Here is a 41,049-nt window from a genome sequence, read left to right as displayed (position 1 = left end):
GCCGCTTCGAGCGGCTGCCGGGCGCCGGCCGTTCCAGCAGGGCCCGACCGGCGCCGCCCACGGGCGGCCGGGTCGGGCCGTCATCACTGGGCGCCGGGGCGCACCAGACCGCTCTCGTACGCGTACACCGCCGCCTGGACGCGGTCACGCAGGCCCAGCTTCGTCAGCACATGGCCGACGTGCGTCTTGACGGTCGTCTCGCTGACGAAGAGGTCCGCCGCGATCTCCGCGTTGGACAGTCCGCGGGCCACCAGCTTCAGGACCTCCACCTCACGGTCGGTCAGCGTGTGGAGCGTGTCCGGAACCGGCTCCTCGCCGGACGGCAGATGGTCCGCGTACTTGTCGAGCAGCCGGCGGGTGATGCTCGGCGCGAGCATCGCCTCGCCCGCGGCGACCACCCGGATCGCCTGCACCAGTTCATTGGCCGGGGCGTCCTTCAGCAGGAAGCCGCTCGCACCGGCGCGCAGTGCCTCCACCACGTACTCGTCCAGGTCGAAGGTCGTCAGCACCAGCACCTTCGCCGGACCGTCCCGGCCGGGACCGGTGATCTGACGCGTCGCCTCCACACCGTCCATCCGGGGCATCCGGATGTCCATCAGCACCACGTCGGGCTGGAGCGCCCGCACCTGGTCGAGCGCCTGGAGGCCGTCCCCGGCCTCACCGACCACCGCGATGTCCTGCTCGGCCTCCAGGATCATCCGGAAACCGGTGCGCAACAGCGGTTGGTCGTCGACCAGTAGGACGCGGATAGCCACGGGTACTCCTTCTTTAGACCGGGCCCATTCTGCCCTGGCCATCCTCGGCCGACGCGCGCGGGGAAACGCTCAGCGGATAAACCGGGGGAGTGCCGCCGAATTCCGGACACACCGCACGGTGGTCGCACCAGCCGCACAGCTTCGTCGGCCGCGGCCGCCAGTCACCCGTCTCCGTGGCCAGCCGGATCGCCTCCCACAGCGCCAGCAGCTTGCGCTCCATCCGCTCGAGGTCGGCGGTGACCGGGTCGTACGTCAGCACGTCGCCGCTGCCCAGATACACCAGCTGGAGCCGGCGCGGCACCACCTGCTTCAGCCGCCAGATCACCAGCGCGTAGAACTTCATCTGGAACAGCGCGCCTTCGCTGTACTCAGGACGCGGGGCCTTGCCCGTCTTGTAGTCGACGATCCGCACCTCGCCGGTCGGCGCGATGTCCACCCGGTCGATCACGCCACGCAGCCGCAGCCCCGACTCCAGCTCCGTCTCCACGAACATCTCCCGCTCGCGGGGCTCGAGCCGCGTCGGGTCCTCCAGCGTGAACCACCGCTCCACCAGCTGCTCCGCCTCACCGAGCCAGCGCGACAGCCGCTCGCCGCCCGGGTCCTCGGCGAACAGCTCGCCCAGCTCCGGGCGCGCCTCGAGGAGCCGGCTCCATTGGCCGGGAACCATCGCCTTGGCGCGCGGCGCCGTCCGCTCGGCCGCCGGATCGTCGAACAGGCGCTCCAGCACCGCGTGCACCAGCGTCCCCCGGGTAGCCGCTTCGCTGGGCTTCTCCGGCAGCCTGTCGATCACCCGGAACCGGTAGAGCAGGGGGCACTGCATGAAGTCGCTCGCACGCGAGGGTGACAGCGACGTGGGCGGCGCGCTCCGCGCGGCCTGCTCGGTGCCCTCGTCGCCGGCTGCGGGTGCCGCGGCCGTGCCGGGCTCCACGGCCGTGCCGTCCGCGGGGGCGGCGGGCGCCGGCTCGACGACGGCTTCCGACCTGGCGGCCACGGCCGGCCGGGGGACCACCGGCGTGGCGGACCCGTCGGTGGCCGGCTCTGCGGGCTGCTGGCTCGTACTCATGACGCAGACCCTACGGCCCGCCACCGACAGCGAGCGGCATACCATCGACCACAGACCCCGAGCACTGCATGATTTCGAGCGACGACCATACGCAGACGACCCCATTCACAACGAAGGGAACCCGTGAACGAGGACGACACGAGCGGTGAGCGCGAGCGGTCCGGGCCGGACAAGTCGTCCGGCAAGGGCAGACCGCGGCGCCCCGCCGAGCCGGGCGGTGGCCTCCTCATGGGCCGCCCCTTCGGCGTGCCCGTCTACGTCGCCCCCAGCTGGTTCGTCGTCGCCGCCCTGATCACCTGGGTCTTCGGCGGGCAGCTCGACCGCGTGCTGCCGGAGCTCGGCGGCGCACGTTACCTCGTCTCGCTGTTCTTCGCCGTGGCCTTCTACGCCTCGGTCCTCGTCCACGAACTGGCCCACACCGTCGCCGCGCTCCGGTTCAAGCTGCCGGTGCGCCGGATCCAGCTCCAGTTCTTCGGCGGGGTGTCCGAGATCGAGAAGGAGACGGAGACCCCGGGCCGTGAATTCTGGCTCGCCTTCGTCGGGCCGCTGCTCTCCCTCGCCCTGGCCGGGGTCTTCTACCTCGGCATGTACGCGGTGGAGCCCGGCACCGTCCCCGGCGTACTCCTCGCCGGCCTGATGATCTCCAACCTCATCGTCGCGGCCTTCAACCTGCTCCCGGGCCTGCCCCTGGACGGCGGCCGGATGCTGCGCGCCGTCGTGTGGAAGATCACCGGAAGGCCCATGGCCGGCACCGTCGCCGCCGCCTGGGTCGGCCGGGCGCTCGCCGTCGCCGTCCTCATCGGCCTGCCGCTCCTCACCCACACCGGCGCCCTCGGGAACTCCACCGAGGACATCGGCGGGATGGAGACCGTCACCGACGCCCTGCTGGCCGCCATCCTGGCCGCCATCATCTGGACCGGCGCCGGCAACAGCCTGCGCATGGCCCGCCTGCGGGAGCACCTGCCGGAACTGGCCGCCCGCGCACTGACCCGCCGCGCCGTCCCCGTCGAGGCCGACACCCCGCTGTCGGAGGCCCTGCGCCGCGCCAACGAGGCCGGCGCCCGCGCCCTGGTGGTCGTCGACGGCCAAGGCGACCCGACCGCGCTGGTCCGCGAGGCGGCCATCGTCGGCGTCCCGGAACACCGCCGGCCCTGGGTCGCCGTCGGCGGCCTGGCGCAGGACCTCACCGAGGGCATGAAGGTTCCCGCGGAACTCGCCGGAGAGGCCCTCCTCGACACCCTGCGGGCCGCACCCGCCACCGAGTACCTCGTGGTCGAGGAGTCCGGTGAGATCTACGGCGTGCTGTCCGCCGCCGACGTCGAGAGGGCCTTCGTCGCAGCCATGGCACGGCCCGGTTCCTGAAGCCCATACACTGGTCACATGTCCGAACCGACCGGTGCCGCCCGCCGACGCGGGCCCTTCAAGGTCGGGGACCAGGTCCAGCTCACCGACCCCAAGGGACGCCACTACACGTTCACGCTCGAGGCCGGGAAGAACTTCCACACCCACAAGGGTTCCTTCCCCCACGACGAGCTGATCGGCGCTCCTGAGGGCAGTGTTGTCCGAACCACGGGAAACGTCGCCTACCTCGCGCTGCGCCCCCTGCTCCCCGACTACGTCCTGTCCATGCCCCGCGGCGCCGCCGTGGTCTATCCCAAGGACGCGGGGCAGATCCTGGCCTTCGCCGACATCTTCCCCGGCGCCCGCGTCGTGGAGGCCGGGGTCGGCTCGGGCTCGCTCAGCAGCTTCCTCCTGCGCGCCATCGGCGACCACGGCATGCTGCACTCCTACGAGCGCCGAGCGGACTTCGCCGAGATCGCCCAGGCGAACGTGGAGCGTTACTTCGGCGGTCCGCACCCCGCCTGGCAGCTCACCGTCGGTGACCTCCAGGACAACCTCACGGACGCCGACGTCGACCGGGTCATCCTCGACATGCTCGCCCCCTGGGAGTGCCTCGAGGCCGTCTCCAAGGCGCTCGTACCCGGCGGCATCCTCTGCTGCTACGTGGCCACCACGACCCAGCTCGCCCGCACCGTCGAGTCCATCCGTGAGATCGGCTGCTTCGCAGAGCCGCAGCCGTGGGAGTCGATGATCCGCAACTGGCACGTCGAGGGCCTGGCCGTACGCCCCGACCACCGGATGATCGGCCACACCGGCTTCCTGGTCACCGCCCGCCGTCTCGCCGACGGTGTCGAGCCCCCCATGCGCCGCCGCCGGCCCGCCAAGGGCGCCTACGGCGAGGACTACGAGGGCCCCAACAAGGGCTGACCGGCCGTCGCCGACCGCCCGTAACGCACCGACGCCGCCGTCGAGTTCCCGTGCCCCGCACCGAACTCGACGGCGGCTTCCTCATGTTGGCCGACCGCGAAACCGGCCGCCTTTACCCGAGCCTTACGGACCCCGCTGTTCCGGTCTCCTGTGACGTATGGCACGATGCTGGCCACCCCCACCGGCAGAGCCCCCTCAGGAGACCACTCGCGTGCAGAACTCCGTCGCCGTCCCGGACCTCGCGCACACCCACGCCCGCCCTGTGCACTGGCTGGCCACGGCGGCGGCGATGGCCGCAGTGGTGGCGGGTGCCGGGCTGCTCCAGCCCGACGCCGCGACGGCCTCCCAGCCGGGCGCCGGCCCCGGCACGACGACGGCCGCGGCCCCTGCTCCCGCGCCGGATCCGGCCGCCGTACGGCTGCCCATCGAATGCGGCGGGCTCCCGAGCGTCGTGACGAAGAAGGCGACGGGCGACCTCGACGGCGACGGCAGCCCCGAGACGGTGGTGGCCGCGCGCTGCGACGCCGGCTCCGGCACGCCGCCCAGCGGGCTCTATGTCCTGGCAGGCGGCCGTGACACCGGGCCACGGGTGGTCGCCACCCTGGTCGAGCCCGCGCTGAAGCAGAGCGTCGGCGATCTCGCGGTACGTGACCGGACGATCACGGCGACCCTGCTCGGCTATTCGTCCGCCGCCGTACCCAGCTGCTGCCCCGACGAGCAGGAACGGGTCAAGTGGCAATGGCAGGGCGGCAAGTTCGTCCGCGGCGCCCAGGCCGACGCCCTCGGCGCCTGACCCGTATGTGATCCGTCACTCCGCGTCGGGGCCGTAGACCTCGACGTTGTCCGAAACCCGTCGCACGTGGATGCAGTCGCCCGGGCACTCCTTCGCGGAGTCCACCACGTCGTTCAGCAGTGGCAGCGGCACCGGCGTTGTGGCGCCCGGGGCCTGGAGCAGCTCGTCGTCGGCCGACTTCACATACGCCAGACCGTCGATGTCGAGCTCGAAGACCTCAGGGGCGTACTGCGCGCAGATTCCGTCCCCGGTGCAGAGGTCCTGGTCGATCCAGACCTCGAGCGCGTCGGTGGCGCCGTCGGTGGGAACCTCGTGCTGCACGGTCATATCTCCTGCCGTTTCCTTCGTCGGGCGTGGCTCTGTGAAGCAAGTCGTGCCGCCGTTGACGGGTGTTGAACGCTTCGACGATACAACCGCCCGCTTTCCGATGTTGCTGGGTGGGTATCCCCTGGGTATTCCCCTCGCAGGAGCAAGAGCGCAAGGGTGAAGATCGGACACACCCCTTCCGTCTTTGTGATCTAGGGGTTTCAATCACCACCCACACAGGTAGGGTCAGGAAGCGTCCAGCTCCCCTTGGAGGAGGTGAGGACCGTGGCAGCCCACGACGATGACATCAACCGCGGCATCCGGCCGGGGCGGGGGTCTGAAGACCCAGCCGGCCAGGTTGCCTATCTCGAGCAGGAAATCGCCGTCCTGCGCCGCAAGCTCGCCGACTCTCCGCGACACACGAGGATTCTCGAAGAGCGGATCGTCGAGCTGCAGACGAACCTGGCCGGCGTGTCCGCTCAGAACGAGCGGCTCGCCAACACACTCCGTGAGGCCCGCGACCAGATCGTGGCCCTCAAGGAGGAGGTCGACCGGCTCGCGCAGCCGCCGGCCGGCTTCGGTGTCTTCCTGCAGGCGAACGAGGACGGCACGTGCGACATCTTCACCGGGGGCCGCAAGCTCCGGGTGAACGTCAGCCCCAGCGTCGAGCTCGAGGAGCTCCGGCGCGGCCAGGAAGTCATGCTCAACGAAGCGCTCAATGTGGTCGAGGCCATGGAGTTCGAGCGTGCCGGGGACATCGTCACCCTCAAGGAGATCCTCGAGGACGGCGAGCGCGCCCTGGTGATCGGCCACACCGACGAGGAGCGGGTGGTGCGGCTCGCGGAGCCGCTGCTCGAGATGAACATCCGGCCCGGGGACGCCCTTCTGCTCGAACCCCGCTCCGGTTACGTCTACGAGGTCATCCCCAAGAGCGAGGTCGAGGAGCTCGTCCTCGAGGAAGTCCCCGACGTCGACTACGACAAGATCGGCGGACTCGGCGGCCAGATCGAGATGATCCGCGACGCCGTCGAGCTCCCGTACCTGCACCCCGATCTCTTCAAGGAGCACGAACTGCGGCCGCCGAAGGGCATCCTGCTCTACGGCCCGCCCGGCTGCGGCAAGACGCTGATCGCCAAGGCCGTCGCCAACTCCCTTGCCAAGAAGGTCGCCGAGGTGACCGGCCAGCCCGCCGGGAAGAGCTACTTCCTGAACATCAAGGGCCCCGAGCTCCTCAACAAGTACGTCGGCGAGACCGAGCGCCACATCCGCCTGGTCTTCCAGCGTGCTCGTGAGAAGGCGAGCGAGGGCACTCCCGTCATCGTCTTCTTCGACGAGATGGAGTCCCTCTTCCGCACCCGTGGATCCGGCGTCAGCTCGGACGTGGAGAACACCATCGTTCCGCAGCTCCTGGCCGAGATCGACGGTGTCGAGGGCCTGGAGAACGTGATCGTCATCGGCGCCTCCAACCGCGAGGACATGATCGACCCCGCGATCCTGCGGCCCGGCCGGCTCGACGTCAAGATCAAGATCGAGCGTCCGGACGCGGAGGCCGCCAAGGACATCTTCGCCAAGTACCTGACCCCTTCGCTCCCGCTGCACGCCGACGACCTCGGCGAGCACAAGGGTTCGAAGGAAGCCGCGGCACACGCCATGATCCAGTCGGTCGTGGAGCAGATGTACGCGGAGTCCGAGGAGAACCGCTTCCTCGAGGTCACGTATGCCAACGGCGACAAGGAAGTCCTGTACTTCAAGGACTTCAATTCCGGCGCGATGATCCAGAACATCGTCGACCGGGCCAAGAAGATGGCCATCAAGGCCTTCCTCGACCACAACCAGAAGGGCCTTCGCGTCTCCCATCTCCTCCAGGCATGCGTGGACGAGTTCAAGGAGAACGAGGACCTGCCCAACACCACCAACCCGGACGACTGGGCCCGCATCTCCGGAAAGAAGGGCGAGCGGATCGTCTTCATCCGCACCCTCGTCACCGGAAAGCAGGGCGCGGACACCGGCCGGTCCATCGATACGGTGGCGAACACCGGTCAGTACCTGTAAAAGGCACACCGGCTGCGGATGCCGGCGGTCCCCCGCCGAAGGCAGGGGGACGGGCATCCGCAGCCGGTTGCTTTCCGGACAGGTCTGACCACACCGGAGCAATGACGAAATTGATCTCCCCACCCACGCAGCGGCGTTCTAGGCTCGTCCGTACCGTCGGGTCACGCAGTGCGGGGACGGGCACCGCGCGCACACCGGAGCACCCGCGGTACTTGAGCGCCGTTCCCGGAGGGGAACGACGCCGGGCAAGGAGGGCCGCATGACCGTACGGCGAGTAATGGGCATCGAGACGGAGTACGGGATCTCCGTCCCCGGCCACCCGAACGCCAATGCCATGCTCACCTCGTCCCAGATCGTCAACGCGTACGCGGCGGCGATGCACCGGGCGCGCCGCGCCCGCTGGGACTTCGAGGAAGAGAATCCGCTGCGGGACGCCCGCGGCTTCGACCTCGCCCGCGAGGCCGCCGACTCCAGCCAGCTCACGGACGAGGACATCGGCCTGGCCAATGTGATCCTCACCAACGGCGCCAGGCTCTACGTGGACCACGCCCACCCCGAGTACAGCTCCCCCGAGATCACCAACCCGCTCGACGCCGTCCTGTGGGACAAGGCCGGGGAGCGGATCATGGCCGAGGCGGCCGCGCGGGCCGCGCAGCTCCCGGGCGCCCAGCCGATCCATCTCTACAAGAACAACACCGACAACAAGGGCGCGTCCTACGGCACGCACGAGAACTACCTGATGAAGCGCGAGACCCCGTTCTCCGACATCGTGCGCCATCTGACGCCGTTCTTCGTCTCCCGGCAGGTCGTCACCGGCGCCGGCCGGGTGGGAATCGGCCAGGACGGCCATGAGCACGGGTTCCAGATCAGCCAGCGCGCCGACTATTTCGAGGTCGAGGTCGGGCTCGAGACCACCCTCAAGCGCCCCATCATCAACACCAGGGACGAGCCCCACTCCGACGCGGAGAAGTACCGCCGCCTGCATGTGATCATCGGCGACGCGAACCTCTCGGAAATCTCGACGTACCTCAAGCTGGGCACCACGGCCCTGGTGCTGTCGATGATCGAGGACGGCTTCATCGCGGTGGACCTCGCGGTCGAGCAGCCGGTGCGCACGCTCCACCAGGTCTCGCACGACCCGAGCCTCCAGCAGCTCGTCACGCTCCGTAGCGGCCGCACACTCACCGCCGTACAACTCCAGATGGAGTACTTCGAGCTCGCCCGTAAGTACGTCGAGGAGCGCTACGGCGCGGACGCGGACGAGCAGACGAAGGACGTGCTGACCCGCTGGGAGGACACCCTCAACCGGCTCGAGAACGACCCGATGAGTCTGGCGGGCGAGCTCGACTGGATCGCGAAGCTCGAGCTGATGGAGGGCTACCGCAGGCGGGACGACCTGGACTGGGACGCCGCCCGGCTGCATCTGGTGGACCTGCAGTACGCGGACGTGCGGCCCGACAAGGGCCTGTACAACCGCCTGGCGTCCCGCGGCAGGATCAAGCGCCTGCTGGACGACAGCGCGGTGGAACGGGCCATGACGCAGCCTCCTGAGGACACCAGGGCCTATTTCCGCGGCCGCTGCCTCGAGCAGTACGCGGACGACGTGGCGGCCGCCTCGTGGGACTCGGTCATCTTCGACCTCCCGGGCCGCGACTCCCTGCAACGGGTTCCCACGCTGGAGCCGCTGCGGGGCACCCGCAACCACGTGAAGGAGCTCCTGGACCGCTGCCGCAAGGCGGAGGACCTGCTCCGGGTCCTCGGCAGGGGCTGAAACGGCTTCTGTCCGGGAATCATGAAGGTGGGCCCCGGACGTTGGAGGAAGTGCGGGGCCGATGTCGGACCCCGCGAGTAGGGTCTGATCAAGAACGTCGAACCGAGCGGGGTGAGGTGCATGGCGACCAAGGACACCGGCGGCGGACAGCAGAAGGCGACGCGCTCCACTGAGGAGGTCGAGGAGCAGGCGCAGGAGGCGCAGGCTGCGGAAGACCTCAAGGAGCGCCAGGAGAAGCTCTCGGACGACGTCGACTCGGTTCTTGACGAGATCGACGATGTCCTCGAGGAGAACGCCGAGGACTTCGTGCGGTCATTTGTGCAAAAGGGCGGAGAGTAGCCCTGGTTGTCCGCCCTGGTGCCACCGGTGAAAGCCGGGAGCACCAGGGCGGATGACTGGCGACAGCGCGGGTAATGTCCGTGCACAGTTCGAAAGATCGGCCCGCGCGTGATGCGGCGGGCCGCCGCCTATCCGGAAGGAAACGCGTGGAAGCCAACCCTCGTAGCACCGGGCGTCTGCCGGCAGCCTTCCTGACGCCGGGTTCGTCGTCGTTCATGGACTTCCTGGGCGACCACTCGCCCGACCTGCTGCCCGGCAGGCGCACGCTGCCGCCCGTGCAGGGGGCCGTCCAGGCACCGCACGGGACGACGATCGTCGCCACGACGTTCCCCGGCGGCGTGGTCCTCGCCGGTGACCGGCGGGCCACGATGGGGAACATGATCGCCCAGCGCGACATCGAGAAGGTCTTCCCCGCCGACGAGTACTCGGCGGTGGGCATCGCGGGCACCGCCGGTCTCGCGGTGGAGATGGTCAAGCTGTTCCAGCTCGAGCTGGAGCACTTCGAGAAGGTCGAGGGCGCCCAGCTCTCCCTCGAGGGCAAGGCCAACCGCCTCTCCACGATGATCCGCAGCAACCTCGGCATGGCCATGCAGGGCCTCGCCGTCGTCCCGCTCTTCGCGGGCTACGACATCGACCGCGAGAAGGGGCGCATCTTCTCGTACGACGTCACGGGCGGCCGCTCCGAGGAGCACGGTTTCGCGGCCACCGGTTCCGGCTCGATCTTCGCCCGTGGGGCGATGAAGAAGCTCTACCGCGAGGACCTGACCGAGCAGCAGGCCACCACGCTGGTGATCCAGGCGCTGTACGACGCGGCGGACGACGATTCCGCGACCGGCGGCCCGGACGTGGCCCGGCGCATCTACCCGATCGTCACCGTCATCACGGACGAAGGCTTCCGCCGGCTCACCGAGGCCGAGACCTCCGAGATCGCGCGTTCGATCCTCGAGGGCCGTCTCACCCAGCCCGACGGCCCACGCGCCGCTCTCCTGTGACGGCCGCGATGTACCCGCTTTCGACAGAAAGGGACGGATAGCCGGTGTCGACGCCGTTCTATGTCTCACCTCAGCAGGCCATGGCCGACCGGGCGGAGTACGCCCGCAAGGGCATCGCCCGTGGCCGCAGCCTCGTCGTGCTGCAGTACGCCGACGGCATCGTCTTCGTCGGCGAGAACCCGTCCCGTGCCCTGCACAAGTTCAGCGAGATCTACGACCGCATCGGTTTCGCCGCGGCCGGCAAGTACAACGAGTACGAGAACCTGCGTATCGGCGGCGTGCGCTACGCGGACCTGCGCGGCTACACCTACGACCGCGACGACGTGACGGCCCGCGGCCTCGCGAACGTGTACGCGCAGACCCTGGGCACGATCTTCTCGAGCGCCGGTGAGAAGCCCTACGAGGTGGAGCTGGTGGTCGCCGAGGTGGGCGCCTCGCCCGAGGGCGACCAGATCTACCGGCTGCCGCACGACGGTTCGATCGTGGACGAGCACGGCTCGGTCGCGGTGGGCGGCAACGCGGAGCAGATCAGCACGTTCCTGGATCAGCGGCACCGTGACGGCATGTCGCTGGCGGAGGCGTTGAAGCTGGCCGTGCAGGCTCTTTCGAGCCAGTCGAACGGCAGCGACCGGGAGATCCCGGCGGACCGCCTCGAGGTCGCGGTCCTGGACCGTACGCGCCCACAGCAGCGGAAGTTCAAGCGGATCGTGGGCAGGCAGCTGGCGCGGCTGCTGGAGGCCGACGGTGCCGCTTCCACCCCGACGGACGCACCCTCCGACGACGAGACGGACGAGGCGACGACCGAGGGAACGACCGAGGGGACCACTGAGGGGACGACCGGGGCCGGGGAGTAACCCGCCGACGACGGCTCGCCCCGGACCGCCCGTGCGGTCCGGGGCGTAGTCATGTCCGGGGCGAAGGGTAGGCCGGCGACGGTGCGCGAGGCGTCGTGCCGGCACCCGCCACGCCCGGATCGATCCGCCCTGCGCGCCCAGGACGGCCACAGGGCCTCGTGCGGCCCCGTGCTCGGCCCGCCGGAGGCCCGGAGACCTGTGATCACGCCGTACGCCCCCACGGGCTCGCATGAGCCTCAGACCGGCGGGGGAGCGGAGGAGCCCCGTACGACGAGCTCGACGGGGAGACTGCGCTCCTCGGGGCGCCGGCCGTCGAGTACGGCGAGCAGCGCGTCCATGCCCCGCTCGCCCACCTGCTCGGCGGGCAGACGGACGGTGGTGAGCTCGGGCTCCACGGCGGTCGCCAGGGCGAGATCGTCGAAGCCGGTGACGCTGACGTCCTCGGGCACCCGCAGGCCGAGCCGGCGCGCGGCCTTGCAGGCGCCCGCGGCCAGGATGTCGTCGTCGCAGACGACGGCCGTGGGGCGTGGTCCCGGGGCAGTGAGGGCCCGTACGGCGGCCTCCCTGGCGCTGTCGACGTCGAGCGGAGCGGGGACGGTGCGCACCTCCGTGCCGGCGGCCCGGGCGGCCGCCTCGTGGAGCGCACGGGCGCGAACGTCGAAGGTCCAGGAGGCGACCGCCGAGGAGAGGTGGACGATCCGCCGGTGGCCGAGAGCGGTCAGGTGGTCGGTCACCTGCCGCATGCCGCCGGCGATGTCGAGGTTGACGTGGGCGGCGGCGCCGGCGTCGGCGGGGTCGCTGTCGAGCATGACCAGCGGCAGGTCGCTCCCGCGGATCGCCGTGAGCGCCTGGGCGGCCATCGAGGAGGCGATGACGCCGTCCAGGGCCGCGCGCGCGGAGGCGAAGGGGTCCTTGGCGGGCCCGACACCCTCGGGGGAGGGGTAGAGCACGACACCGAACCCGTGGCGGGCCGCGACGGCCGCGGCGCCCGTGTAGACGCGGGCGAAGAACTCGTTGGTCAGCGCCGGGACGACGAGGAGCGCGGTCCTGGTGCGGCCGAGGCGGAGGTTGCGGGCGGCGAGATTCGGCCGGTAGCCGAGGTCCTGGGCGGCTTCGCGGACCACCGCCGCCGTGCGTTCGGAGACGCGGCCGCGCCACTTGTCGCCGAGCACGAGCGAGACGGTGGCCTGCGAGACCCCGGCGGCGCGGGCGACGTCCCTGCTGGTGGGGCGGGCCGAGTCCGCTCCGGCCGGGGGACGGTCCTGCTGGGACCGGTGTGCCATCTGTCCGCCGTCCTCGGCCGCCCGTCGGAGATGTCACGACGTCCGGGGCGGCGGCGCTGTGGACCCGCGGACTGTCGACATGGTACGTATGGACCATCACGTTATACGTAAAACCTCGACGGAAGCCGGGGGAGAGGGGACGGCATGGCCGCCGGGTACGCAGACATCCTCAAGGCCCCGCACGCGGCACGCCTTCTCACCGGCACCCTGGTCGGCCGGCTGCCCAACGCGACGGCGCACATCGCCATCGTGCTGTTCACCCGCGCGGAAGGCGGCAGCTACACGCTCGCCGGCGCGCTCGCCGCCGTCTACGGCCTGGCCACCGCCGTGGGACAGCCGCTGCTGGGCCGGGCCGTCGACCTGTACGGACAGCCGCGGGTACAACTGCCCGCCGCCGTCGTCTCCGCCCTCGGCATGTTCCTCCTCGCGGCGGCAGGCACCGGTTCACTGGCCCTCGCGTACGCCGCCGTGAGCGTCGCGGGCCTGTTCACCCCGCCGCTCGAGGGCGGGCTGCGGGCCCTGTGGCCGAGTGTGCTGGGCAGGGAGGACCGCGTGCACCGGGCGTACGCCATGGACGCGGTCGCCCAGGAGGTCATGTTCACCGTCGGACCGCTGCTCGTGACGCTGCTCGTCTCGCTGTGGTCGCCCGGCGCCGCGCTGTTCGTCATCAACGTCATCGGTGTCGTCGGCGCCCTGTCGGTCGTGATGTCGAAACCGTCCCGCGCCTGGCGCTCCGCGCCACGGGAGGCCCACTGGCTGGGGGCGCTGCGCTCGCCGGGGCTGCTCGCTCTCCTCGGCGCGTTCTTCTTCGTCGGCCTGGCCCTCGGTTCCATCACGGTCGCGGGCGTGGCCTACGCCGACGACCACGGGCGTGAGTCGGTGTACGGCTGGCTGATGGCCGCGCTGGGCCTCGGCGCCCTCGTCGGCGGCTCGGTGTACGGGGCGCGGCAGTGGGCAGGCGCCCCTGAGCGGCGGCTGCTGATCATCGTGGCGCTGCTGGCCGCCGGGTACCTCCCGCTGATCCTCACGCCCGGTGTGGCAGCCATGACGGCCCTGTCGGCCGTCGCGGGTGTGTTCCTCGCGCCGGCGATCGCCTGCGCGTTCATCGTCGTCGACCGGCACGCGCCGCGCGGCACGGTCACCGAGGCGTTCTCCTGGCTCGTGACCACCTTCGGCGTGGGCGCGGCGGCCGGCACGGCGGTGGCCGGTCCGGCCGTCGAGATCGGCGGTACCGCGTGGAGTTTCGCGGTCGCCGGGGCCGGAGGGATCGCCGCGCTGCTGGTTCTGACGTCCACTCAGCGGGTACTCGCGGTTCCCGGCCGCACCGACGGCATCACGGGCTCCGGCACCCACTCATCGGAAAATGATCGAAACGGTGCCGCCCAACCCGGTTTCAGCTCAGGCCGTGAGGCGTAATGTTCAGACATGGACCGCCGCATTTTCGGGCTGGAGAACGAGTACGGCGTCACGTGCACGTTCAGGGGACAGCGCCGACTGTCACCTGACGAAGTGGCGCGCTACCTCTTCCGCCGTGTCGTGTCATGGGGCCGCAGCAGCAATGTCTTTCTGCGGAACGGAGCCCGCCTGTACCTCGACGTGGGTTCGCATCCGGAATACGCAACACCTGAATGCGACAACGTGACCGAGCTGGTCACGCACGACAAGGCCGGCGAGCGCATTCTCGAAGGCCTTCTCGTCGACGCCGAACGCCGCCTGCACGAGGAGGGAATCGCGGGCGACGTCTATCTCTTCAAGAACAACACCGACTCGGCGGGAAACTCCTACGGCTGCCACGAGAACTATCTCGTCGCGCGCCATGGCGAGTTCTCGCGGCTGGCCGACATCCTGATTCCGTTCCTCGTCACGAGGCAGTTGCTCTGCGGCGCGGGAAAGGTGCTGCAGACGCCCCGGGGAGCGGTCTTCTGCGTCAGCCAGCGTGCGGAGCACATCTGGGAGGGCGTCAGTTCCGCCACCACCCGCTCGCGCCCCATCATCAACACCCGTGACGAACCGCACGCGGACGCCGAGCGGTACCGCCGGCTCCATGTCATCGTCGGCGACTCCAACATGTCGGAGACGACGATGCTGCTGAAGGTCGGCGCGACGGACCTGGTCCTGCGCATGATCGAGGCGGGCACGGTCATGCGCGACCTCACGCTGGAGAACCCGATCCGGGCCATCCGCGAGGTCAGCCACGACATAACGGGCCAGCGCAAGGTGCGCCTGGCCAGCGGCCGGGAGGCCTCCGCGCTCGAGGTCCAGCGCGAGTACTACGAGAAGGCCGTCGACTTCGTCGACCGTCGCGGCATCCGTACCGGCACGGTCGAGCAGGTCCTGGAGCTCTGGGGCCGCACGCTGGACGCGATCGAGGAGGAGGACCTCGACCGGATCGGCACCGAGATCGACTGGGTCATGAAGTACAAGCTGCTGGAGCGGTACCGCGCCAAGCACAACATGTCCATGTCCCACCCGAGGGTCGCGCAGATAGACCTCGCCTACCACGACATCCACCGCAGGCGCGGTCTGTACTACCTCCTCGAGAAGAAGGGCCAGGCCGCCCGGATCTGCAACGACCTGAAGATCTTCGAGGGCAAGTCGGTGCCCCCGCAGACCACCAGGGCGCGGCTGCGCGGCGATTTCATCCGCCGGGCGCAGGAGCAGCGGCGGGACTTCACCGTCGACTGGGTGCACCTCAAGCTCAACGACCAGGCGCAGCGCACGGTGCTGTGCAAGGACCCCTTCCGGTCGGTCGACGACAGGGTGGAGAAGCTCATCGCCGGCATGTGATCCGAGTCCGTCGCACGTGTGTCGGAACGTCACCCGGGCCCCGTACGTTTCTCGTGCGGGGCCCTCGGCACGCCCTAGAGTGTCCGCATCTACCAAGCCGTTAGAGATCTGAGGAACACGTGCGCCGACTTGCCGGCCTGCTCGTCGTACCCCTGCTGCTGTTGACGACAGCGGCATGCGGTGACGACAAGGGCTCCGATTCCGCTTCCACCTCGATGACGAACGGGCTGCCCACGATCACCGAGGGTGCGAAGTTCGGCGAGAAGCCGACCCTTGCCAAGGGCGAGGGTGAGCCTCCCAAGGACCTGAAGGTCAACGTCGTCAGCGAGGGCAAGGGCCAGACCCTCAAGAAGGGCGACGTCGCCCAGGTCGACTACCTGGGCCAGGTGTGGGACGGCGAGGAGCCGTTCGACAACAGCTTCGACCGCGGCGAGCCGTTCACGGTGACGCTCGGCGGCGGCGGTGTCATCGAGGGCTGGCAGAAGGCGCTCGACGGCCAGAAGGTCGGCAGCCGTCTCGAGGTGGCCATCCCGCCGGAGCTCGGTTACGGCGCGCAGGAGCAGGGCAGCATCCCGGCCAACTCCACGCTGGTCTTCGTCATGGACATCGTCAAGGGCACCACCCTCCCGACGTCCGCCAAGGGCAGCGAGGTCGCCCAGGACAACATCGACCTGCCCAAGGTCGGTACGAACACCGACGGCGAGAAGCCGTCGCTGACGGTGCCCAAGAAGGACGCGCCGTCCAAGCTCGTGTCGAACTACGTGATCGAGGGCACCGGTCCCGCGGTCAAGGCCACGGACACCCTGTCCGTGAAGTACCAGGGCGTCCTGTGGAAGGACGGCAAGGAGTTCGACAGCAGCTACGCCAGGGGCAACGCGCCGGTGAGCTTCCCGCTCGCCCAGGTCATCCCCGGCTGGCAGAAGGGCCTCGAGGGCAAGAAGGTCGGCAGCCGCGTGCTGCTCGTCGTCCCGCCGGACATGGGCTACGGCGACCAGGAGCAGCAGGGCATCCCGGCCAAGTCCACCCTCGTCTTCACGGTCGACATCCTGGCCGTTCAGTAGGACGACCGGGACGTTCTGCGAGACTGTCCCGGTTGATCACACAGAGAAACGCAAGGAGCAAGACCGTGAGCATCGAGAAGCCCGAGATCGACTTCCCGGGCGGCGAGCCGCCGGCCGACCTGGAGATCAAGGACATCTGGGAGGGCGACGGCCCGGTGGCGAAGGCGGGCGACACCGTCTCCGTGCACTACGTGGGCGTGGCCTTCTCCACCGGTGAGGAGTTCGACGCCTCCTGGAACCGCGGCACCCCGCTGCAGTTCCAGCTGGGCGTCGGCCAGGTGATCTCCGGCTGGGACCAGGGCGTGCAGGGCATGAAGGTCGGCGGGCGCCGTCAGCTGACCATCCCGGCGCACCTTGCCTACGGTGACCGCGGCGCCGGCGGCGGCCGCATCGCCCCGGGCGAGACGCTGATCTTCGTCTGCGACCTCGTCGCCGTCTGAGGCCTCGCGGAGCGACGTCGTGAGGGCCCGTGCCTGCCGGCACGGGCCCTCGCTTTTGTCCGGACACCCCGGGGCGGTACGGTCGACGGGCGTAAGGGATTTCATAAAAGAGGTGAAGGGCGTCGATGGCGATTGCCAAGGCCGAGCGGCTGATGAATCTGGCGCTGTGTCTGCTGGGGACCCGGCGTCCCCTGAGCAAGCGTGAGCTGCGCGGGTCCATCGAGGCCTACCTCGAAGCAGGTTCGGACGACTCGTTCAACCGGATGTTCGAGCGGGACAAGGACGATCTGCGGGAACTCGGTCTGGTGATCGAGACGGTGGAGTCCCTCGACGGGGACATCGGCTACCTCGCGCGCCGGGACAGCAACCGGCTGCCGCCCATCACCCTGGACGCCGAGGAGGCCGCCGCCCTGGGCCTGGCCGCGAAGGTGTGGCAGCAGGCGCGTCTCGCCGGGGCAGCCAGCGGCGCCCTGCAGAAGCTGCGGGCGGCCGGCATGCCGGAGGCCGAGGACACCTTCGAGCTCCACCACAGCGCCCTCGAACCGCGCATCCCCGTCCATGAGGCGGCCTTCGAACCGCTGATGCTGGCCTGCCGCGACCGCCGGCCGGTCCTCTTCGACTACCGCAAGGCGAATTCGGCCCGTCCCGAGCAGCGCCATGTGGAACCGTGGACGCTCGAGTGCTGGCGGGGCCACTGGTACCTGGCCGGCTTCGACCGCAGCCGCGGCGCCGAGCGGGTCTTCCGCCTCTCGCGCATCACCGGCAAGGTGCGTACGTCCCGTTCGGGAGCCTTCACCGCGCCCGTGCCCGACGTCGTCACCGTCCGCGAGACCGTCGAGAGCTGGGCCGGGGAGACGGCGACCCGTTCGGCACGCATCAGGCTGCGCACCGACTGCGGCTACCCGCTGCGTTCGAGGGCGACCGAGGTACGGGAACTCGGCGACGGATGGGACGAGTTGGAGATCCCGTACGGACACGGTCTGGACGCCTGGCTCGTCGAGTTCGGCCCGGACGTCGTCGTGCTGGAGCCCGCGGACCTGCGGGCGGACGTGGTCGACCGGCTACGCGCCGTGGCCAAGGGCTGAGGGGGCGCACGACATGGCGATCAATGCCATCGACCAGACCCGGCGGATGCTGTCACTGGTGACGTATCTGCGCGAGCGCCCCGGCGCCCGCATCGCGGACGTCGCCCGCGCCTTCGGCATCACCGAGGACGAGCTGATCTCCGACCTCGACGTGCTGCCCATGTGCGGGACGAGTTTCCGCGGCGGTGACCTGCTCGACATCGACACGGACGGCGAGCGGATCTGGTGGCGCAACCCGGACGCGTCCGGCGAGTCCACCGCCGAGCCGCTGCGTCTCGCCGCCGACGAGGCGACCGCGCTGCTCGTCGCGGCCCGAGCCGTGGCCACCCTCCCCGGACTGCGGGAGGGCGACCGTGAGGCGCTGGTACGGGCCACGGCCAAGATCGAAGGCGCGGCCGGTGAGGCGGCGGGTGCCTCCTCCCGGCTCTCGGTGACCTTCGAATCGGAGGGCGGCGTCTTCGCCGAGGTGGACCGGGCGATCTCCGAGCGCCGGCGGCTCTGGCTGAAGTACTACTCGCCCGCGCGCGACGAGCTCACCGAGCGCGAGGTGGACCCGATCCGGCTCTTCGCCGTCGGCCACACGTACATGGAGGCCTGGTGCCGCCTCTCGGAGGCGCGCCGCACCTTCCGGCTCGACCGGGTCGCGGAGATCCGGCTGCTCGACGCCCCGGCCGCGCCTCCCGAGATCGAGCTGCGCGACCTCTCCGAGGGCCTGGTGCAGCCCTCCGCCGACGATCCCGAGGTCGTCGTCGAGGTGGCGCCCGGCGGACGCTGGGTCGCCGAGTACTACCCGCACGACCTGGCGGAGGAACTGCCCGACGGCGGTATGCGCATCACGCTGCGTACGCCGTCGCCCGCCTCGCTGCGCCGGCTGGCGCTGCGGCTGGGCAGGGACGGCAAGATCGTGTCGCCGCAGGACCTCGCGGACAGCGCCCGCACGGCGGCGCGCGAGGCGCTCGCCGCCTACGAGGCCGAGGAGCACCGCGAAGGTCGCCAGGAGCACCAGGAGCGCCAGGACCGTCAAGAACAGGGAGCCGGCGCCTGATGACCGTGACGCCCGGTGTTCCGGCGATGACGCCTGTCCCCGCCCGCGTCGGGCCGGTGCTCTTCAGAGCCGCGTGCCCCGACTGCCGCGCCCGGTTCGAGCTGTCCGCCGGCGCCCTGCGCCTGGCGATAGGCGGCAGCCGCCGCACCACGTTCTACTCCTTCACCTGCCCCGAATGCGGCTCCGCTGTCCGCAAGCCGGCCGGTGAACGCATCGTGGAACTGCTCACCGGCGGCGGGGTGCGGACCCTGCGCCTGCACTCCACCGTGTGACGTCCCGCTCGGAAACCGCTCCAGGAACGGTCTAGGCTCTGCGCATGTTCTGGCCCATGCTCGCCATCGCACTCGGCTTCCTCGGGATCGCCGTCCTCGGCGTCCTCGGCGTCCGGGTCTTCATCGAGGCCCGGCGTCTGGGCAGCGCGGTCGCCCGCGCCACGGACCGGATCAACAGGGCCGCGGAGGACCTGGAGCGGGCCGCCACGTCCCTGGCCCGCTCGGGCGAGACTCTCCGCTGAGCCGATGTGACGCTCGAGCCGCGCCGGAGACCGCGGACGCCCCCTGCTGCGGCGCAGGCCCTGGCGGTACGCTGCTGGTGGCGGCACCGGTGATGAGGCGCCGACCGCTGACGGGAGTACGCACGGGGATTGCCATGCGTTTACCCGTGCGAGTTACGATCGCTGCCGGTCGCGGTTCGGACGCCTGTCCTACCGCGGTCAGCAGCCAGAGCCCCAAGCCGCCTCGGTGAGAAGGTAGACACAGTTATGTTCCGACAGATCGGGCCCACCGAGATCATCATCATCGCGCTCCTCATCCTGCTGCTGTTCGGCGCCAAGAAGCTTCCGGACATGGCGCGTTCGCTCGGCAAGTCGGCGCGGATCCTGAAGAGCGAGGCCAAGGCGATGAAGTCCGAGGGGCAGCCCGCGGCGGCCCCCGCGGAGCCCAAGGACCCGGCCCAGGGCGGCGACAGCCAGACTCCGCACCGCACCATCCAGGCGGCGCCCGGCGACGTCACCAGCGCCCGCCCCGTGAGCGAGCCCACCGACACCCCCCAGCGCTGACCCAAGGTCACGTGACCGTGGCCTGCCGCACGAGATGAGGACGTGGGTTGCTCAAGCCTGCCCGCTCGAAACAGAAGGAGAAGGACCCCGAGGGGCGCATGCCGCTCGCGGACCATCTTCGTGAGCTCCGCAACCGGCTCGCGAAGGCCATGCTGGCGATCGTCATCGCCTCGGTCGCCGCGGTGGCGTACAGCCAGGAGCTGATGGAGTTCCTCACCTCACCGGTGCCCGAGTGCGTCGGGGACGGCCCCCAGAAGGGCGGCGTCTGCGCCAGGGTCGTCTACACCGACCTCCTGTCGCCGTTCACCACGACCGTCAAGGTCGTGCTGATGGCCGGCATCATCGTGTCCTGCCCGGTCTGGCTCTACCAGATGTGGGCCTTCGTCGCGCCCGGCCTGCACAAGAACGAGAAGAAGTACAGCTACTACTTCGCCGCGGCGGCTGCGCCGCTGTTCGCCGGTGGAGCGTACTTCGCCTACCTCGTCATGCCGGTGAGCATGAAGGTCCTGCTCTCGATCACGCCCGCTCCCGCCGAGAACCTGCTGAGCGTCGACAAGATCCTCGACTTCACGGTCCGGATGGTGCTGATCTTCGGCTTCTCGTTCGAGCTGCCCCTGCTCCTGATCATGCTGAACCTGACCGGGATGGTGACCGGCCGGCGGATGCTCGGCTGGTGGCGCGGCGCTGTCATGGGCATCTTCGTCTTCGGCGCGATCGCCACCCCCTCGACCGACCCGCTGGGCATGGTCGCCCTGTCCGGACCGATCATCCTGCTCTACTTCTGCGCGGTCGGGTTCTCGATGCTCAACGACCGGCGCCGCCGCCGTAACGACCCCGACGCGGAACTCGACGACGACGAGGCCTCCGACCTCGATCTCACGCCGGCCGCGCTCGGCGAGGTGGAGCCCGTCTCCGCCACGGCCCGCGCGCTGCCCGAGCAGGCCACCGGCGAGGCCGACGGCGGCCGCACGAACCGCGTGAACGGCTACGACGACATCACCTGAGGCGCGAGCCGCCATCAGGCCCGTGAGCGGGGCCCGCCGATCCGGCGGGCCCCGCCCGCGTATGCATCGGCGCACACCCTCGCGGGTACTCCAAGCGGTAGGTGCTCTCGTCCGATTAAAGATCCGCTCAGTGTCAGAGGGGGCGGGTAGTCTCGTGAACAAGATGACCGAGGACCTCTCTCCCGCAGAGCGCTATGCCGCCGCCCGCGTCCGCGCCGCCGAGGAGGCCACTGCGCTGGCCCCCTTCCGAGCGATGTACGACTTCGACCTCGATCCCTTCCAGATCGAGGCATGCCAGGCCCTGGAAGCGGGCAAGGGCGTGCTCGTCGCCGCGCCCACCGGCTCGGGCAAGACGATCGTCGGCGAGTTCGCCGTCCACCTCGCCCTCGAGCAGGGCCGCAAGTGCTTCTACACCACGCCCATCAAGGCGCTCTCCAACCAGAAGTACACCGACCTGGTCAAGCGCTACGGCGCCGACAAGGTCGGGCTGCTGACCGGCGACAACAGCGTCAACTCCGGTGCACCGGTGGTCGTGATGACCACCGAGGTGCTGCGCAACATGCTGTACGCGGGCTCCCAGTCGCTGCTGGGCCTCGGTTACGTCGTCATGGACGAGGTGCACTACCTCTCCGACCGTTTCCGCGGCGCCGTCTGGGAGGAAGTGATCATCCACCTCCCCGAGTCGGTGACCCTGGTGTCACTCTCGGCGACCGTGTCGAACGCGGAGGAGTTCGGCGACTGGCTCGACACCGTGCGCGGCGACACCGAGGTCATCGTCTCCGAGCACCGGCCCGTGCCCCTGTGGCAGCACGTCCTCGCGGGACGGCGGATGTACGACCTCTTCGAGGAGGAGACCGACCACGGCGGCCGCGGGGTCGCCCGCCGCGAGGTCAACCCCGACCTCGTGCGGCTGGCCAGGATGGAGAACAGCCGCACCTACAACCCGCGCGACCGGCGCCGCGGGAAGATGGTGCGCGAGGCCGACCGGGAGCGCGAGCGGCGCCAGCGCAGCCGCATCTGGACCCCGGCCCGGCCCGAGGTCATCGACCGGCTCGACTCCGAGGGACTGCTTCCCGCCATCACGTTCATCTTCAGCCGGGCGGGCTGCGAGGCCGCCGTGCAGCAGTGCCTGTACGCCGGTCTGCGGCTCAACGACGAGGACGCGCGCAGAGAAGTGCGCGAGATCGTCGAGGACCGGACGGCCTCCATCCCCGGCGAGGATCTTCACGTCCTCGGCTACTACGAGTGGCTGGAGGGGCTGGAGCGGGGCATCGCCGCACACCACGCCGGCATGCTGCCGACCTTCAAGGAAGTCGTCGAGGAACTGTTCGTACGGGGCCTGGTGAAGGCCGTGTTCGCCACGGAGACACTGGCGCTGGGCATCAACATGCCCGCCCGCTCCGTGGTGTTGGAGAAGCTCGTCAAGTGGAACGGCGAGCAGCACGCCGACATCACCCCCGGTGAGTACACCCAGCTGACCGGCCGTGCCGGGCGCCGTGGCATCGATGTCGAGGGCCACGCGGTGGTCCTGTGGCAGCGGGCGATGGACCCGGAGGCGCTGGCGGGGCTCGCCGGGACCCGGACGTACCCGCTGCGTTCCAGCTTCAAGCCGTCGTACAACATGGCCGTCAATCTCACCCAGCAGTTCGGGCGGCACCGCTCGCGGGAACTGCTGGAGACGTCGTTCGCGCAGTTCCAGGCGGACAAGTCCGTCGTCGGCATCTCCCGACAGGTACAGCGCAACGAGGAAGGCCTCGAGGGCTACCGGGAGGGCATGACCTGCCACCTGGGCGACTTCACCGAGTACGCACGGCTGCGCCGCGAGCTGAAGGACCGCGAGACCGAACTGGCCAAGCAGGGCGCCGCGCAGCGCAGGGCCGCCGCCGCGACCTCCCTGGAGAAGCTCAAGCCGGGCGACGTCATCCATGTCCCGACGGGCAAGTTCGCCGGGCTGGCACTGGTCCTCGACCCGGGGCTGCCGGCCGGCCGCACCAACGGCCACCGCGGCCTCGAGCACCACGACGGGCCGCGGCCGCTGGTCCTCACCTCGGAGCGGCAGGTCAAGCGGCTGGCGTCGATCGACTTCCCGGTGCCGGTCGAGGCGCTGGAGCGGATGCGCATCCCGAAGTCCTTCAACCCCCGTTCCCCGCAGTCGCGTCGGGACCTCGCCTCCGCGCTGCGCACCAAGGCCGGGCACATCGTGCCCGAGCGGCACGGCAAGCGGCGGTCCGCCGCGGCGGACGACCGTGAGATCTCCCGGCTGCGCGCCGCACTGCGTGCGCACCCCTGCCACGGCTGCGACGAACGAGAGGACCACGCCCGCTGGGCCGAGCGGTACTTCCGCCTCCAGCGCGACACCAAGCAGTTGGAGCGCCGGATCGAGGGCCGTACGAACACCATCGCGCGGACCTTCGACCGGATCGTGGCCCTCCTGACGGAGATGGACTATCTCCGCGGCGACGAGGTCACGGAGGACGGCAAGCGCCTGGCACGGCTCTACGGCGAGCTGGACCTGCTGGCCAGCGAATGCCTGCGTGAAGGCGTCTGGGAGGGACTGAACCCGGCCGAACTGGCGGCCTGCGTCTCGGCGTTGGTGTACGAGGCGCGGCAGTCGGACGACGCGGTCGCACCCAAGGTCCCGGCCGGGAAGGCGAAGGTGGCGCTCGCCGAGATGGTCCGCATCTGGGGCAGGCTGGACGCCCTGGAGGAGGAGTTCAGGATCAACCAGGCGGAGGGCGTCGGACAGCGGGAGCCGGACCTCGGCTTCGCCTGGGCCGCCCACCAGTGGGCCTCCGACAAGGGGCTCGACGAGGTGCTCGGCGAGGTCGGGATGCCGGCGGGCGACTTCGTGCGCTGGTGCAAGCAGGTCATCGACGTGCTCGGCCAGATCGCGGCGGCCGCGCCCCGGGAGAACAGCACCGTGTCGAAGAACGCCCGCAAGGCGGTCGACGCGCTGCTGCGGGGTGTGGTGGCGTACAGCTCGGTGGGCTGACTCGTCTCGGTGGGCCGACTCGTGGGGTCCGGCTGACTCCTGCGGTCCGAGGGGCTGACCCCTCAAGTGCGAGGGGCCGCTAGGGTTCGACGGGTGCCGCTCACCCGGCCGTCCACGTGCCGGGTCGGGCGGCCGCGCACGTGAACGGCCGGACCGCTGGACGGCCGCTGCCTCGGCCGTCTGCTCTGGAGGGCGCAGTCCGGGCCGTCAGCTCCAGAAGGCGTCCACCTCGTCGAGATCCTCCGTGCATTCGTCGATGTCGGTGACCTTGCCGCCCACGATGGTGAAGAAGAGTCCGTCGCGGATCTCGATCCCCCGGTCACCGCGGTCGGCCCGGACGGTGTGGAAGGACATGACGTGTCCGCGCCCGTCGGCGAGTACCGCCTCGAGCTGGATCTGCATGGTTCCGTCCGTCTCCCTGCCCATACGCCGGAAGAGGTCGAGGATGGCCTCACGGCCCTTGTGGTGCCCGGAGAGCGGGTTGTGGCCGGGGACGTGGTACACGGCGTCGGCCGTCATCAGGTTGCCGAGGGTTTCCATGTCACCGGAGACGAAGGCGGTGTAACCCTGGCGGACGAGGGCGCAGTCCGGGTGTTCGGACATGGTGATCCACACCTTCCGTCACTGAATTTCCCTTTTCGTCCATCATCCGCCGGGTCCTACCGGCTGTCCACGGACGGGGTCCCGGCCAGGGCGAGGGCCAGGCCGGTGAGCTCCGGGCACCGTAGTACCCGGTCGCCGAAGCCCGGCAGCGGCACATGCAGCGGTGCCGTCCACCGTTCCGGTACCGCCCCGATGCCATGGACCGCGCCCGCCAGTGCCCCCGTCACCGCCGCGACGGTGTCGGTGTCACCACCCAGGTCGATCGCGGCCCCCAGGGACTCCTCGAACGAGCTGGTGGTGCGTAGCGCCCACAGCGCGGAGCCGAGAGCGGGCCACACGGCGCCGTTGAACTCGGTGGCGTCGTCGGGATGCCAGTCGGGGGACAGGACCGTCGACCAACGCGCACGGTGGTCGGGGTGGACATGCCGGAGGGTCTCAGGGACGGCGGCCGACGGGTCCGCGCCGTCCAGCGCGACGCGGATCAGCTCGTGGAGGACGGCCGTGCCCTCCCAGGCCGCCCGGTCGCCGTGGGTGAGGGCCGCGATACGGCGGGCAGCGTCCATCGTCGCCCAGCGGCCCGCTCCGGCGAAGTACACCGCGGAGGTGGCCGCGCGCATCAGCGAGCCGTTCCCCGCCGCCCGCCCTGTCATGGCGAAGTGCAGTCCCGCGGCCGTGTCCCACGGGTCGCCACCGGTCAGGACCTGTTCCGTCTGGAGCCCGATGTCCTTGGGCTCGCCCGCCGCCCAGCGCTGGAACCTGCCGAACAGGTCCGCCGGTTCCAGTCCGCCGTGTTCCAGGAGCGATTCGCCGACCAGCACGGCCATCTGCGTGTCGTCCGTGGCCTCGCCCGGATCCCAGCCGCCGCCACCGCGCATCTCGCCGGACCCGTCGGGGAAGTGGGCCCGGTACACGCCCGGTTCACCGAACTCGAAGGGCGCGCCCAGGGCGTCGCCGACCGCGGAGCCCACGACGGCGCCTACGGCGCGACTCGTGCGGGTCGCAAGGTGCTCGTCCGTCATCCCGTCAGGCTATGCGGTGGGCAAGGCCACTTGGGCATCAGCCGACAGTCCACAGCCGTTCTGCAAAAGGTCTGCCGGACACCAATCCACGGCGGACCCGGCCGCGAATAGGGGGTGAGGACGGCGCGAGGCCGGCCCGGTGGGGAGTGGGGACGACAGTGCATCGCAGGCGCACGGCCATGACGGGCGGCGGGGTGGCCGGACGGGTCCACGCCTTCCCGTCCGGGCCCGCCTACGGTGGCACGGCTACGGACCCGTCCGCGCGGACCGCCCGTTCGACCCGTCACCGCCATCTCCCTCAGGAGGGTGTCCAGTGAGCGTGCCCGTCATTTCCGCGACCCCGCGAACGGCGTCCGTCGACCCGCGCCGCCGGCCGGACGTCGCCCGCCTCCCCAAGTCCTCCTGGCTGCGCGCGGCGGCGGCGGAAAGGCGCATCCGGCACACGATCGGCCGGCTGCCGTTGCGGATACGGATCGCGGGAACCGAGCAATCCGTCGGTCGCGGCGGACCGTTGATGGAGGTTCGCGACCCGCACTCCTTCTTCCGCCGCACCGGCGCGAACGGGCTCACCGGCTTCAAGGAGTCCTACACGGCGGGCGAGTGGGACGCCACCGACCTCGTCGGTGTACTGACCGTGCTCGCCGAGCACGCCGACGCGCTGGCCCCCGAGGCGCCGGAGCGGACGCGCGGCGCCCGGCGTGCCGGTGAGCCCGCCCGGCACGACCGGACCCCCAAGGCCGCGCGGGCCGACGCCGCCCACGAACTGCTCTCCCTCTTCCTCGACGAGACGCTGACCTACTCCTGCGCGCTCTTCCGGGGTTTCCCCGCCGAGCACCGGCTGCTGCCCGCCGCCCAGCATCGCAAGATCGACCGGCTGCTCGACCTGGCACACGTCGGACCCGGCACGCAGCTGCTGGAGATGGGAAGCGGCAGGGGCGAGCTCGCGATACGGGCCGCCGCTCGCGGCGCGCGTGTCCTGACGGTGACGCACTCCGCCGAACAGCAGGCGCTCGCGGCGCGGCGTGTGCGCGCCGCCGGGGCGGGCGACCGGGTGACCGTCCTGCTGCGGGACTACCGCAGGGTGCTCGGCCGGTACGACGCCATCGTCGGCGTGGAGACGGTCGAGGCCGTGGGCGCAGGGTTCTGGCCGGAGTACCTGATGACGCTGGACCGGCTGCTCGCGCCGGGCGGACGGGTCGCTCTCCAGGCCGTGACGATGCCGCAGGAGCGGATGCCCGCCTCCCGTGCCGCGGTGAGCTGGGCGCAGAAGTACATCTGCCCCGCGGGGCCGCTGCCGTCGACCCAGGCGCTGGAGGAGTTCACCGGCCGGTGCACCGGACTGAGCGTCACCGCGCGGGAGGCGTTCGGCGCGCACTACGCGGAGACGCTGCGGCTCTGGCGCGAACGGTTCACCGCCCGCGCGGCCGACGCCGACGCCCTCGGCTTCGACGAGACGTTCCGCCGCCTGTGGCACTTCTGCCTGGCCCACGCGGAGGCGGGCTTCCGGTCCGGACTCCTTGACGTGCAGCAGCTCCAGCTGACGAAGCCCGCGGAGGGGACGCCCGGGTAGGGCCGGCTCACGGGGCGGCCGGGGGCGGCCGGGGACGCAGGCCGGTCCGGCCTGCGTCCGGTCCCGGTGGGGCCGGGCCGGAGAGCGTCTGCCGACGGGCGCCGGCCCGCCGGACCCCCGTGGAGGGGCCGGTCCCGCGGCGGCCGCCCGGGTCGGGAGAGCGTCTGCCGCAGCCCGCAGCCCGCAGCCCGCAGCCCGCAGCCCGCAGCCCGCAGCCCGCAGTCCGGTCGCCGGTGCACAGGACCGTGGGCCTCGGAGCCGTCGGCCGCCGGCCGGTCAGGCGGGCAGCGTCAGCAGGGCCAGCGGGTCGGAGGTCGGCTGCGCGGAGCCGCCTGCGGGTTCGACGGTGACGCCGATGCCGGAGGCGCCGTCCAACGGCCCCTCCATCACCGCCGCCCCCGTGGCGCCCGACACGTCCATGAGGCCGGCGGACCTCATGGAACCGCCGTCGGCGAACCAGAGTTGGTACACCTTGCCCTCGGGCGGGTTCGGCAGCCCGGAGGCGAGGAACGCCGCCTTGTCCAGGGTCCGTGAGACGACCACCGTGCCGGTCGCACCCTTCGCGAACCCGCCGGAGACCGCCTTGGCGTCCGGGGCGGCGAGCACCGAGGCCAGGTCCGCCGCCCGGCGTTCGGTACGCCGCGCCGCGTCGCGGGCGTCCTGCGCCTCCTGGTACTGCCAGAGAGCCACCGAGCCGAACGTGGCCGCCGCCGCGACGCTCGCGGCCAGCGCGAAGCGGGAGAGCGCTCGCCCGCGCCGCGTGCCGCCGCGCCTGCTCTGACGCGGTACGACCGGCGGCGCCTGGCGCTCCGCCGCGACCCGGGCCATCACCCGCTGCTTGAGCACCGGCGGGGGCACGACGGCGACCGCCGAGGCCAGCTTGCCCGTGGTGGCGGCCAGTTCGCGCACCTCCTCGGAGCACGACGGGCAGCCCGGAAGATGCCGCTCGAAGTCGGCGTGCTCCTCGGGCGGCAGCGCGTGCAGCACATAGGCGCCCGTGAGCAGGTGCAGATCACCGGTGTTCACGCGCACACCCCCAGGCAGTCGCGCAACCGGATGAGTCCGTCCCGCAGGCGGGTCTTGACCGTGCCCAGCGGAACGGACAGCAGCTCGGCGACCTCCCGGTACGTCAGCCCGCGGTAGTAGGCGAGCGTCACCGACTCGTGCTGAAGCTCCGTCAGGGCGCGCAGACAGCGCCGTACCTGCTCACGCTCGAGCCGGGCGTCCACCTGCTCGGTGACCTCGTCGTACGCGGGCGTACGCTCCAGCAGCGCCGCCCGCCGCTCGCGGTCGGTCGCGGCCTGCGCCGACCGCACCCGGTCGACGGCCCGCCGGTGGGCGAGCGTGAGGATCCATGTCATCGCGGAGCCCCGGGACGGCTGGTAGCGGGCGGCCGAGCGCCAGATCTCGAGCAGCACTTCCTGCGCCACCTCCTCCGATTGGGCCGGGTCCCGCAGAACCGTGCGGACCAGGCCGAGGACGCTGCCGCCGACCGCGTCGTACACCTGGGAGAAGGCGTTCTGGTCGCCTCTGGCCACCAGGCCGAGCAGTTCCTGAAGATCCGGGCCCGCAGAGGCGGGCCCACCGATGTGTACGGCTGCTTTCACGCGGCGATCCTCCACGGTGCGGACGCGTCGAAGGGACATTCCACCGGGCATTCGTAGCCGGACGCCCGGCGGATCGGTGCGGTCCGCGGCATGGTGTCACGATCGCACGAGTGCCTCCCCGCCGGCCGGGCTGCGATGTGCCGGGCGGGCGGCCCGCACGACGAGGAAGACCATCAGACCGATCGGCGAGAGCAGGATGGTCAGCACCAGCAGCGGCCCCATCACCAAGGGGTGGACGCCGAGCCGCCGTGCCTCGCGGTACATCCACTGACCGAGCAGCAGATCCCATGCGAGGACCTGCGCCCAGACGGCGCCCGCGCCGTTCGCACGGGCGGTGAGGTCACGGAACACGTCGATGTCGGGGCTGCTGACCGCGGCCCACAACTCGGGGAACACCGGGATCGCCATGGCGAGATGGACGAGGAGCACGGGGAGGACGGTCAGCGGTGAGGCCGCGACGCGGGCCGTGAGCCGACGGTGCGGCGCGAAAATCATCAGCAGCCAGACGGGGGCGACGAGATAGAAGGACAGTTCGAAGAGGAAACCGGTCATGCCGCGAGCTCCTTGTGTGTGTCCGATGTGTCGGATCGGGTGGTCCCGCCGGCCCCGCCCGTCCGGTCGACGGGCGGTGTGGTCCCGCGCAGCGCCGCCCAGGTACCGGCGGCCGCGGCGAGTAGGAGGACGGCGGCGGCTGCGAGCGTCGGCCCGTCCGGGCGTACCAGGGCCTGCCCGCGCAGCGCCTGCCACGTCACCAGGGCGAAGACCCCGGTGTACGTCCCTGATGCCACGAGGACCAGCCGCAACCGGACGCGTTCGTCACGCAGCCGGGCGAAACGCGGGGCGAGTACGACCAGGGCGAGCAGGACGAAGGGGAGGACCTGGAGCGCGTGCAGGCCCACGAAGTGAGGCACCCTCAGGTCCCCGCCCGTCATCTCCCAGCCGGTCAGCGGCATCGAAGGGCCGCCGTCCGGCACTCCGACACCGTGCGCGCCGACGACCTCCGGATTCCCCGTCTCCGCCTCCACGCGCTGCCCGGGCGTCGGCCGCGCCATCCGGAATCCGATCAGGGCACCGGCCAGAGAGAGCACGGAGCCGCAACGGACGGCCCAGGCCGATGCGCGGTCGGCGGGCCCGGTACGGAAGAGCAGTACGGCGATGACCAGGGCAGCGGCCCAGAGCACGACGACGGTCACGGCCATGGTGTCGAACAGCGCCTTGTCGAAAGGCGTTTCGTTGTTGAAGTGGCTGCGCCTACCGCGCATCGCCTGACCCGTGATCAGGACCATCTCGATCGCGCTTGCGACGGCGACGACGGTGCCGGCCCACCAGCCCGCGCGCCGGAAGCGCGGCAGCAACGACAGCATCCAGGCGAGGGACAGCGCGTAGGCGAGGAAGGAGGCCGAGAACTTGAAGGGCTTGAACCAGACCGGTGATCCTGCGACGAGCCGGTCGTCCACCGCCAGCCCCACGGCCGTCGTCACGGTCAGCACCGCCATCGAGGCGGCGAACATCATGAGCGGCCGGTGCCAGGCTAGCCAGGGTGGTGAGGACGCGGAAGAAGACATGGATGTACCCCCGGGGAAATTATGGATAGTGGCGCTTACCGCTATCAGATAGTGGAACTATCTATGATGGGGGCAGAGGATGGCAAGAGGCGAAGGGTGAACGCGCAGTGCGCATCGGTGAGTTGAGTCGCAGGACCGGGGTGCCGGTACCGACGATCAAGTACTACGTACGCGAAGGGCTGTTGTCGGCAGGGGAGTTGACCAGTCCGAACCAGGCGAGCTACTCCGACGCGCACGAACGAAGGCTCCGGCTGATCCGCGCACTGCTGGAGGTGGGCGGTCTCTCCGTCGCCTCGATCAGGGACGTGCTCGGGGCCGTCGACGACCCGGACAGGTCGGTCCACAAGGTGCTCGGCGCGGCCACGGACGGGCTCGTGCCCAGGTACGCGAACGGCGACGAGTCCCCGGCCGCCCGCGAGAAGGTCCGCGAACTGATCGCGCGCCGCGGCTGGCGCGTGGATTCGGCCCACCCCGCGGCGGAGGCGCTGACGGAGGCGCTGGCGGCGCTGGAACGGGTGGGGCACGGCGCGTTCGCCGAAGTGCTCGACGACTACGCGTCCGCGGCGGAGACCGTGGCCCGCGCGGACCTCGCCCACGTGGGACGGCACATCGGTCTGGACGACCTGGTGGAGGGGGTGGTGGTCGGCACGGTGATCGGTGACGCGATGCTGATGGCGCTGCGGCGCCTGGCGCAGACGGACGGGTCGTCGCGGGCGTACGGGGAGGGCTGACGCTCGCGTCCCGCCTGCGGCGGGCTTGTTCCCCTCCCCGCCCCTTCCCGAACCGGGGCAGGCCCCGGACCCCGTACCGCCCTGCGGGCGGCGTACCGCGCTTCGCGCGGTGCCCTCAAGCTCCCCCTACGGCCTGGCGGCCGTGGGAGGTGCCCCCGGGCGGGCTGACTTTGTCAGCCTCGCCGGCGTTTGAGGCGCGGGGGTCCGGTGGGGGTCCCCCCACGCCGCCAGGCGTAGGGGGAGGAGCCCCCGAAACACCGCGCGGAGCGCGGTACGGGTCCGGGCGGAGCCCGGTTTCGGGAAGGGGCGGGTAGGGGAACAGCCCCGCGCAGCGGCCACCGCCCCCGCGCAGCGGCCACCGCCCCCGCACCGCGGCCACCGCCCCCGCCCGAACCTCAGGCGCCCCGTTCCTGCTCGCGTTCCACCTGCTCGTTCCACTCGCGCTTCACCGCGCGCCACGCCTCGTCCGTCTGGCCCAGGCGCCAGTAACCCGAGATGGACAGGTGCTCCTTCGGTACGCCCCGCTCGACCCGGAGCAGCCGGCGCAGTTCCTTCACGCATGCCGCCTCGCCGTGGACGAACGCGCAGACCTTGCCCTCCGGGAAGTCCAGTGCCGTCACCGCTTCGACGAGTGCCTCGCCGACCGGGCGGGCGCCTCGGTGGAGCCAGGTGATGCCGACCCCGTCCGGGGTGGCGGTCTTCTGTTCGTCCGCGGGGCCGTCGACCTCGACGAAGGCGTGGACGACGGCGCCGGCCGGCATCCGCTCCAGCGACGCCGCGATCGCCGGCAGCGCGCTCTCGTCGCCTGCCAGCAGGTGCCAGTCCGCGTCCGGGGCCGGGGCGTAGCCCCCGCCGGGGCCGAGGAGGCGCATCGTGTCGCCGGCGCGGGCGCGGGCGGCCCACGGGCCGGCCAGGCCCTCGTCGCCGTGGACGACGAAGTCGATCGTCAGCTCGCGGTGGGCGGCGTCCCAGGCCCGCACGGTGTACGTGCGGTTGGCGGGCCACTGGTCGCGCGGGAACTCCGCGCGGATCCGGTCGAGGTCGAACGGCTCCGGGTACGTGACGCCGTCGGCAGGGAAGACCAGCTTCACGTAGTGGTCGGTGTACCCGCCGAGCTCGAACGCCGCCAGCCCTTCGCCCCCGAGCACCACCCGCACCATGTGTGGGGTGATCTGCTCGGTGCGCACCACCTGCGCCTCATGGACCTTCGGTGACGTGCGGGCCGGACGTTCCGCTCGGTCTGCCACGGCGTTACTCCCTGGACGATCGGTGCTTAGGCTTACCTAAGTTAACACCTCGCCCGGTGGCTCAGCGCTTCAGGGCGTTCAGCAGCCGGACGACCGCGCCGCCGAGCCCCCACCGCTCCGTCAGCCGGTCGAGGGCCACCGGGTCGCGGGGCGCGCTCGGCAGTGCGGCGTCGAACTCCGGCAGCGTCACGTCGGAGGCGACCTTGACGACCTTCGGGGCGACGGTGACGTAGCCCCTGGCCTCGTCCAGCCGCCGGCGCTGCGTCGGAGTGAGCTTGGAGCCGCGGTCGCCGACCGCCGCCATGATCCCGTCCAGGTCGCCGTACGTGTCGAGGAGCTTGGCCGCGGTCTTCTCGCCGATGCCCGGGACGCCGGGCAGTCCGTCGCTCGGGTCGCCCCTGAGCAGAGCAAGGTCCACATAGCCGGGCCCGTCGACGCCGTACCGCTCGCGCAGCCAGGCCTCGTCCGTCGTCTGGAGCGTGCCGACCCCCTTGAGCGGATACAGCACCCGGCGTTCGCGCGCGTCGTCGACCAGCTGGAACAGGTCGCGGTCGCCGGTGACGATGTCGACCGGGCCGGTGGCCCGCGCGGTGAGCGTGCCGATGATGTCGTCCGCCTCGTAGCCGTCGGCGCCGACGCGGGCGATGCCGACAGCTGCCAGTACGGCCTCGATCACCGGGACCTGGGGGGTCAGGGTGTCGGGGACCACTTCCTCGTCGGGGCCCTGGTCGTGCTCGGCCGCGACACGGTGCGCCTTGTACGAGGGGATCAGGTCGACGCGCCACTGGGGCCGCCAGTCGTTGTCCCAGCAGGCGACCAGATCGTCCGGGTGGTGGTCCTGGACCAGTCGTGCGATGAAGTCGATCAGCCCGCGCACCGCGTTGACCGGTGTGCCGTCGGGTGCCCGGACCGAGTCGGGGACTCCGTGGTAGGCCCGGAAGTAGAGGGAAGCGGTGTCGAGGAGCATCAGGCGTCGGGTCACAGGGACGATGATGCCGCACCCCACCGACAGGCGGCCCGCTGCCAGAGCCGGGGCCTTCGGAGGTTGCCGGAAAGTGAACCGGGTCACACTTTCGTTTGACTTCTGAACGCCGGGGGAGGCGCGGAGCCGGAGCGAACCCGGTTGTGATTTCAACAATTGCACCGGGCAAGCGGGCAGACCCCGTCGCGTTCCACGGCCTGCCGGCGGGGGTGGCGGGCCGTTCCCGGTTCGACCCGTGAGGTGTATGTGTCCAGGCTGCAGGCCGAGCACTTGTACAAGGTGTTCGGCAGACGACCCGATGAAGCGGTGACCAGGCTCGAAGGCGGCGCGGACCGCGACGAGCTGCGCGCCGACGGAACGACCGCAGCGGTCATCGACGCCTCCTTCACCGTCGAGCCGGGCCAGATATTCGTCGTCATGGGTCTGTCCGGGTCCGGCAAGTCCACGCTGCTGCGCATGCTCAACGGGCTCCTCGAGCCGACCGCCGGACGCGTCCTCTTCGACGGCGAGGACCTGACGGCCCTGAGCCCCCGCGATCTGCGGGCCGTGCGCTCCACCAAGATCAGCATGGTGTTCCAGCACTTCGCCCTCTTCCCGCACCGCAGCGTCCTCGAGAACGCCGGCTACGGCCTCGAGGTGCAGGGCGTTCCCCGCGCCGAACGCGACAAGCGTGCCGCGGAGGCCCTCGAGCTGGCCGGCCTCGGCGGCTGGGAGAACTCCTGGCCCGACGAGCTCTCCGGCGGCATGCAGCAGCGCGTCGGCCTCGCCCGCGCACTCGCCACCGACGCCGACCTGCTGCTGATGGACGAGTCCTTCAGCGCCCTGGACCCGCTGATCCGCCGCGACATGCAGGACCAGCTCCTGGAGCTCCAGAAGCGGCTGAAGAAGACCATCGTCTTCATCACCCACGACCTCAACGAGGCCATGCGGCTCGGTGACTCGATCGCGGTGATGCGTGACGGCAGGATCGTCCAGCTCGGCACCGCGGAGGACATCCTCGTCACGCCCGCCAACGACTACGTGGCCTCCTTCACCCAGGACGTCGACCGATCCCGTGTGCTCACCGCGGGCGCGATCATGGCGGACCCGGAGACGGCGTACGGCACCAGGACGGACAGCGGCAAGGTCATGCGCAATGCCAAGGACGTGCTGGCCGCCGCGCCCGCCACGGTCCCCGCGTCCACGCCGATCATCGAGCTGTTCACGCCCTGCTCGACCAGCGGTACGGCCGTCGCCGTCACCGACGACGAGGGCGAGCTCATCGGCGTCGTGCCGAGGGCCCGTCTCCTCGCCGTCCTCGGCGAACCGATGACGCCGACCACGCCGCCCGCCGTGCCGGCGCAGCCCGCACCCGCCCCCGCGAAGTCCGCCGCCCCGGCGGACAAGGCGGTGGCCAGTGCCTAGGATCCACCTCGGCGACTGGGTCGACAGCGGTGTCGACCGGCTCCAGCGCCATCTGTCCTGGCTGTTCGACGCGATCAGCTCGCTCGTCACCGGGATGTACGACGGCATCGACGCGGCCCTCTCGGCTCCCGCGCCGCTGCTCTTCGCCGGCATCCTCGCGGTCGTCGCCTGGTGGCTGCGCGGGCTGCTCGCCGGTGTCCTCGCCTTCGCGGGCTTCGCGCTGATCGACTCCATCGAACTGTGGGAAGACGCCATGTCGACCCTGTCGCTGGTGCTCGTCGCCACTCTTGTGACGCTGGTGATCGCCGTCCCGCTCGGCATCTGGGCCTCGCGGTCGAAGACGGTCAGCACGGTCGTCCGGCCGGTGCTCGACTTCATGCAGACCATGCCCGCGATGGTCTACCTGATCCCCGGCATCATCTTCTTCGGCGTCGGCGTGGTCCCCGGCATCATCGCCACGATCATCTTCGCCCTGCCGCCCGGCGTGCGGATGACCGAGCTCGGTATCCGCCAGGTCGACGAGGAGCTCGTCGAGGCCGCGGAGGCCTTCGGCACCACCCCGCGCAACACCCTGCTGCGGGTGCAGCTCCCGCTCGCCCTGCCGACGATCATGGCCGGCATCAACCAGGTCATCATGCTGGGCCTGTCCATGGTCGTCATCGCGGGCATGGTCGGCGGCGGCGGCCTCGGCGGCGCCGTCTACCGGGCCATCGGCAACGTCGACATCGGCCTCGGCTTCGAGGCCGGCGTGTCCATCGTCATCCTGGCCATGTACCTCGACCGGATGACCGGTGCGCTGGGCAGCCAGGTCTCGCCGCTCGGCCGCCGCGCGCTCGCCAAGGCGCGCGCCATGGCCGGTGGGCTGAAGATCTGGGACCACCGCCCGCAGCCCGCCGTCGCGGTCGTCGGCATCGTCGTCCTCGCCCTGGTCGCCGGCGGCATGGGCATGTTCGGCGCCGCGAAGTCGGACACCGCCGCCGGCGCGTCTCGGATCGGCGACGGCAAGAAGGTCTCCATCGGCTACATCCCGTGGGACGAGGGCATCGCCTCCACCTTCCTCTGGAAGGAGCTGCTGGAGCGGCGCGGCTTCGAGGTCGAGACCAAGCAGCTGGAGGCCGGTTCGCTCTACACCGGTCTCGCCGGCGGTCAGATCGACTTCCAGACCGACGCCTGGCTGCCGGTCACCCACGCCTCCTACATGGACAAGTACGGCGACAAGCTCGAGGACCTGGGCTCCTGGTACGGCCCCACCTCGCTGGAGCTGTCCGTGCCCTCGTACATGAAGGGCGTCGACTCCCTCGAGGACCTCAAGGGCCGGTCGGCGGAGTTCAAGGGCCGGATCGTCGGCATCGAGCCGAGCGCCGGGATGATGGGCATCCTCAAGGACAAGGTCCTGAAGGACTACGGCCTCGAGGGCGAGTACAAGGTCGTCGACGGCTCCACGCCCGGCATGCTGGCCGAGCTGAAGCGCGCCTACGACAAGAAGGAGCCCATCGTCACCACCCTGTGGTCGCCGCACTGGGCGTACAGCACCTACGACCTGAAGAAGCTCAAGGACCCCAAGGGCTCCTGGGGCAAGGGCGACGGCGTGCACACCCTCGCGCGCAAGGGCTTCGCTGCGGAGTACCCCGAGGTCGGCAGGTGGCTGAAGAACTTCAAGATGACCGAGGAGCAGCTCACCGGTCTCGAGGCGCAGATCCAGGAGACGGGCAAGGGCAAGGAGCAGGAAGCCGTCCGCACCTGGCTCGAGGACAACCCGGATCTGGCCGACACCTGGGCCCCCGCCGGCAAGGCCGGCAAGGCGGCGAAGGGCGGCAAGGACGAGCGTGACCGCGCCCTGAACGTCGCCTGGTTCCCGTGGGAGGAGGACATCGCCGCCACCTACCTGTGGAAGGCGGTCCTCGAGGAGCGCGGCTACACGATGAACCTCAAGCAGTTCGAGGTCGGCCCGATGTACACGGCTCTCTCCCGCGGCCAGATCGATGTGCAGTTCGACGGCTGGCTGCCGACCACACAGAAGAAGTACTGGGACAAGTACGGCGACCGGCTCACCGACCTCGGCTCCTGGTACGGACCGACCTCGCTGGAGCTCGCCGTGCCCTCGTACGTCGACGGGGTCGACTCCCTCGACGACCTCAAGGGGCGCGGCGGCGACTTCAAGGGCCGGATCGTCGGCATCGAGCCGGGCACGGAGACCATGAACATCCTCAAGAACAAGGTCCTGCCGGACTACGGTCTGGAGGACGAGTTCGAGGTCGTCGACAGCTCCACCCCGGGCATGCTCGCCGAGCTGAAGCGCGCGTACGCCAAGAAGGAGCCGATCGCGGTCATGCTGTGGACCCCGCACTGGGCCTACAGCGAGTACGGCCTCACCAAGCTCGCGGACCCGAAGAAGTCCTTCGGCGAGGGCGACGAGATCCACACCGTCGCCTCCAAGGACTTCCCGAAGCAGTACCCGCAGCTCACGAAGTGGTTCAAGGACTTCGAGCTCAGCGAGAAGCAGCTCGCCGGCCTGGAGAACGAGATCCAGAAGCACGGCACGGGACACGAGGAGGAAGCCGTCAAGGCCTGGATGGAGAAGAACCCGGGTATCGCGGACGAGATCGCACCGCGGTAGCCGTCCGGACGCCTCCGCCCGGAAGCTCCACCGAAGGGGTGGGTCCCGCCGAACCGGCGGGACCCACCCCTTTCCGGTGTCTCTTTCACCCCGCTCCGGCCCGCTCCCCGGCCTTCGCTCGTGCGCTTGTCGAGTACGGGTGGACGGATGGTGCGTATGGTGAGACAGGACCCAGGGGAGGGGAGCCCGGCCCATGGACGCGAAGGACGCGAAGGACATGAAGGAGAGGGAAGAGCCTCTCCGGGTGGGTGCCGCCGTGCGCAAACGCCGACGGGCCCTCGGCCTCACGCTGGCCGCCGTCGCCGCCCGCAGCGGCCTCTCCGTGCCCTTCCTCAGCCAGATCGAGAACGAGCGGGCCCACCCGAGCATGCGCTCGCTCCAGCGGGTCTCCGACGCCCTCGACACCTCCGCGGAACGGCTGCTCGCGGCCTCCGACTCCGCTCGCACGGTGGACGTCGTGCGCGCGGGCGACGACGCCAGGACCTCCGGGCCGTCCGACGGCGTCCGCGCCCTGGTGCGCGGGCAGCACCAGCTCCACGCGCTGGAATTCAGCGGCGAGAAGGAGACGGGCCGGGAGTTCGAGCACCGTAACGACGAGCTGCTGTACGTCGCGGACGGGGCGGTGGAGGTCGAGGCCGAGGGCCGGGCCTACCGGCTCGGCCCCGGCGACGCGCTGTTCCTCTCCGGCGGTGTACGCCACCGCTGGCGCGCCACCACCCCGGACACCCGCATCCTCGTCGTCTCCGTCTCCGACCACATCGCCACGACCACCGACCCGCGGGGCTGAGGCGGACCGGTGCGTGTCGTCTCCCTGGTGCCCTCGCTGACCGAAGCCGTCGCGGCCACCGCGCCGGGGCTCCTCGTGGGAGTCACCGACTGGTGCACCCACCCGCCCGGACTCGACGCGGCACGCGTCGGCGGCACCAAGAACCCGGACGTGCCGGCCGTACTGCGGCTGCGGCCCGATCTCGTGATCGCCAACGAGGAGGAGAACCGGGAACCCGACCTGACCGCCCTGCGTGAGGCGGGCGTCGAGGTGCTGGTGACCGAGGTACGCGACCTCGACCAGGCCTTCTCGGAGCTCGAAAGGGTCCTGGTCACCGGCTGCTCCCTCGCCCGGCCGCGCTGGCTGGACGAGGCGCGCCGGGCATGGGCGGCGGTGGAACCGCTGCCGGAACTGCGCGCCGTCGTGCCGGTCTGGCGCCGTCCGTGGATGGTGCTCGGCCGCGACACCTTCGCCGGGGACCTGCTCGCCAGGCTCGGCGTCGTGAACGTGTACGCACAGCACCCCGAGCGCTACCCGCGCATCCCGCTCCAGGAGCTGACGGCAAGCGGCGCGCAGGCCGTCGTCCTGCCCGACGAGCCGTACCGCTTCACCGCCGACGACGGCCCGGAGGCCTTTCCCGGCCTGCCCGCCGCGCTCGTCGACGGAAGGTACCTGACCTGGTACGGCCCCTCCCTCCGCAGTGCGCCCGCGGAGCTCAGCGCGGCGCTCGCAGCAGCTCACCGCGCAGCAGACCGCGCAGGGTGAGCGTTCCGGCGACCGCCCAGGCCACCACCAGGAAGCCGTAGAGCGCCGTCGCGGTCCACTGGTACGCCACAAGGCCCGTGCGGTCCGCGAGGCTCTGGGCGCCGGTCACACACGTGCCCACCGGGAAGGTGAAGGCCCACCAGCCCAGCGTGAACGGCATACCGCGCCGGGCGGCCCGCACCACCATCGCCGCCGCGAGGGTCAGCCACAGCAGAGCGAAGCCCATGACGGGCACGCCGTACACGACGGCGAGCACGCCCATGCCCGACGCGTACGGCGCGTCGAGCACCCCTGGCGCCGCGTCGGCCAGCTTGTTCACGGCGGTGGTCGACTGGCCCAGCGGGCCGAGCACCAGAAACAGCGCCGGGGTCGTCGCGAGCGGCAGCGGGCCGTGGTGCACGAGCCGGGAGAAGACCATCGTCAGGATCAGCAGTGTCGCCAGCAGACTCAGCCCGAACATCGCGTAGCAGCCGAACAGTGCCGCCTCACGCCACTGACCCGGCGGCAGATACGGCACCAGGAGCGGCCCCGACGCCGCGGACACCATCGGCGCGACGACGGGCAACAGCCACACGGGTGAGGCGCCGCCGGCCTCGACCCTGTGCCGCACCACCATCAGATACGGCACCGCGACGGCACCCACGAGTCCGACGGTCGTCCCCGCCCCGAACAGCGCGAACGCGACGGCCACCGCCGGCCCCTCGCCCACCACGCCCCGGCCGACCGTGAGCGTGCCCGTGCCGACGGCGAGCAGGGCCATCGAAAGACAGCCGTAGAACGGGGCCACGGCGGGGTCCAGGAGATGGGCGCGCGCCTGGTCCCGGTGGCGGACCCAGTGCCCCGTACGGCCGGCCACGACCGTGGCGAGCAGCACCACCGACAGCGCCCAGACGCCGGTGAGCACCGGCCCCCGACCCGGGACGTCCAGAGGCAGCGCGGCGCCGGCGCTCGCGACGACGGCCGTTCCCATGACGGCCGCGTACCAGTTGGGACCGAGATGCCGCAGGGCCGGCGTCCGGGGCGCGACGGTGATCCGGACCGGCTCCGGCGGGCGGGGGAGCGACTGTACAGCGGTGACCATGACGCCACGTTCGCCGACGCCCGCCGCCCCCACCAGGGACCTTCTCCCTATCGCCTCATAAGCTGGTCTTATGAGCGAAGAGCAACATGTGCCGCTGGCACACCGAGTGCCCGACCTGGGGGCGCTGGAACTGCTGCTCGCCGTCGCCCGCCACGGAAGCCTCGGGCGCGCGGCCCGCGAAGTCGGCATCACCCAGCCCGCCGCGAGCAGCCGCATCCGCTCCATGGAACGCCAGCTGGGCGTCGCCCTCGTCGACCGCTCCCCGCGCGGATCCCGGCTGACCGAAGCGGGCGCGCTCGTCACCGACTGGGCCCGGCGGATCGTGGAGGCGGCGGAGGCGTTCGACGCCGGCGCCCAGGCGCTGCGGGGCCGCCGGGACTCGCGGCTGCGGGTCGCGGCAAGCATGACGATCGCCGAGTACCTGCTGCCCGGCTGGCTCATCGCGCTGCGCGCACAGCGCCCCGACACGGCGGTCTCGCTGATCGCGGGCAACTCGTCGGCCGTCGCGGAACGGCTGCTCTCCGGGGAGGCCGACCTCGGCTTCGTCGAGGGCCTCGCCGTACCGGAAGGCCTCGACGGCACCGTCATCGGCCACGACCGGCTGTTCGTGGTCGTGGCCCCCGGGCACGCCTGGGCACGGCGGCGCCGGGCCCCGCTGACCCCCGAGGAACTGGCCAGGACACGGCTCGTCCTGCGGGAACGGGGCTCCGGCACACGGCAGGTGCTCGACTCGGCGCTCTCCCGCCACGGCGGGCTCTCCGCGCCGCTGATGGAACTGGCCTCCACCACCGCGGTGAAGGCGGCGGCCGTCAGCGGAGCGGGTCCCGCGGTCCTCAGCGAGCTTGCGGTGACGGAAGAACTGTCCTCGCGGCGCCTGACGCGGGTGCCGGTGGAAGGGGTGGCCCTCGAACGCGACCTCCGCGCGGTCTGGCCGCACGCGCAGCGGCCGGTGGGGCCGGCGCGGGAGCTGCTGGGACTGACGCGGGGATGACGGTGGGGGCCGCTGCGCGGGGCGTTTCCCCTAACCCGCCCCTTCCCGAAACCGGGGCAGGCCCCGGGCCCCGTGCCGCCCTGCGGGCGGCGTACCGCGCTTCGCGCGGTGCCCTCAAGCGCCGGGCGGGCTGAAGTTGCCTGGCAACTTCAGC

General features: G+C 71.0%; 39 protein-coding genes. 26 read left to right on the top strand and 13 right to left on the bottom strand.

The features are described from left to right. Positions 1–83: 83 nt before the first annotated feature. Positions 84–755 (bottom strand): response regulator, encoded by a 672-nt coding sequence (locus AB0K36_RS30615; RefSeq protein WP_177151020.1) that lies wholly within the window; start codon positions 753–755, stop codon positions 84–86. Positions 756–768: 13 nt separating this feature from the next. Beyond that, on the bottom strand, positions 769–1,818 hold the full coding sequence (locus tag AB0K36_RS30610) for a RecB family exonuclease (RefSeq protein WP_435877967.1): 1,050 nt from the start codon (positions 1,816–1,818) through the stop codon (positions 769–771). A gap of 123 nt (positions 1,819–1,941) precedes the next feature. Here AB0K36_RS30610 and AB0K36_RS30605 point away from each other — a divergent pair, with 123 nt between their 5' ends. The 3 genes from AB0K36_RS30605 (at position 1,942) to AB0K36_RS30595 (ending at position 4,879) form a co-directional block, all read left to right on the top strand. Further along, on the top strand, positions 1,942–3,180 hold the full coding sequence (locus tag AB0K36_RS30605) for a site-2 protease family protein (RefSeq protein WP_364600468.1): 1,239 nt from the start codon (positions 1,942–1,944) through the stop codon (positions 3,178–3,180). Between the two features lie 18 nt (positions 3,181–3,198). Then, positions 3,199–4,086, top strand: coding sequence for a tRNA (adenine-N1)-methyltransferase (locus tag AB0K36_RS30600; RefSeq protein ID WP_005319518.1), 888 nt, complete (start codon positions 3,199–3,201; stop codon positions 4,084–4,086). A gap of 211 nt (positions 4,087–4,297) precedes the next feature. Further along, positions 4,298–4,879, top strand: coding sequence for a hypothetical protein (locus AB0K36_RS30595; RefSeq protein ID WP_364600466.1), 582 nt, complete (start codon positions 4,298–4,300; stop codon positions 4,877–4,879). Between the two features lie 15 nt (positions 4,880–4,894). On the opposite strand, the gene AB0K36_RS30590 is transcribed toward AB0K36_RS30595, so the two are convergent. Beyond that, positions 4,895–5,206, bottom strand: coding sequence for a ferredoxin (locus AB0K36_RS30590; protein WP_005319520.1), 312 nt, complete (start codon positions 5,204–5,206; stop codon positions 4,895–4,897). A 264-nt stretch (positions 5,207–5,470) separates the two neighbouring features. On the opposite strand from AB0K36_RS30590, the gene arc reads away from it, so the two are divergent. The 5 genes from arc (at position 5,471) to prcA (ending at position 11,193) form a co-directional block, all read left to right on the top strand. Beyond that, positions 5,471–7,237, top strand: coding sequence for a proteasome ATPase (gene arc / locus AB0K36_RS30585; protein ID WP_189475234.1), 1,767 nt, complete (start codon positions 5,471–5,473; stop codon positions 7,235–7,237). Between the two features lie 259 nt (positions 7,238–7,496). Beyond that, a complete protein-coding gene (dop, locus tag AB0K36_RS30580) occupies positions 7,497–9,008 on the top strand; it encodes a depupylase/deamidase Dop (protein WP_364600463.1) in 1,512 nt (503 codons plus the stop codon). A 120-nt stretch (positions 9,009–9,128) separates the two neighbouring features. After that, on the top strand, positions 9,129–9,347 hold the full coding sequence (locus AB0K36_RS30575; RefSeq protein WP_037777052.1) for a ubiquitin-like protein Pup: 219 nt from the start codon (positions 9,129–9,131) through the stop codon (positions 9,345–9,347). A 146-nt stretch (positions 9,348–9,493) separates the two neighbouring features. Then, the gene (gene prcB / locus AB0K36_RS30565) at positions 9,494–10,339 is read left to right on the top strand and encodes a proteasome subunit beta (protein ID WP_159693620.1); all 846 of its coding nucleotides are present in this window, start codon (positions 9,494–9,496) and stop codon (positions 10,337–10,339) included. A gap of 44 nt (positions 10,340–10,383) precedes the next feature. Then, entirely contained in the window at positions 10,384–11,193 is an 810-nt protein-coding gene (gene prcA, locus AB0K36_RS30560; protein ID WP_364600461.1) for a proteasome subunit alpha, read from the top strand. A gap of 236 nt (positions 11,194–11,429) precedes the next feature. On the opposite strand, the gene AB0K36_RS30555 is transcribed toward prcA, so the two are convergent. Beyond that, positions 11,430–12,476, bottom strand: a complete 1,047-nt coding sequence (locus AB0K36_RS30555; protein ID WP_364600459.1) for a LacI family DNA-binding transcriptional regulator — start codon at positions 12,474–12,476, stop codon at positions 11,430–11,432. A 144-nt stretch (positions 12,477–12,620) separates the two neighbouring features. Between AB0K36_RS30555 and AB0K36_RS30550 the strand changes: the two genes are divergently transcribed. From AB0K36_RS30550 to AB0K36_RS30500, 11 genes are all read left to right on the top strand, one after another. Continuing rightward, the gene (locus AB0K36_RS30550; protein WP_364600457.1) at positions 12,621–13,892 is read left to right on the top strand and encodes an MFS transporter; all 1,272 of its coding nucleotides are present in this window, start codon (positions 12,621–12,623) and stop codon (positions 13,890–13,892) included. 9 nt (positions 13,893–13,901) lie between these two features. Further along, positions 13,902–15,263 carry a Pup--protein ligase gene (gene pafA / locus AB0K36_RS30545; protein ID WP_005319528.1) on the top strand — a complete coding sequence of 454 codons (1,362 nt, stop codon included), beginning with the start codon at positions 13,902–13,904 and terminating at the stop codon, positions 15,261–15,263. A 119-nt stretch (positions 15,264–15,382) separates the two neighbouring features. After that, positions 15,383–16,324 (top strand): FKBP-type peptidyl-prolyl cis-trans isomerase, encoded by a 942-nt coding sequence (locus AB0K36_RS30540; RefSeq protein WP_159693630.1) that lies wholly within the window; start codon positions 15,383–15,385, stop codon positions 16,322–16,324. A 65-nt stretch (positions 16,325–16,389) separates the two neighbouring features. Then, positions 16,390–16,764 (top strand): FKBP-type peptidyl-prolyl cis-trans isomerase, encoded by a 375-nt coding sequence (locus AB0K36_RS30535; RefSeq protein ID WP_100106326.1) that lies wholly within the window; start codon positions 16,390–16,392, stop codon positions 16,762–16,764. A 125-nt stretch (positions 16,765–16,889) separates the two neighbouring features. Continuing rightward, positions 16,890–17,849 carry a helix-turn-helix transcriptional regulator gene (locus AB0K36_RS30530; protein ID WP_189475218.1) on the top strand — a complete coding sequence of 320 codons (960 nt, stop codon included), beginning with the start codon at positions 16,890–16,892 and terminating at the stop codon, positions 17,847–17,849. 13 nt (positions 17,850–17,862) lie between these two features. Next, positions 17,863–18,894, top strand: coding sequence for a helix-turn-helix transcriptional regulator (locus AB0K36_RS30525; RefSeq protein ID WP_364600452.1), 1,032 nt, complete (start codon positions 17,863–17,865; stop codon positions 18,892–18,894). Further along, positions 18,894–19,166: a CpXC domain-containing protein gene (locus AB0K36_RS30520; RefSeq protein WP_364600450.1), complete on the top strand. Its 273-nt coding sequence runs from the start codon at positions 18,894–18,896 to the stop codon at positions 19,164–19,166. Before AB0K36_RS30525 ends, AB0K36_RS30520 begins: the two co-directional genes overlap by 1 nt. Before the next feature lie 44 nt (positions 19,167–19,210). Next, complete coding sequence (locus AB0K36_RS30515; protein WP_189475214.1) at positions 19,211–19,408, top strand: hypothetical protein; 198 nt, start codon at positions 19,211–19,213, stop codon at positions 19,406–19,408. A gap of 246 nt (positions 19,409–19,654) precedes the next feature. Then, positions 19,655–19,951, top strand: a complete 297-nt coding sequence (tatA, locus tag AB0K36_RS30510) for a Sec-independent protein translocase subunit TatA (RefSeq protein WP_364600448.1) — start codon at positions 19,655–19,657, stop codon at positions 19,949–19,951. A 98-nt stretch (positions 19,952–20,049) separates the two neighbouring features. Continuing rightward, positions 20,050–20,955 (top strand): twin-arginine translocase subunit TatC, encoded by a 906-nt coding sequence (tatC, locus tag AB0K36_RS30505; RefSeq protein WP_364600476.1) that lies wholly within the window; start codon positions 20,050–20,052, stop codon positions 20,953–20,955. A gap of 163 nt (positions 20,956–21,118) precedes the next feature. Further along, entirely contained in the window at positions 21,119–23,947 is a 2,829-nt protein-coding gene (locus AB0K36_RS30500; protein WP_364600474.1) for a DEAD/DEAH box helicase, read from the top strand. A 207-nt stretch (positions 23,948–24,154) separates the two neighbouring features. Here AB0K36_RS30500 and AB0K36_RS30495 read toward each other — a convergent pair whose 3' ends face one another. Then, complete coding sequence (locus AB0K36_RS30495) at positions 24,155–24,550, bottom strand: nuclear transport factor 2 family protein (protein WP_364600446.1); 396 nt, start codon at positions 24,548–24,550, stop codon at positions 24,155–24,157. A gap of 56 nt (positions 24,551–24,606) precedes the next feature. Beyond that, positions 24,607–25,569, bottom strand: coding sequence for an ADP-ribosylglycohydrolase family protein (locus AB0K36_RS30490; protein ID WP_364600444.1), 963 nt, complete (start codon positions 25,567–25,569; stop codon positions 24,607–24,609). Between the two features lie 313 nt (positions 25,570–25,882). Here AB0K36_RS30490 and AB0K36_RS30485 point away from each other — a divergent pair, with 313 nt between their 5' ends. Then, positions 25,883–27,139 carry a class I SAM-dependent methyltransferase gene (locus AB0K36_RS30485; protein WP_364600442.1) on the top strand — a complete coding sequence of 419 codons (1,257 nt, stop codon included), beginning with the start codon at positions 25,883–25,885 and terminating at the stop codon, positions 27,137–27,139. 276 nt (positions 27,140–27,415) lie between these two features. Here the strand turns inward: AB0K36_RS30485 and AB0K36_RS30480 are convergent, their stop codons facing one another. From AB0K36_RS30480 to AB0K36_RS30465, 4 genes are all read right to left on the bottom strand, one after another. Continuing rightward, complete coding sequence (locus AB0K36_RS30480; protein WP_364600440.1) at positions 27,416–28,165, bottom strand: anti-sigma factor; 750 nt, start codon at positions 28,163–28,165, stop codon at positions 27,416–27,418. Continuing rightward, entirely contained in the window at positions 28,162–28,746 is a 585-nt protein-coding gene (locus tag AB0K36_RS30475) for a sigma-70 family RNA polymerase sigma factor (protein ID WP_189475203.1), read from the bottom strand. Before AB0K36_RS30475 ends, AB0K36_RS30480 begins: the two co-directional genes overlap by 4 nt. A 96-nt stretch (positions 28,747–28,842) precedes the next feature. Then, positions 28,843–29,298: an ABA4-like family protein gene (locus AB0K36_RS30470; RefSeq protein WP_364600438.1), complete on the bottom strand. Its 456-nt coding sequence runs from the start codon at positions 29,296–29,298 to the stop codon at positions 28,843–28,845. Next, positions 29,295–30,260 carry a hypothetical protein gene (locus tag AB0K36_RS30465; RefSeq protein ID WP_364600436.1) on the bottom strand — a complete coding sequence of 322 codons (966 nt, stop codon included), beginning with the start codon at positions 30,258–30,260 and terminating at the stop codon, positions 29,295–29,297. The genes AB0K36_RS30470 and AB0K36_RS30465 overlap by 4 nt, the downstream gene beginning before the upstream one ends. 158 nt (positions 30,261–30,418) lie before the next feature. Between AB0K36_RS30465 and AB0K36_RS30460 the strand changes: the two genes are divergently transcribed. Next, the gene (locus tag AB0K36_RS30460) at positions 30,419–31,042 is read left to right on the top strand and encodes a MerR family transcriptional regulator (RefSeq protein WP_364600434.1); all 624 of its coding nucleotides are present in this window, start codon (positions 30,419–30,421) and stop codon (positions 31,040–31,042) included. 395 nt (positions 31,043–31,437) lie between these two features. On the opposite strand, the gene AB0K36_RS30455 is transcribed toward AB0K36_RS30460, so the two are convergent. Together AB0K36_RS30455 and AB0K36_RS30450 are read right to left on the bottom strand one after the other, a co-directional pair. After that, positions 31,438–32,289: a siderophore-interacting protein gene (locus AB0K36_RS30455; RefSeq protein WP_364600432.1), complete on the bottom strand. Its 852-nt coding sequence runs from the start codon at positions 32,287–32,289 to the stop codon at positions 31,438–31,440. Between the two features lie 61 nt (positions 32,290–32,350). Continuing rightward, entirely contained in the window at positions 32,351–33,256 is a 906-nt protein-coding gene (locus AB0K36_RS30450) for a 5'-3' exonuclease (RefSeq protein WP_364600472.1), read from the bottom strand. 261 nt (positions 33,257–33,517) lie between these two features. On the opposite strand from AB0K36_RS30450, the gene AB0K36_RS30445 reads away from it, so the two are divergent. The 4 genes from AB0K36_RS30445 to AB0K36_RS30430 all read left to right on the top strand — a co-directional run bounded on the left by AB0K36_RS30445 (position 33,518) and on the right by AB0K36_RS30430 (position 38,823). Then, positions 33,518–34,675: a quaternary amine ABC transporter ATP-binding protein gene (locus AB0K36_RS30445; RefSeq protein ID WP_364600430.1), complete on the top strand. Its 1,158-nt coding sequence runs from the start codon at positions 33,518–33,520 to the stop codon at positions 34,673–34,675. Next, the gene (locus AB0K36_RS30440) at positions 34,668–37,292 is read left to right on the top strand and encodes an ABC transporter permease/substrate binding protein (protein ID WP_364600428.1); all 2,625 of its coding nucleotides are present in this window, start codon (positions 34,668–34,670) and stop codon (positions 37,290–37,292) included. The genes AB0K36_RS30445 and AB0K36_RS30440 overlap by 8 nt, the downstream gene beginning before the upstream one ends. Before the next feature lie 193 nt (positions 37,293–37,485). Beyond that, positions 37,486–38,079: a helix-turn-helix domain-containing protein gene (locus AB0K36_RS30435; RefSeq protein WP_364600426.1), complete on the top strand. Its 594-nt coding sequence runs from the start codon at positions 37,486–37,488 to the stop codon at positions 38,077–38,079. A gap of 9 nt (positions 38,080–38,088) precedes the next feature. Beyond that, complete coding sequence (locus AB0K36_RS30430; protein ID WP_364600424.1) at positions 38,089–38,823, top strand: helical backbone metal receptor; 735 nt, start codon at positions 38,089–38,091, stop codon at positions 38,821–38,823. On the opposite strand, the gene AB0K36_RS30425 is transcribed toward AB0K36_RS30430, so the two are convergent. After that, a complete protein-coding gene (locus AB0K36_RS30425) occupies positions 38,774–39,904 on the bottom strand; it encodes a TDT family transporter (protein ID WP_364600422.1) in 1,131 nt (376 codons plus the stop codon). The two genes, AB0K36_RS30430 and AB0K36_RS30425, sit on opposite strands and share 50 nt — an antisense overlap. Positions 39,905–39,974: 70 nt before the next feature. On the opposite strand from AB0K36_RS30425, the gene AB0K36_RS30420 reads away from it, so the two are divergent. Next, positions 39,975–40,895, top strand: a complete 921-nt coding sequence (locus tag AB0K36_RS30420) for a LysR family transcriptional regulator (RefSeq protein ID WP_364600420.1) — start codon at positions 39,975–39,977, stop codon at positions 40,893–40,895. The last annotated feature ends 154 nt before the right edge of the window (positions 40,896–41,049 follow it).

It is taken from the genome of Streptomyces kurssanovii, from assembly GCF_040677245.1.
Classification (GTDB): Bacteria; Actinomycetota; Actinomycetes; order Streptomycetales; family Streptomycetaceae; genus Streptomyces; species Streptomyces kurssanovii.
The sequence above is the reverse complement of the archived record's forward strand: the minus strand, read 5'-3'. Positions and strand labels throughout refer to the sequence as shown.

Coding starts and splice junctions, on each gene's coding strand:
- AB0K36_RS30610 (WP_435877967.1), bottom strand. CDS start 1,818: ATGAGTACGAGCCAGCAGCCCGCAGAGCCGGCCACCGACGGGTCCGCC.
- AB0K36_RS30600 (WP_005319518.1), top strand. CDS start 3,199: ATGTCCGAACCGACCGGTGCCGCCCGCCGACGCGGGCCCTTCAAGGTC.
- AB0K36_RS30590 (WP_005319520.1), bottom strand. CDS start 5,206: ATGACCGTGCAGCACGAGGTTCCCACCGACGGCGCCACCGACGCGCTC.
- dop (WP_364600463.1), top strand. CDS start 7,497: ATGACCGTACGGCGAGTAATGGGCATCGAGACGGAGTACGGGATCTCC.
- AB0K36_RS30575 (WP_037777052.1), top strand. CDS start 9,129: ATGGCGACCAAGGACACCGGCGGCGGACAGCAGAAGGCGACGCGCTCC.
- AB0K36_RS30555 (WP_364600459.1), bottom strand. CDS start 12,476: ATGGCACACCGGTCCCAGCAGGACCGTCCCCCGGCCGGAGCGGACTCG.
- AB0K36_RS30550 (WP_364600457.1), top strand. CDS start 12,621: ATGGCCGCCGGGTACGCAGACATCCTCAAGGCCCCGCACGCGGCACGC.
- pafA (WP_005319528.1), top strand. CDS start 13,902: ATGGACCGCCGCATTTTCGGGCTGGAGAACGAGTACGGCGTCACGTGC.
- AB0K36_RS30530 (WP_189475218.1), top strand. CDS start 16,890: ATGGCGATTGCCAAGGCCGAGCGGCTGATGAATCTGGCGCTGTGTCTG.
- AB0K36_RS30525 (WP_364600452.1), top strand. CDS start 17,863: ATGGCGATCAATGCCATCGACCAGACCCGGCGGATGCTGTCACTGGTG.
- AB0K36_RS30520 (WP_364600450.1), top strand. CDS start 18,894: ATGACCGTGACGCCCGGTGTTCCGGCGATGACGCCTGTCCCCGCCCGC.
- AB0K36_RS30515 (WP_189475214.1), top strand. CDS start 19,211: ATGTTCTGGCCCATGCTCGCCATCGCACTCGGCTTCCTCGGGATCGCC.
- tatA (WP_364600448.1), top strand. CDS start 19,655: ATGTTCCGACAGATCGGGCCCACCGAGATCATCATCATCGCGCTCCTC.
- tatC (WP_364600476.1), top strand. CDS start 20,050: ATGCCGCTCGCGGACCATCTTCGTGAGCTCCGCAACCGGCTCGCGAAG.
- AB0K36_RS30500 (WP_364600474.1), top strand. CDS start 21,119: ATGACCGAGGACCTCTCTCCCGCAGAGCGCTATGCCGCCGCCCGCGTC.
- AB0K36_RS30495 (WP_364600446.1), bottom strand. CDS start 24,550: ATGTCCGAACACCCGGACTGCGCCCTCGTCCGCCAGGGTTACACCGCC.
- AB0K36_RS30490 (WP_364600444.1), bottom strand. CDS start 25,569: ATGACGGACGAGCACCTTGCGACCCGCACGAGTCGCGCCGTAGGCGCC.
- AB0K36_RS30470 (WP_364600438.1), bottom strand. CDS start 29,298: ATGACCGGTTTCCTCTTCGAACTGTCCTTCTATCTCGTCGCCCCCGTC.
- AB0K36_RS30465 (WP_364600436.1), bottom strand. CDS start 30,260: ATGATGTTCGCCGCCTCGATGGCGGTGCTGACCGTGACGACGGCCGTG.
- AB0K36_RS30450 (WP_364600472.1), bottom strand. CDS start 33,256: ATGCTCCTCGACACCGCTTCCCTCTACTTCCGGGCCTACCACGGAGTC.
- AB0K36_RS30435 (WP_364600426.1), top strand. CDS start 37,486: ATGGACGCGAAGGACGCGAAGGACATGAAGGAGAGGGAAGAGCCTCTC.
- AB0K36_RS30425 (WP_364600422.1), bottom strand. CDS start 39,904: ATGGTCACCGCTGTACAGTCGCTCCCCCGCCCGCCGGAGCCGGTCCGG.
- AB0K36_RS30420 (WP_364600420.1), top strand. CDS start 39,975: ATGAGCGAAGAGCAACATGTGCCGCTGGCACACCGAGTGCCCGACCTG.